We start from the raw sequence: 57,671 nt of genomic DNA on the forward strand, positions 1-57,671 counted from the left end.
ACGAGCACGCATTGCGGCTGACCAAGGCGCTGGAGTTCTCCACCGTCACGGCCGCCTCCTGCATGGTGGAGGTCAAGGACCTGTTCACCCTGGAGTGGGGGCAGACCACCGCGCGCGAATTCGAGAAGAAGGTCGGCAAGACCGGCTACTCGCGCATGCTGATCACCCGCGAGGAGGTGCCGGTGGGCTACTGGCACGTCAAGGACGTGATGCTGATCGACGATGCGCATTCCACCGCTCCGCTGCGCGACCTGCCCCTGCACCCGCTGGGATTGGTCAAGCAGGACGCCGAAATCGAGGAGGCGCTGGAGAGCATGCGCCAGGAGGGCAACCACCTCTCGGCCGTGGTCGACGAGGCGGGGCGCACCATCGGCGTGCTGTTCCTGGAGGACATCATCGAGGTGCTGGTCGGCGAGATCAGCGACTCGACGCAGAAGCGCCACGCACCGCCGAGCAAGGCAAACGGCAATTAGCCTCACAGTCGAACGCGTAATGCGAACCAGTCGCAACTGGTAGAGTTAACTGCGGGACCGCAGCAGCGGTGCCGCAGTTTTCTTTAAGCGCGAAAGCCGGTTCATGACTACATCCCCGATCGTCACCTTCGACGCCGCACGCCTGGCCTTCGGGTCACGGGTGCTGTGGGCGGACCTGGATCTGCAGGTGGCGCCCGGGGAATTCCTGGCGGTGCTCGGCCCCAACGGCTCGGGCAAAACCAGCTTCATCAACACCATGCTCGGCACCACCACCCTGAACTCGGGCTCCGTCTCGATCGCCGGGGATCCGGTGCGCCGCGGCTCCGACCTGGTGGGCCTGATCCCGCAGCAGCGCCCCTTCGGCGACAACGTGCCGCTGCGCGCCCGCGATCTGGTGGCCCTGGGCGTGGACGGCAACCGCCCCGGCATCCGGCTGTCCCGCCGCAAGGTGCATGCGAAGGTAGACGAATTGCTCGAGCTCGTCGGAGCCCAAGGCTACGCGGACCGCTCGGTCTCCGATCTTTCCGGCGGCGAGCAGCAGCGGCTGCGCGCGGCTCAGGCGCTTGCGGGAGATCCGCGCGTGCTGCTTTGCGATGAACCGCTGCTCTCCCTGGACCTGCACCACCAGCAGGCGATCAGCGAGGTGATCCACCGCCAAGCCGTCCAGCACGGGGCAGCGGTCATCTTCGTCACCCACGAGATCAACCCGATCCTGCCCTATGTGGACCGGGTGCTCTACCTGGCCGAAGGGAAATTCCACCTAGGCAGCGTCGACGAGGTGATGCGCTCCGAGGTGCTGACCGAGCTCTACGGCGCCCCGGTGCAGGTATTGCGCGTGAACGGGCGGATCGTGGTGGTCAGCGGCGACGGAAACCGGGCCCTGCCTCCGGACGGGCACGATCACCCCGAAGACCACGCACACGAGGCCGGAAGGTAGGCGCGGCGATGAATTTCGCAGACTTCCTGGAGCGCACCCTGAATTTCGAGGACTACGCGCTGCTGCTGCCGCTGGTCACCAACTCGCTGATTGCCGGGGCGGCGCTGGGCATCGTGGGCGGGCTGATCGGCATCTTCATCATGATGCGCGATATGGCCTTCGCGGTGCACGGCATCGCCGAGCTCTCCTTCGCCGGGGCGGCCTTCGCGCTGCTCATCGGCGTGGATGTGGTCACCGGCTCGGTCTTCGGCTCGCTGATCGCGGCGCTGGTGCTGGGCGTTTTGGGCACCCGGGCCAAGGACCGCAACTCCATCACCGGGGTGCTGATGCCCTTCGGACTGGGGCTCGGGATCCTGTTCCTCTCGCTCTACGAGGGGCGCAGCGCGAATAAGTTCGGCCTGCTCACCGGCCAGATCGTCGCGGTGGACGACGTGCAGCTTGGCGGCATGCTGGCGCTCTGCGCGGTGGTAGTGCTCGCGCTGCTGCTGGTCTGGCGGCCGCTGACCTTCGCCTCGGTAGACCCGGTGCTGGCCAACGCACGCGGGGTGCGCACCGGCGGACTGTCCATCCTCTTCATGGTGATCCTCGCCCTGGCGGTGGCCGTCGCCATCCAGGTGGTCGGCGCGCTGCTGGTGCTGGCGCTGCTGATCACCCCGGCCGCCGCGGCCCTGCGGATCAGCTCCAACCCGGGGCTCACGGTGTTCCTCGCGATCCTCTTCGCCGAAATTTCGGTGCTCGGCGGGATCCTGCTCGCGCTGGCCGGCTCGCTGCCGATCAGCCCGTACGTGACCACCATATCCTTCGTGATCTACCTGGTCTGCCGGGGGATCGAGGCGCTGCGTTCCCCGCGCAAGCACCTGGTCTAACCCGCCGGCCCGCACCTGGCGCGGCGCACAGCGAAGGCCGCCCACCAATTGGTGGGCGGCCTTCGCTTTTGGATTCCGGGGGTGGCGCTCAGCTGGCCGCGCGGCGGCACTCTTCGCAGAGCCCGTAGATCTCCACCGTGTGCTCCGGGTCGGTGAAACCGTTTTCCTGCGCGACGCGCGCGGCCCAGCGCTCCACCGCCGGGGCGAGCACCTCCACGGTTTTCGAGCACACCCGGCAGACCAGGTGGTGGTGGTGCACCTCGGTGAGGCACTGGCGGAACCGGGCCTCGCCGTCGCCGCTGCGCAGCACGTCGACCAGCCCGTCGTCCGCCATGGACTGCAGCAGCCGGTACACGGTGGCCAGCGAGACCTTCTTCTGCGTATCCACCAGCCAGCGATGCAGCTCTTGTGCGGTCGCAAAATCATCGACCTCGCCCAAGGCCTCGGCCACCGCGAGCCGCTGCTTGGTCACCCGGGTTTCTGGCTGCGCCATCGACTTGCACCATTCCTTCTCAAAAGCTGTTTCGGGCCGCACAGGTGCGAGCCACGCTAAACCCAATTTTAGCCAACTTTCCAAGGGTTTGCGTGTCAGTGGCTGGCCGAGGGCGCGCCGTCGGCCTAGGCTGAAGCTATGCGCATCACATTACGCGGGCATTCCGCCTTGGAAGTCACCACCATCGATGGTTCGCTGCTGCTGGATCCGGGGAGCTTTTCGCAGCTTCACGGGGCCTTCGCCGGCATCAGCGCGGTGCTGCTCACCCACCAGCACGTGGACCACGCGGACCAGGGCGAGATCCTGGCCGCGGTGCAAGACAGCTCGCTGCTGCGCGTGTATGCCCCCGATGCGCTGGCCCAGACCCTGCGCGGGCAACTGCCGGCGCCCAAGCGGGCGCAGATCATCACCGTGGCCGCGGGGGAGGACTTCGTCGTCGGCGGCATCCGGGTGCGCACCTTCGGCGGAACCCACGCCAGGATCCACAGCTCGATCGAGCTGGTGGCAAATATCGGCTACCTGCTGGGCGACGAGCAGATTTTCCATCCGGGAGACAGCTACCAGGTGCCGATCGGAATCCGCCCGCAGGTATTGCTGCTGCCGCTGATGGCCCCGTGGGCGAGCATCGGGCAGACCATGGACTTCGCCGCCGCCCTGGGCTCCCCGGTATGGGTGCCGATCCACGATGGGCTGCTCAACGAGCGCGGGCTGGAGCTGTTCGACAAAATGCTCGGCGCCCGGGCCGAAGCTTGCGGTAGCGTGCTGCGCCGGCTGGAGCCGGGCACCACCCACCTGCTGAATGAGCTGGCCGAAGGCAGTACGCCCGATTCCCAAACGCCGGAGGAAAACCGATGACGAACACGCTGATTTCCGCCCGAGAGCTCGCCTCCCGGCTCTCCGATGCCGATCTGGTGCTGCTCGATGTGCGCTGGGAGCTGGGCCGCAAGGACGGGCAGGAGCACTACGCCGCCGAGCATATCCCCGGCGCGGTGTTCGTCGATTTGGACACCGAGCTTTCCGGGGCCGCCGGCGCGCATACCGGCCGCCACCCGCTGCCCGAACCGGCCGACTTCCAGGCCGCCGCCCGGCGCTGGGGGATCGGAGCGGATTCCTTCGTCATCGCCTACGACGATTCCGGGGCGCTGGCCGCCGCCCGCGCCTGGTGGCTGCTGCGCCATGCGGGCTTCGCGAACGTGGCAGTGCTCGACGGAGGGCTGGATGCGTGGAAGGAACTGGGCGGGCATCTGGCCAGCGGCACCGAAAGCCGGGCGCCCGGGGTCGTTCAGCTCAGCTGGGGCGGGATGCCGGTGCTCGAATACCAAGAGCTGGCAAGCTACTCCGGCACGCTCATCGACTCGCGCGCCACCGCCCGCTACCTGGGCATCCAGGAGCCGATCGATCCGGTGGCCGGGCATATTCCCGGGGCACGCAACCGGCCGAGTACCGACAACCTCGACGCGCAAGCCAGATTCTTCTCCGCCGAGCAGCTCGCGGCGGCCTTCGCCAAAATCGCGCCGGAAAACCTACCCCTGGCAGCCTATTGCGGCTCCGGGATCACCGCCGCCCACCAGGTGCTCGCCGCCGCGCACGCCGGCCGCGAAGCCGCCCTCTACCCGGGCAGCTGGTCGCAATACTGCTCCTTCCCGCAGTCTCCGATCGCCACGAGCGATGAACAACACCGCCACTAACCCAGCCCCGAAAGGCCGCAATGAGCACGCTCTTCACCAAAATTATCGATGGCGAGATCCCCGGACGCTTCATCTGGTCCGATGAGCGCTGCGTCGCGTTCCTGTCCATCGGACCGCTGACCGACGGGCACACCCTGGTGGTCCCGCGCGCGGAGATCGACGAATTCACCGACGCCGACGAGGCGCTGCTCAGCCACCTGAACCTGGTGGCCGCGAAGATCGGCCGCGCCCAGAAACGCGCCTTCAACGCGCAGCGCGCCGGGCTGATGATCGCCGGTTTTGAGGTCCCGCACCTGCACGTGCATGTCTGGCCGACGAACTCGCTGGCCGATTTCGACCTGTCCAACGCGATGGTGAACCCGGAGGCGGCACGCATGGACGCGAGCGCGGAAAAGCTCCGTGCGGCCCTGCGCGAAGACGGACACAGCGAATTTGTGCCCGCTAGCTGAGCCGCCGCGGTTCATCCGCTACCAGGCGCAGGCGCCCAATGAACGCGGGGTGCACCTGGGCATCTTCGCGCTGGCGAATCAGCTGGCGCACGAGGGCAGGCTCGGTCCCGGCGAGCACGCGCGCTGGCGGGCCGGCAACGACTGGTTCAACGCGGCCTACCCGAATCCGAGCCTCAGCCACCGGCTGGTCTATGACCGGGTGCGAAATCCTGGCGCGGCCGCCTGGTTCAAGCACGGCGCCACGCACCTTCTGGAGCGCGTGGAGCCCTATCTGCTGCTGCTCGATGCGCACCAAATCCGCTGGGAACGGCTGGAGCGAACCGATCCGGGCAGCATCATCTACGAGGACCAGGTGCAGGTGATCGCCGCCGGGCCGGCCCTCGGCTAAAGCGCCGCGAGCCCGTCCTTGATCGCCTTGCGGATCCGCTTCTCGCTGACCGAATACGCGGTGCCCAGCTCCTGGGCGAACAGCGAGATGCGCATCTCCTCCAGCATCCACTTCACCTCGCGCAACCCGGCCGGGGTGCGCGCGCCCTCGGGCACCCGCCCCAGCGCGTTGTCGTAGTCATCCTCCAGCTTCTGGATCACCATCAGCCCGTGGCCGTCACGGGTGACCGCCCCGGAATTCAGCTTCGTCAACCGCGACTCGATGCCCGCCAGGTAGCGCGGCAGGCGCATCAGGTGCGCGGCCCCGGTGGCGGCGATGAACCCGGGGTAGATCAGCTGCTCCAGCTGCGAGCGGATGTCGCTGACCGCGGCGTACATCGCCAGCGACTTGGTGGACTTCAGCGCATTCGCCACCCGGGTCGCGGCGGCGAACACCTGGGAGATCACCGAGGTGATCGAGAAGACCGTGTCGATCTGCTCGGCGCGCACGGTTTCGAAGAGCTTCTCGTAGCCCGCTTCATCCATCGGCAGCGCCTCGGGCACCAGCTTGTCCACCGCGGCCATGGTGCAGTCGGCGATCAGCTCGTCGATGGACCCGTGCGGGTTCTGGCTGAAGGCCAGGCGCTCGGCATTGCTCAGGTGCCCGATGACGAACTTCGACGCCGGCGGCAGGCGCAGCATCAGCAGCCGGATGATTCCGGCCCGGTGCGCGCCATCGCGTTCGGCCGCGGTGCGGTAGACGCTCAGCGCCGCATCCTTGCCGGCATCGTGCAGCCCCGGATAGGCGGTGATCTCCTGGCCCATCACCGTGGTGGTGACCTGGAGAGGCAGCGTGTTCCCGGCGGTGTGCAGCTTCGGCCAGCCGCTCAGCGCGCGCTGCTCCCACTGCCCGGTGCCCGGCGCGCCGGCCACCGCCTGCGCGGCTTTCGCTCCCTTGGCTCCCTTGGCTCCCTTGGCTGGCGCTGCGCCCTGGGTTCCCCTGGATCCGCCGCCGGCTTCGGCTGGCGCCGCGGCGCGCATACTGGCGGGGGAGTTGACCTGGCTGGACAGCGCGGCCCGGTTCGCCGCGGCCAGCTTGTACTGCAAGGCGGAGAGGTCATCGCCGTGCCCCAGCAGCTTTCCGGCTGCGTCCACCACCTCGAAGCCGAAGCGCAGGTGCGCGGGCAGCGCGGAAAAGTCGAAGACCGCCGGATCCACCACGATGCCGCGCAGCCGGCGCAGCACCAGCGCCAGGGAAACGGCCAGGTCATCGGTGCCGGGATCAAAATCCGCGTCGAGCATGGCCAGCGCCTGGCCTGCCACATCCGGGGCGGGCACGAAGTTCTTGCGGATCGCCTTGGGCATGGAGCGGATCAGCGCGGTGAGCAGCTCGTGGCGCAACCCCGGGATCAGCCACGCGAAGCGCGCCGGATCGAGCTGGTTGAGGAACACCACCGGAACCTGCAGGCTCACCCCGTCGCCTTCGGCATCGGAGGCGGCCGGGTTGTACTCGTAGCTCAGCGGCAGCGCGATGGACCCGTGGCTCCAGCTGCGCGGGAACGCGGTCTCATCGAGCTGCTCCGCGTCGCCGGCGAGCACCGCGGCCGGATCGAAGTCCAGCAGGCCCGGTTCCTTGGCCGCCGCGCGCTTGAACCAGCGGTCGAAGTGCCGCTCGGAGACGACCTCTTCGCCCAGGCGCGCATCGTAGAAGTCGAACAGGTCCTCGTCGGAGATGCGCAGGTCATGGCGGCGCATCCGCGTTTCGAGCTCCTCCACCTCGGCGAGCACCGCCCGGTTGCGCTCGAAGAACTTGTGGTGGGTGCGCCAGTCGCCCTCCACCAGCGCGTGCCGGATGAACAGCTCGCGGGCCAGCGGCTTATCCACCCGCCAGTAGTGCATGCGGCGCTTGAGCACGATCGGCAGCCCGAAGAGCGTGAGCTTCTCGTAGCCCATCACCGAGCCCATTTTCTTGGACCAGTGCGGCTCGGAGTAGCTGGCCTTGAGCAGATTCGGGGCGAGCTCCTCCACCCATGCGGGGTCGATCACCGCCGCGGTGCGCGCCCAGAGCCGGGAGGTTTCCACCAGCTCGGCGGCCATCACCCAGGTCGGCGACTTCTTGAACAGCGCGGAGGCGGGAAAGATCGAGAAACGCCCGCCGCGGGCGCCCTGGTAATCGCGTTTGCGCTCATCATAGAGCCCGATGTGCCCCAGCAGCCCGGCCAGCAGCGACTTGTGGACTTGATCCTCGTTGGCCGCTGGGTCCACCGGTGCCGCCGCGACGGTGATCTCCAGCGACTTCGCCAGCTGGCGCAGCTGGGTGAACAGGTCCTGCCATTCGCGCACCCGCAGGTAGTTGATGTGCTCGGCCTTGCACAGGCGGCGAAAGGCGGAGGAGGACAGCTCTTTCTGCTGCTCCTGCAGATAGGCCCATAAATTCAGCAGGCCGATGAAGTCGGACTTCTCATCGATGAAGCGCTTATGCAGTTCGGCGGCGCGTTCGCGCTGCCCGGTGTCCTCGCTGGGCCGTTCGCGCGGATCCTGGATGCTCAGCGCGGCCGCGAGCACCATCAGCTCCTTCGCCACTCCGCGCTCCGCGGACTCCAGGATCATCCGGCCCAGGCGCACATCCAGCGGCAGCACCGCGAGCTTGCGCCCGATCTGGGTGACCTGCGCGCGCTTGTCTTCGCCCAGGGCTCCGAGTTCGCGCAGCAGATTCACCCCGTCGGAGATCGCCCGCGCGTCCGGTGGCTGCACGAAGCCGAAGTCGGCCACGTCGGCGGCGGTGGCGACCACTCCCATGGAGATCATCTGCAGGATCACGCTGGCCAGCGAGGTGCGCAGGATCTCGGGGTCGGTGAATTCCGGGCGCGCGGCGTAGTCCTCTTCGGAATACAGCCGGATCGCGATGCCCTCGGACACGCGCCCGCAACGGCCCGAACGCTGATTCGCGCTGGCCTGCGAGACCCGCTCGATGGGCAGTCGCTGGACCTTCGTGCGGTGCGAATAGCGCGAAATGCGCGCGGTGCCGGTGTCGATCACGTACTTGATGCCCGGCACGGTCAGCGAGGTTTCGGCCACGTTGGTGGCCAGGATCAGCCGCGGCGCGGACCCCGGATGGAAGACCCGGTGCTGTTCGGCCAGCGAGAGCCGGGCGAACAGCGGCAGCACCTCGTAGCGCGGCAGCCGCTTGTTGCCGGCCACCATGGCGCGCAAGGCCTCGGCTGCATCGCGGATCTCGCGCTCCCCGGAGAAGAAGATCAGGATGTCTCCCGGTTCCTCGGCGGACAGCTCGCGCACCGCGCCGGTCACCGCATCCAGCGGGTCGCGGTCATCTTCCAGCGCGTTCGCGTCATCGGGCTCTTCGCCGCTGGCCTCCAGCGGCCGGTAGCGGATTTCCACCGGGAAAGTGCGCCCGGAGACCTCCAGAATCGGCGCGGGCACCAGCGCACCGGCGGCGTCCAGGGTGCCGAAGTGCGCGGCGAAGCGTTCGGGGTCGATGGTCGCGGAGGTGATGATGAGCTTCAGCTCCGGACGCTTGACCAGAATCTGCTTCAGGTAGCCGAGCAGGAAGTCGATGTTCAGGCTGCGCTCGTGCGCCTCGTCGATGATGATCGCCGAGTACTTCTTCAGCAGCCGATCGCGCTGGATCTCGGCGAGCAGGATGCCGTCGGTCATCACCTTCAGCTTCGTATTGCGCGAAACCTCCCCGGTGAAGCGCACATGGAAGCCCACCTCGTCGCCGATGCTCGTGCCCAGTTCCTCGGCGATGCGCTCGGCCACGGTGCGCGCGGCCAGCCGGCGCGGCTGGGTATGCCCGATCATGCCGTGCTTTGCCAACCCGAGTTCCAGGAGCATCTTGGGCAGCTGGGTGGTCTTGCCGGATCCCGTTTCGCCGGCGATGATCACCACCTGGTTCTTGCGCACCGCATCGAGGATGTCGGCGCGGCGGGCAGAAACGGGAAGGGCTTCGGGATAAGAAATGGTGAGGGCCATGATGAGCCCATTCTATTCCGGCGCGGCACCTGCCGGCAGACAACACGACTCGGCGCGGGTGCGGGGCGGCAAAACCGGATGCGCGGGCTGCAAAACCCTTGATCTATCTCACAGTGCCGCACTGTCAACTTTTTAATCCGTCCACCGAAATGTCGGCAAGTTCCGGGGGGTGAATACGGTTGTGCGCCCGAAGCCATGCCGAATGCCCAGTTGTGTCCGGGATTGGCCGATTCAAGAGTCAAACGTCTTTGGTACTGCCAGGTTCATAGTCGAAGTGAGGTCTTTCACATGTAAGATCGTGGGTAATCACCTGCACGTGGTTCGGGCAGTTCCCGGCTCGCTTGTCTTCGCCGATGAGCTGGTTACCGGGCCGACGCGCATGGGGGACATTACTCGCAAAGGGAACTTGTTGAAAGGAACACCATGAAGCGATTCACCGCTTTGAAACTCGCCGCAGTGGCCGCCACCAGCGCGCTGGCACTGACCGCTTGCGGAGGCAGTACCGGCAGCGAGGGCTCCGCCGAAGGCGGTGCCGCGGCCGAGGGCCCGGTCAAGATCGGCATCGCCCAGTACGTCTCGCACCCATCCCTGGACGCCGTGACCAAGGGTTTCAAGCAGGGCATGGAAGACGCTGGGTACACCGGCGACAAGATTTCCTACGACGAGAACAACGCGCAGGGCGATCAGGCCACCAATGCCTCCATCGTCGGCAAGCTCGCCGCGGATTCGGAGATCGATCTGGTCCTGGCGATCGCCACCCCATCGGCGCAGGCAGCGGCCCAGTCGATCACCAGCATTCCGGTGCTCTTCTCCGCGGTCACCGATCCGGTGGATGCGAAGCTCGTGGCCTCCAACGAGGCTCCCGGCGCCAACGTCACCGGCACCTCGGACAAGAACCCGGTCAAGGAGCAGCTCGAACTGCTCAAGCAACTCTCCCCGGATGCGAAGAAGGTGGGCATCGTCTACTCCTCGGGCGAGGCAAACTCCGCAATCCAGGTCCAGTGGGCCGAAGAAGCCGCCGGCGAGCTGGGACTGACCATCGAGAAGTCGGCCATTTCGGCTCCTTCCGAGGTGCAGCAGGCAGCTAACTCGCTGGACGTCGACGCGTTCTACGTGCCGACGGACAACGCGGTGGTTTCCGCGCTGGAAGGCCTGCTGCAGACCGCGCAGGGCAAGAAGATCCCGGTGATCGCCGCCGATGGTGATTCGGTCGAGCGTGGCGCCACCGCCACCTACGGCATCAACTACGAGAAGCTCGGCGAGCAGACCGCGGCGATGGCCGTCAAGCTGCTGACGGGCGAAGCAGAACCTGCCACCATGCCGGTGGAAACCCTCACCGAGGTCGAGTTGTACCTCAACGAAACCGCCGCGAAGAAGATCGGCCTCGAATTCCCTGCGGAGCTCAAGGACCAGGCGATCGAAACCTTCTAGGGAACAAGCACCACCCACCCACGAATGAGGCGAGGCGAGAGGTAAAGCGCCTCGCCTCCTTCGTGACCTAAGAACTTCCTCACCACCCAAGGATCCAATTATGATCACAGCGGTTGAACTCGGCCTCATCTACGCCCTGATGGCGCTCGGGGTCTATCTGACGTTCCGCATCCTGGACTTCCCGGACCTGACCGTCGACGGCAGCTTCACCACCGGTGCCGCGGTTGCCTCGGTCGGCATCGTGAACGGGATGAATCCCTGGCTTGCCACGCTGCTGGCCTTCTTCGCCGGCATGGTCGCCGGCGCGATCACCGGTCTGCTGCATACCAAGGGCAAGATCGATGGCCTGCTCGCCGGAATTCTGACGATGATTGCGCTCTATTCGATCAACCTGCGCATTATGGGCAAGGCGAATACGCCGCTACTGGGCGAAGAGACGCTGATCAGCCCGCTGCGCGCGGCCGGGATCATCGGATCCTCCAGCTCGATTCTCATCCTCTTCCTCGTCGCCCTGCTCTTCGTGGCAGCGATCGTCTGGTTCCTGCACACCGAAATGGGCATGGCCATGCGCGCGACGGGGGACAACCACGAGATGATCCGCTCCTTCGGGGTGAGCACCGATAACCAGAAGATCCTGGGCCTGGCCCTGTCCAACGGTTTTGTTGCCCTCTCCGGCGCGGTGATCGCCCAGTACCAGGGCTTCGCCGACGTGGGCATGGGCATCGGCGTGATCCTGATCGGCTTGGCCTCGGTGATCGTCGGCCAGGCCATCTTCACCCAGCGCTACATCTGGCTGGCGGCCCTGGCGGTCGTCTTCGGCGCTGTCATCTACCGCCTGGTCATCCAGTTCGCGCTGGTCGCCGGGCTGGAGGTCAACGACATGAAGCTGATCTCCGCGGTGCTCGTGGTGGTGGCGCTGCTGCTGCCTAAATGGAAGGGCTTCCAGAAGATCGTGAAAACCTTCAAACGCAAGGATTCGGACGCCGCGCCGAATCAGGAAGTGGTGCGCAGTAATGCTTGAAATTTCCAACCTCTCGCGGACTTTCTTCCCGGGAACCGTCAACGAGCGCAAAGCGCTGCGCAATATCAACCTGAACCTGTCCTCCGGCGAATTCGTCACCGTCATCGGCTCCAACGGCGCGGGCAAATCCACGGTGCTCAATATGGTCGCCGGCAAGCTCTTCCCGGACACCGGTTCGGTCACCGTGGGCGGGAAGAACGTCACCAAAATGGCCGACTACACCCGCGCCAAGTACATCGGCCGGGTATTCCAGGATCCGATGGCAGGCACCGCCCCGACGATGACCATCGAAGAGAATATGGCGCTGGCGCACGCCCGCGGCCGTTTCCGCGGATTGGGCATGGGGGTGGGGGCCAAGCGCCGGAAGCTGTTCGTCGAGGAGCTCAAGTCCTTGGAGCTGGGGCTGGAAAACCGGCTCAAGACGAAGGTCGGGCTGCTTTCGGGCGGCCAGCGCCAGGCGCTCAGCCTGCTGATGGCCACCTTCTCCAAGCCGAAGATCCTGCTGCTCGATGAGCACACCGCCGCGCTGGATCCGCAGCGCGCCGCATTGGTCTCGCGGCTGACCAACGAGATCGTGCAGCGCCATGTGCTGACCACGCTGATGGTCACCCACAATATGGAACAGGCGCTGGCCCTTGGCACCCGGTTGATCATGATGCACGACGGGCAGATCATCCTGGACCTGGACCAGGAAGCGAAGTCGAAGATGACGGTCAAGGGTCTGCTGGGCGAATTCGAGAAGATCAAGGGCGCGCAGCTCGACGATCGCACGTTGCTGCAGTAGCTTCTCCTTACCTTCGATGGCCGCCGGTGTTCCCCGCAGTTCAGGGTTCACCGGCGGCCATCGGGTCTTTAACCGGCCGGGTTAGCCGCACAGGGGCAGTGCGCGGGCGTATTAGGGTTGGAGGGGTTCAGATTTCCCGCTCGTTGCATCCGCAGCACCAGCGAGCACCGCATGAAAGGTCCAGGTGGTTACATGGCACGCAGGCAGATTCCGGTGATCGCGTTGACCGGATACTTGGGCGCCGGGAAAACCACCGTGCTCAACCACCTGCTGCGCACCCCTGGAGCGCGGATCGGGGTGGTGGTCAACGACTTCGGGGCCATCAACGTCGACGCCGGGCTGATCACCGGGCAGGTGGACGCCGCGCAATCCATCGCCGGCGGTTGCGTGTGCTGCCTGGAGGATTCCGGGGGATTGGACCAGGCCCTCGCCACGCTGGCCGCTCCGCGCCTGCGCCTGGATGTGATTATCGTCGAAGCCAGCGGGGTGGCCGAACCGCTGTCCCTGGCCCGGTTGATCCGCTTCAGCCAGGCGAAGAACATCCGTCCCGCCGGGCTGATCGAGGTGGTGGATGCGGCGAATTACTTCGACACGGTGGACACCCGCTCCGATCCGCCGGCGCGTTTCGAGGCAGCCTCACTGGTGGTGCTGAACAAGATCGACCAGCTCGATCGCGCGGTCCACGCGGGCGAGGGCAAAGCCGCTGTCCTGGGGCGCATCGCCGAGCGCATCGCATTGCGCAATCCACGGGTGCCGCTGGTGCAGGCGGTGCGCGGGGGAATCGACCCGGAGCTGGTATTCGACGTGGCGCTGGCCGAAGACCCCGAGGACCAGCTGCCGCTGGGCGCGCTCATGCGGGCCGAACACGGTTCGGGCACCCACCAGCATGCAGCCTCGGTGGCTCTGCCCGCGCCGGCTCCCATCGCGGCCGGAGCACTGGTGAACCTGCTCGAGCGCCCGCCGGCCGGGGTGTACCGGCTGAAGGGAATCGTGCAGGTGGCCACGGCGCGCGGGGTGAAATCCTGGGCGGTGAACCTCGTCGGACGCCATATCCATGTGGCCGCGCATGCTGGAAGCGGGGAACCTGGGCTGGTGGCCATCGGCGTCGGGATCGATGAGCAGGCGGTCCGCGAACGACTGGCGGAAACGCTGAGCGCGGCACAGGGCGCGGACAGCGAAGGGACGCGCCGGCTGCAGCGCCATGCCCGGCTGAGCGCCTGAACGCCAGCGGGTTAAGTGCCAAAAAGTGTGTACAGAACTCCCCGAAAACATGTAATCACTAGGAATAACACCACGAACACATGCTTTGAAAGCATGTACCGTGGCAACAATTGCAAACCAACCCCGTTGTGATGTATGCGGAAATAAGCTGGTCAAGAACGGGAAAACAGGCGCTGGACGCACCCGCTGGCGGTGCAAGAACTGCGGCGCGTCCAGCACTGTTTCCCGCCCCGATATCATCGCGAAAGGACAGTTCACCGGCTTCTACCGTTGGGCCACCGGGAAACACAGTATTTCCGAGCTACAAACCCCTCGGCGGACTTTCCACCGCACCACCGCCTGGTGCTGGCAAGTCCAGCCACACCTTGAGCAAACCGGCGAACAACATCGATACCTCATGCTCGATGGCACCTACTTCAACGGCTACTGCGCCCTGACCGCTTTCAACGGTACTCATATCATCGACTGGCAGTTCTGCGACCGTGAAAAGACCGCCTCGTGGACCCGCATGCTCCAACGCATGGCACCACCACAGATCGCCGTCATTGACGGGAATGGGGCGCTGGAGTCTGTGATCACCGGACTCTGGCCGGAAGCGAAGATCCAGCGTTGCTTCTTCCATATCCGCCAAACCATGGTTAAGCACCTCACTTTGAACCCGCGCACAGTCCCAGGTCAGCAGCTACTTACCTTGACCCGGGCATTGATGAAAGTTGAGACGAAGGAACAAGCGAATCAGTGGACCGAGCAGTTCTATCAGTGGCAGTCCATGCACACAGTCACGCTCAAAGAACGAACCTATGCCAAAGGGAAGTCTGAGTCTCGGCCTTCGTACGTCAGCCCTAATCAAACGTGGTGGTACACCCATATCAACCTGCGCCGAGGCGAGAAGCTCTTCCACAACCTTTTGAAGAAGGATCAACTTTTTCAGTGGTTGGACCTGGCATTGGAGGGCGAGGTGTTGCCTCGGACCACAAGCCCGCTCGAAGGCGGTATCAACGCGGGTATCAAGGACCAGCTACGACTGCACCGAGGCTTGACTCCGGAGCATTCGATAGCGCTCGTGCGCTGGTATTTGTATCGACACGTCGAAAACCCGAAGGATCCGTGGTCGTTCGTGCAGCAGCGGCATTGGGCCGAGAAACCCTCGCCGAAGATCATCAAGGATGAGCCTATTGGGCCGGTGCTTTACGACAAGCATTTCAGTTGGGATGACGGTAATGGAGTGCAAAAAGGGTGGGGAGGGCGTCGCTGAATCCACTTCAGCGCGTCATCTGTACACACTTTTTGGCACATAACCCACTGATCGGGTGCTGTGGGGGAAAAGAAAAAGGCCCCGCAACTGCGGAACCTTTTTGCTGGTGCCCCTGAAAGGAATCGAACCTTCGGCCTTCTGCTCCGGAGGCAGACGCTCTATCCACTGAGCTACAGAGGCATGTTGCTGGGCAACATGAAAATACTATCAGGTGAAAGCGCCATCTGCGCAATTGGCCCGGAGGTGCGGCAGCGCGGCAAATGCCTACAGCATCACAGGGTGCAATGTCATCAATGCCCAAGATGCACGCGAAAAACCGCTATTCTTGAACGGTGACTCCTGAAGAACTCTCCGCTGCCATATCCGCATGCCTTTCGCAGGCCGTAGCCGCCGGCGAAATCGCCGTCGAGGTACCCGACACCGTGCGCGTCGAGCGACCCAAAAGCCGTGAGCACGGCGACTGGGCGACAAATATCGCGCTGCAACTGGGCAAGAAGGCCGGCATGGCCCCGCGCGATTTCGCGGCGATGCTGGTGCGACGGCTTTCCGAGGTCCCGGGAGTCGGTGCGGTGGAAATCGCCGGACCCGGCTTCTTGAACATCACCCTGGACGCGGCGGCCGCCGGCGAGCTGGCCCGCTCCATCGTTGAAGCCGGCGCGGACTTCGGCCATAACCAGGCGCTGGCCGGGCACGTGGTCAACATGGAATTCGTTTCCGCGAACCCCACCGGCCCGCTGCATATCGGCCACACCCGCTGGGCCGCGCTGGGCGATGCGATCGCCCGCGTGCTGCGCGCCTCGGGCGCCGAAGTGACCAGCGAGTACTACATCAACGATGCCGGCAACCAGATGAACGTGTTCGCCCGTTCGGTCTACAACCGCATGCATTCCCTGCCCGTGCCCGAGGGCGGCTACCCGGGGGAGTACATCAAGGAGCTGGCCGACATCGTGCTGGCCCAGGCCCCGGAGCTTGCCGAGCAGGACGAGGCCACCGCGCTGCCCAAGCTGCGCGAACTTGCCTACACCGCGCAGCTGGCGGACATCAAGTCCACGCTGGCCGACTTCGGCGTGAACTTCGACGTGTTCTACTCCGAATCCGCCCTGCACGAGGGCGGCGCGGTGGCTGACGCCGTCGCCCGGCTGCGCGAGCAGGGCCACATTTTCGATCTGGAGGGCGCGGTCTGGCTGCGCACCACCGACTTCGGCGACGACAAGGACCGCGTGCTGATCCGCGCGAACGGGGAACCGACCTACTTCGCCGCCGACGCGGCCTACTACCTGTCGAAGAAGGACCGCGGCTTCACCGAGAAAATCTACCTGCTGGGCGCTGACCACCACGGCTACGTGAACCGGCTCAAGGCCATCGCCGCCTGCGCGGGGGACGACAAGGAGACGAACATCGAGGTGCTGATCGGGCAATTGATCAGCGTCAACGGGGCGAAGCTGTCCAAGCGCGCGGGCAACATCATCGAGCTGCGCGATCTGATCAACTGGATCGGCGCCGACGCGCTGCGCTACTCGCTGGCCCGCTACCCGGCCGATTCGCCGATCGCGCTGGACCCGGAGCAGCTGAAGAAGAACACCAACGACAACCCGGTGTTCTACGTGCAGTACGCCCACGCGCGCTCCTTCGGCGCCTCGGCGAACGCCCAGGCCAAGGGCGTCACCCGCGAGCGCTTCGACGCGTCGCTGCTCACCGACCCGAGCGAGAACGAACTGCTGGCAGTGCTCGGCCAGTTCCCTTCGGTGGTGGCCGGAGCCGCGCAATCACGCGAACCGCACCGCATCGCCCGCTACCTGGAGCAGGTCGCCGGCGCCTACCACTCCTGGTACGCTGCCACCCGCGTCACCCCGCTGGGCGATGAAGCGGTGGAAGAGGTGCACCACACCCGGCTGTGGCTGAACGACGCCACCACGCAGGTGCTTGCAAACGGACTTGGACTGCTGGGCGTTTCGGCGCCCGAGAGGATGTAATTTTTATGACCGCTTCACCGCTGGCTCCGGCCTGGCTTTCCTTCCCGACCGACGTCAACGCGCTGCGCGAAATCCAGTGGGCTTCCGGGGTGTCCCGTGGCGCCGACGGTGAATTGGCGGTGCAGGGGCTGAAGGTCTCGGCGCTCGCCAAGGAATTCGGCACACCGCTGTTCGTGCTGGACGAAAACGACTTCCGCGCCCGCGCCCGCCGGTTTAAAACAGCCTTCGATGCGGCCTTCGCGCAGCTCTGCGGCGGAGTCGACGTGTACTACGCCGGCAAGGCGTTCTTGTGCACCGAGGTGGCCCGCTGGGTCACCGCCGAGGGGCTGCGCCTGGACACCTGCTCGGGCGGCGAGCTCGCGGTGGCCCAAGCGGCCGCCGTGCCAGGGGCGAACCTGTCGCTGCACGGCAACAACAAGTCGGTACCGGAGATCTCCCGCGCCCTGCACATGGGGGTGGGGCGCATCGTCATCGACTCGCTGGACGAGCTGGAACGCGTGATCCTGGTCGCAGCCGCGGAGGGGATCGAAGCGCAGGTGATGCTGCGCTTGACCCCGGGGGTGCACGCCTCCACCCATGAGGCCATCGCCACCGCCCACGAGGACCAGAAGTTCGGGCTCTCCATCCAGCCCGGGCCCACCGGCACCTCCCCGGCGCTGTCCGCCATCGCCCGCGCCCTGGAGGCGCCGGGCATCAACCTGCTCGGCTTGCACGCGCATATCGGCTCGCAGATCTTCGACGCCGAGGGCTTCGCCATCGTCGCGCGCACCATGCTCGGCATCCTCTCCGAGGTGCGCGAACGCCATGGGGTGAGCCTGCCCGAGCTGGATCTGGGCGGCGGCTACGGCATCGCCTACACCGAGGCTGATCACCCTTCCACCCCGGAGAAGCTTGCCGCGCAGATGGCCGAAGTTGTCGCCGCGACCTGCAAGGAGCTGGATATCAGCTGCCCGCGGCTTTCCATCGAACCGGGCCGCGCCATCGCCGGACCTTCGACCTTCACCCTCTACGAGGTGGGCGTGCGCAAGGACGTGTTCGTGGAGAACGGGTCCGGGGGCACCGCGCCGCGCCGCTATGTGTCGGTGGACGGCGGGATGAGCGATAACGCCCGGCCGGTGCTCTACGACGCGGATTACTCCGCCGTGCTGGCCAACCGTATGACGCAAAGCGACGCGATTATTTCTCGCGTAGTTGGGAAACACTGCGAGTCGGGTGACATAGTCGTGAATGACGTTTACCTGCCCGAGGACGTAGCGGCCGCCGATTTGCTGGCGGTTCCGGGCACCGGCGCCTATTGCTGGGCGCTGTCGAGCAACTACAACTACCTGACCCGTCCGGCGGTGGTAGCGGTGCGCGACGGCCAAGCCCGTCTGATCGTGCGCAGGGAAACCGAATCCGATTTGTTGGCCCGTGACATGGGAGTTTAAGTGAGCGGTGAAAAAAGCCTGAAGGTCGCCCTGCTGGGTTGCGGCACGGTAGGTGCCCAGGTGGCACGAATCCTGATCGAGGACAGCGGGGCCCTGGCGGCCCGCTCCGGCGCGAGTTTGGAACTGACCGGGATTGCAGTGCGCAACCTGGAGGCCAAGCGCGATGTGGAGCTTGACCGGGAATTGTTCACCACCGATGCCAATGCGCTGATCGATGGCGCCGACGTGGTGATCGAACTGCTCGGCGGCATGGAGCCGGCCGGGGCATATATCACCCGGGCGCTGACCCGCGGAGCCAGCGTGATCACCGGGAACAAGGCGCTGATCGCCGCCCGCGGCGCCGAGCTGAACGCGCTGGCCGCCGCCTCCGGCGCACAGCTGCGCTACGAGGCTGCGGTGGCAGGAGCGATTCCGATCCTGCGCCCGATCGCCGACTCGCTGTCCGGGGACCACATCACCAAGGTGATGGGCATCGTCAACGGCACCACCAACTTCATCCTCGACGCGATGGACACCACCGGAGCCGCCTTCGACGACGTGCTCGCCGAGGCCCAGGCGCTCGGTTTCGCCGAGGCCGATCCGACCGCCGACGTGGGCGGGCACGACGCAGCCGCAAAGGCCGCGATCCTCGCCTCGCTGGCATTCCACACCACCGTCTCCTCGGACCAGGTGCACACCGAGGGCATCACCGAGGTCACCGCCGCCGATGTGGCAGCCGCCGCCGCGGCGGGCTACGTGATCAAGCTGCTGGCCATCGCCGAGAAAACCGAACAGGGCATTTCGGTGCGCGTCTACCCTTCGCTGGTCAACCGCAGCCACCCGCTGGCCACCGTGCACGGCGCGTTCAACGCCGTGTTCGTCCAGGCGCAGAACGCCGGGGACCTGATGTTCTACGGCGCCGGCGCGGGCGGCAACGCGACCGCATCGGCCGTGATGGGCGACGTGGTCGCGGTGACCCGCCAGCTGGCCGCCGGGGCTCCGCTGCCCAACGGCTCCGCCGATACCGCCGCGGACCTGATGGACTTCTCCGCGATCACCACCCGCTACTGGATCGGCTTGACCGTTTCCGACGAGCCCGGAGTGCTCGCGCGCATCGCGGCGATCTTCGGCGAGCACGGGGTCTCCATCGAATCCATGAACCAGCAGGCGGCGCACGGCGAGGTGGCAGCCCAGCTGCGCATCCTCACCCATCAGGGCACCGAGGCCGCGCTCAGCTCCACCGTGGCGGCGCTCACCGCGCTCGACTCGGTGGATTCAGTCCTATCCGTAATGCGAGTTGAAGGAAACTAACGTGGCGCATCAGTGGCGCGGAGTCATCCGCGAATATGCCGACCGTCTGCCGGTCGATGAGAACACCCAGGTCATTACGCTCGGCGAAGGCGGGACCCCGTTGGTCTTCGCCCCGGCGCTGAGCGAACTGACCGGATCGAGCGTCTACCTCAAAGTCGAGGGCATGAACCCGACCGGCTCCTTCAAGGACCGCGGCATGACCATGGCGATGACCGCCGCGGTGGCCGCCGGGGCCAAGGCAGTGGTCTGCGCCTCCACCGGAAACACCTCGGCCTCCGCCGCGGCCTACGCCACCCAGGCCGGGCTGAAGTGCGCGGTGCTGGTCCCGGAGGGCAAGATCTCCATGGGCAAGATGTCCCAGGCGATCGCGCACGGCGCGGATATCATCCAGATCGACGGCAACTTCGACAACTGCCTGGACGTGGCGCGCAAGCTGAGCGAGAACTATCCGGTGTTCCTGGTGAACTCGGTGAATCCGGCGCGCATCGAAGGCCAGAAGACCGGCGCGTTCGAGGTTGTCGACTCCCTCGGCGACGCCCCGGACTACCATGTGCTTCCCGTGGGGAACGCGGGCAATATCACCGCCTACTGGAAGGGCTACAAGGAGTACGCGGCCGAGTACACCAACCAGGCCGGGGACACCCTGGCGGCGGTGTCCACCAAGACCCCGATCATGTGGGGCTTCCAGGCCGCGGGCGCCGCGCCGATCGTGCTGGGACACCCGGTCACCGAACCGGACACCATCGCCACCGCGATCCGCATCGGCAACCCGGCCAGCTGGGAACAGGCAGAGGCCGCGCGCGATGATTCCGGCGGACTGATCGATTCGGTCACCGACGAGGAAATCCTCGCCGCGCACCGTTGGCTTTCCTCCCGCGAGGGCGTGTTCGTGGAACCTGGTTCCGCCGCCGGAGTTGCCGGGTTGATCAAGCACCACGGCGCCGGCAACGTGCCGAAGGGCAAGAAGATCGTCATCACCGTCACCGGCCACGGACTGAAGGACCCCAACTGGGCCCTGCAGAACCCGGACGGCACCCAGGTGGAACCGACCAAGGTCGGCTTCGACGTGGTTGAAGTAGCCACCGCCCTGGGCATGGCCTAGAAAACGCAGCATCGGCCCGCCGCATCATCTCCCGATGCGGCGGGCCGAGCACTTTCACACCTCAGAATGACACACCGATGAACACCGAACCACTCGAAGGAACCATGACGCAGCAGATCGCCCTGGGCCAGCACCTCATCGTGGCCCCGCCGGCCACCAGTGCAAATCTCGGCCCGGGCTTCGACTCGCTGGGCCTGGCGCTGGAGTACCGCGACCGCTTGGAGATCCGCACGGCCGAACGCAGCGCCGTGACGCTGGCCGGGCAGGGCGCGGACACGCTGCCCACGGACGAGTCGCACCTGATCATCGCGCAGATGCACGGCTACTGGAAGGCGCGCGGATTCGCGCCGGTGGGCATCGAGCTGAACGCGGTGAACAATATCGAGCACGCCCGCGGCATGGGTTCCTCCGCCGCGGCGATCGTTGCCGCCTTCGCCGCCGCCGACGCCCTGCTCCCAGAGGGCGCGCGCGGAGGGATCGACGCGGTTTTCCAGGCCGCCGCCGCCTGGGAAGGGCACCCGGATAACGTGGCCCCGGCCGTCTACGGGGGATTGAGCATTTCCGCGACCGACGCGGGCGGAAACTTCACCACCGTGCAGGTGCCGCTGCACCCGCAGGTGCGGGCGGTGCTCGCCGTGCCTTCGAACGGGCTCTCCACCGAGACCGCCCGCGGGGTGCTGCCCGCGCAGATCGACCATGCCCAGGCCTCGGCCAACTCCGCCAGCGCCGCGCTGCTCATCCACGCGCTCAGCAATGATCCAAGCCAGCTTTTGGGCGGCACCCGGGATTACCTGCATCAGGACTACCGGGCGGTGGCAATGCCCGAAAGCGCCGCGCTGCTGCGCAGCTTGCGGGAGAATTCTTTGGCCGCGGTGATCTCCGGGGCCGGTCCCACGGTATTGACCTTGGTAGCCGATGAGGCTCAGCTGCAGGCGGCCCGCGCGGTAATCGAGTCATTCGCCACAGAATCTTCGGTGTCGTGGACCATTCGCGTGCCCGAACTAGCTAAAAACGGTGTTACAGTAGAAGTGCTGTAACACTCACGGCAGACCGGATTGCTGAGCGCACTGCGCAGTAGTGAATCCACTTGGCCAGTGTTGACCGGGCGATATCGGTTTACCGTATTTTCGTTCGTCCAGCCGTTCCGGATCTTTTCTGCAGTTCGCAGCAACTTTGATATCCCACGTTTGTGCACTCCTCGTGCCGTCGAGATATCAACCATTTAAGTCCAGCGTTTGCCTTGCACAATCTTTTAGCGTGAGCGGCCTGGATGGCGTCATGACCATCGAATCTCGGTCATGGAACCTTATACATACGGCACAGTGGGTTGCTTGAACCAGCCCATCCTACGAGTCAGAAGGAACTTTCGTGACCGAAACCACAAGCCTCAACGAAGGCGTGGACACTAAGACTTCCGAAACCAAGAGCGCCGGACTGGCCTCTTTGAAGATGACCCAGCTCCAGCAGCTGGCCTCCCAACTAGGCATTACCGGCGGATCGCGGATGCGCAAAGCCGATCTGGTGAAAGCCATCGGCGATCATCAGCGCGGTGGCTCGGTAGCCTCCAAGGAAACCGCCAAGGCAGCTTCCGCCCCAGCCGTGGAGCAGGGCGATACCACCGAAAAGGCTCCTGCGAAGACGGCGGAAGCCAAGGCACCACGCGGTCGCCGGGCACCGAAGGCTGCCGCCGAGGCGCCATCCCAGGGCCAGACTTCGACCGAGGCAGCAGCTCCGGGCGCTGCGGCGGAACCGAAGAGCGAACAGGCTGAAAAACCTGTCCGGGCACGTCGCACCTCGCGCCGGGTCACCGACTCGGGCAAGATCAACGCTCCGGCCGGCGAGAACGGCGAAGCACCTGAGGCAGCAGCCGAGCAGGCTCCGGCCGCGAAGGCCGAGCAGTCCCAGGCTCCGCGCCAGCGTCGCAACTCGCGTGCCAAGGCCGAACCGGTCGCCACCGAGAACACCGAATCCGCGCCGGAAGCCAAGGCAGATGCTGCAGCATCGGCTCCGGCTGCCGAGGCTGAGAACCAGACCGAGGCCCGCGACGAGCGTCGCGAACGTGGCAACCGCCGCGATCGCAATAGCAACCGCCGCGAGCGCAATACCGACCGTGGCGAGCGCACTGAGCGCACTGAGCGCGGCGAGGTCGACAACGATCGCGAAGAACGTGGCGAACGCGGCAACAACCGCAACGATCGCGAAGAGCGTGGCGAGCGCACCAACGATCGTGAGGATCGCCGGGACCGCAATAACGACCGTCGCGAGCGTAATAACGATCGCAACGATCGCAACAATGAGCGCAACGACGAGCAGGCCGCCAACGACACCGAGGAGCGCAACGAGCGCTCCAACGATCGCAATGACCGCAACGCCGAGCGTACCGAGCGCAACCGCAATCGCCGCGAACGCAACCGCACCGACCGTCCCGAGCGCAACGACCGGAACGATCGCAACGATCGCAACGACCGCAATGATCGTAACGACCGGAACAACCGCAACCGCCGCAACCGCCGCGATGACCTGGACGAGCCGCAGCTGAGCGAAGACGATGTCTTGCTGCCGGTAGCCGGCATCCTGGACGTGCTGGAGAACTACGCGTTCGTCCGCACCTCCGGCTACCTGCCGGGAACGAACGACATCTACGTCACGCTGGGCCAGGTCAAGAAGTACAACCTGCGCAAGGGCGACGCGATCGTCGGTGCCGTACGCGCCCCGCGCGATGGCGAAACCCCGAACCCGCGCCAGAAGTTCAACGCGCTGATGCAGCTCACTTCGGTGAACGGCAAGAAGCCCGAAGACAACAAGGAACGCGTCGAGTTCAACAAGCTCGTACCGCTGTACCCCACCGAGCGCCTGCGCCTGGAAACCGATCCGAAGCTCGTTGGCCCGCGCGTCATCGACCTGGTCGCCCCGATCGGCAAGGGCCAGCGTGGCTTGATCGTGTCCCCTCCGAAGGCCGGTAAGACGATGATCTTGCAGGCCATCGCGAACGCGATCACCATCAACAACCCAGAGGTGCACCTGATGATGGTGCTTGTCGATGAGCGTCCCGAAGAAGTCACCGACATGCAGCGCACCGTGAAGGGCGAGGTTATCGCCTCCACCTTCGATCGCCCGGCAGATGACCACACCACCGTCGCCGAGCTCGCCATCGAGCGCGCAAAGCGCCTGGTGGAAATGGGCATGGACGTCGTGGTCCTGCTTGACTCGATGACCCGCCTGGGCCGTGCGTACAACCTGGCCGCCCCTGCTTCCGGACGCATCCTGTCCGGTGGTGTGGATTCGGCCGCGCTGTACCCGCCAAAGCGTTTCTTCGGTGCTGCCCGCAATATCGAAAACGGCGGTTCGCTGACCATCCTTGCCACCGCACTGGTGGAGACCGGGTCCAAGATGGACGAGGTCATCTTCGAGGAGTTCAAGGGCACCGGCAATATGGAGCTGCGTCTTTCGCGCAAGCTCGCGGACAAGCGCATCTTCCCGGCGGTCGACGTCAACGAGTCCTCGACCCGTCGCGAAGAGCAGCTGATGAGCTCCGAAGAGGTGCGCATCATGTGGCGTCTGCGCCGGATGCTCTCGGGCATCGATCCGCAGCAGGCACTTGAGGTGCTCACCGGCAAGATCCGCGAAACCGGATCGAACGCTGAATTCTTGATGCTGGTCAACAAGACCACCCCAACCAAGGATTAGCACCCCTGACCGCCATGGCGTTCAGGCAGTCGGCATTCACGCCGACCGCCTGGGCGCCTTCGGCGCGTCACACCACATAGACTTTGACTACAGCGCGCGACGCACGTTCCGTGAGCCGGGCAACGCATAACAGGAAGAACAGCCAACATGTTTGAATCCGTCAAGACGCTACTTGAGGAGCACGCCGCGATTCAGGCGGAGCTTTCAGACCCAGCGGTCTACGCCGACCAGGCCAAGGCCCGCAAGCTCGGACGACGTTCGGCTCAGCTCAAGGGCATCGTCGACGCGTACAACAAGTGGAAGCAGGCCACCGAGGATCTGGAAGCCGCGCAGGAAATGGCCGACGAGGATCCGGAGTTCGCCGAAGAGGTCGAAACCCTCAACGCGGCCCTTCCCGAGCTGGAAGAGAAGCTGCGCCGCCTGCTGATCCCGCGCGATCCTAACGACGCGCGCGACGTGATCCTTGAGGTCAAGGGCGGGGAAGGCGGCGACGAGGCGGCCCTGTTCGCCGCTGACCTGCTGCGCATGTACACCCGCTTCGCCGAGCACAAGGGCTGGAAGGTGGAGATGATCTCCTTCAACGAGTCCGATCTGGGCGGCTACAAGGACGCCCAGGTGGCGATCAAGGGCAAGTCGAACGACCCGGCTGAGGGCGTCTACGCGCAGCTGAAGTTCGAGGGCGGGGTGCACCGCGTGCAGCGCGTGCCGCAAACCGAGTCCCAAGGCCGCATCCACACCTCGGCCGCCGGCGTGCTGGTGCTGCCCGAGGTCGACGAGCCCGAAGAGGTGGACATCCACGCGAACGATCTGAAGGTCGACGTCTATCGTTCCTCGGGCCCGGGCGGGCAGTCCGTGAACACCACCGACTCCGCGGTGCGCCTGACCCACATCCCCACCGGAATCGTGGTGGCCATGCAGAACGAGAAGTCGCAGATCCAGAACCGCGAAGCGGCCATGCGCGTGCTGCGCTCGCGATTGCTGGCCCACCAGCAGGCGATCATCGACGAAGAGAACTCTGCGGTGCGTGCAAGCCAGATCCGCACCATGGACCGTTCCGAGCGCATCCGCACCTACAACTACCCGGAAAACCGCATCGCGGACCACCGCACCGGGTACAAGGCGTACAACCTGGACGCGGTGATGGACGGCGAGCTGGCTCCGGTGATCGAATCCTGCATCCAGCTCGATGAGGAAGAGCGCCTGGCGGCGCTCGGCGAACGCTAAGCACCGGGCATCACCATCGTGCAGCAGCTGAACACCGCGCGGCGCCAAGCCGCCGCGGTTCTCTTGGACGCCGGGGTGCCAAGCCCCGGCGTCGATGCCGACCTCTTGCTCAGCTTCGTCACCGGGGACAGCCGCGCCGAGCTGAAATTGCGTGAGCTGCGCGGGGAGAACCTCGACGAGGCGCAGCACGTACAATATCTGGACCTTGTAGCCCGACGGGCGCAGCGCATTCCGCTGCAGCACCTGACCGGCGAAGGCCATTTCCGCTATCTGACCCTAAAGGTCGGACCCGGGGTGTTCTCCCCGCGTCCGGAAACCGAATCGGTGGTGCAGGTAGGCCTGGATTTCATCGGCGCGCTGCAAGGTTCGCGCTGCGTGGACCTGTGCTCGGGCTCCGGGGCGATCGCCGCCGCGCTGGCCACCGAATTGCCCGCCTCCACCGTGTGGGCGGTGGAACTTTCCGCCGAGGCCATTGGCTACACCCGGGCGAACTGCGAACCGCTGGGGGTCAACGTCCTGCACCAGGACGCGGCAGGGCTGCCGGCCAACTTGCACGGAACCATGGACCTGGTCATTTCAAACCCGCCCTACATCCCGCCGAACGCGATCCCGCGCGAGGCCGAGGTGCGCGAGCATGACCCGCAGATGGCCCTGTACGGGCTGGGCGACGACGGATTGCAGATCCCGCGGGCGGTTTCCGCCGAGGCTCTGCGGCTGCTGCGCCCGGGCGGCATGTACGTGATGGAACACGCGGAGGTGCAAGGCGAAAGCGCCGCCGCGATGCTCGCCGCACTGGGTTTCGACTCGGTCACCGGGCACCAGGACCTCACCGGACGGGCGCGAGCCACCAGCGGCCTTGCCCCGTTATCCACTGAGCGCATGAAAGAATAAACCCGTGAGCACAACATTTGATGTCAGCAATGAAGAACAGCGCGCCGCAGCGATCAGCGCAGCCAAGGAAACCCTCGGACAGAAGCGCTGCATCGTGCTGCCCACCGACACCGTCTACGGGATCGGGGCCGACGCGTTCAGCCCGCAGGGCGTCGCCATGCTGATGGCCTCAAAGGGCCGCTCGCGCAATATGCCACCTCCGGTGCTGATCGCCCAGATCGCCACCATGGACGGGCTCGCGCGGGATATCCCCGACGCCGCCCGCAAACTCGCCGAGGCCTTCTGGCCCGGCGCGCTGACCCTCATCCTGCAGGCGCAGCCCTCGCTGACCTGGGATCTGGGGGAGACCCGCGGCACCGTGGCCCTGCGCGTGCCCAACGACGACACCGCGCTGGAGCTGCTGGGCGCCACCGGACCCTTGGCCGTCTCTTCGGCCAACCGCACCGGCCAGCCGGCGGCGACCACCGTGGACGAAGCGATCGCCCAGCTCGGGGAGAGCGTGGACGTATACCTCGACGGCGGCGCGCGCGGCAGCCAGGATGGCAGTGCCACCTTGCCTTCGACCATTGTCGACGCCACCGGTGAGACACTTCGCGTGGTTCGCGCCGGCGCCATCGACATCGGCGAATTGCGCGTCGTGGTCCCGGAGATCGCGGATGTGGAGCCCCAAGCTCCGAGCCAGGACGCATGAGAAGCTACGTTCTGCTGATCGCGTTCAGCTTTGCCACCTCCTTTTTGCTGACCCCGATCATCCGGTCGCTGGGCCACCGCTTCACCCGTAGCCAAATGGTGCGCGAACGCGACCAGCACAATGCGCCGATCGTGAAATTCGGCGGCCTGGCCATCATGATCGCCTTCGGCGCCGGACTCTGGCTTGCCAGCCATTTCAGCTTCTTCGCCGGGGTCTTCGAAAACGATCTGACCATCCGCGGCATCGCCATCGCACTGGTGATGATCGCGCTGCTCGGGCTGTGGGATGACGTGGGCGATCTGCGCTGGTACTACAAGGCAGCGGGCCAAGTCGCCATCGGCGCGGTGATCGCGAGCCATGGCATCCTGATCCGCTCGCTGCCCGTAGGCACCTGGCGGATCGAGGAACCCTGGGCGCAGGGCGCCTTGACGGTATTTCTGGTGGTGCTGACGATGAACGCCATCAATTTCTCCGACGGGCTCGACGGGCTCGCCGCCGGTCTTGCAGCCATCGGCGCGGCCACCTTCTTCCTCTACTCCTATATCCTGGCCACGCATGTGAGCGCCGAAGACTATGCGAATGTCGGCGCGCTGCTTTGCGCTTTGCTGCTCGGCGCTTGCCTGGGATTCCTGCCGCATAATTTCAACCCCGCGAATATCTTCATGGGGGAGACCGGAGTGCTGACCATCGGGCTGATCCTCTCGGTTTCGGCCATCGCGGTCACCGGCGACGTGCAAGGTCTGGACGCGCATCGATTCCGCAACGTGCCTGCCTACATGCCGATGGTGCTGCCGATGGTGATCGTCTTCCTGCCGGTGCTCGATCTGAGCCTTTCGGTGGTGCGCCGCCTGCTCAACAAGCGTTCGCCCTTCTCCCCGGATTCCAAGCACATCCACCACCGCATGCTCTCCCAGGGCCACTCGGTGCGCAAAAGTGTGGTGTTGCTCTACATCTGGGCTGCGCTGGTGGCTGCAACGGTTGTATCGGTCGCCTTCATACCCCTGCTCATCCTGGTTCCGATCATCGTGATTCTGGTTGTCGGAGCCGCCTTGCTCACTTGGTGGCCGCTGGTTTCGGTGCGTTACGCCAATCTTCGAGCCAGGCTTGCCAAGTAACCAAAACCCAAGCAGTTTCTATCTCGTGTAGAATTCATGATGGATCATCTCCCACGCGGGGTAATAGCCGCGCGGGAGGAATGAGTTTCATCAGCATCATCCGGTGCCGGATAGACCATCGAAAGTGAACAGGGGAGGGTGCGGACATGAATTCACGTTCTGACCGCATTGTCGCCTCGGCCGCTCCGAAATCCATCTGGCTGCCAATTCTTGGTATCTCCATGCTGTACTCGTTGATCGCAACGGCCGCATTTTTCCTGATTTCGTGGTTGCTTGCAGATTTGCGATATGCACTTTCCGGGGCGTTTGCCGCCGGCTTAGTGATCGGCTTCTTCGCCGTCAGCATTTTGATTGCTGAGGCCGCCGGACGAATACGTAGCACGTGGGCGATGCCCGCGTTTCTGGGAACGTTCGTCATCAAGGTATTTGGCATTGCCTTCTTGCTGTTGAACCTGGGGTTGCCCGAATGGGTCAACCGTCAGGGATTCGTGCTCGCAGCTGCAGTCTCTCTCGTTGCCTGGCAGGTCGGCGAGGTTCGCGCTTTCATGAAGACGCGCCTCGCCATCTACGACGAGTCATAGACATATAGCCCTCGACGTTTATGTCATGGGTTAGCTGTGAGTTTGATAGGCTTACTACGGGTCATTTTCGGCAATTCGCTTAATTGCGAGGGCCGTCACCGAAAGACATTCTCAGGGGAACCTGAGGATGGCACTTCATCAGCGTCGATGTGTTATGCAGAGGCTCTGATGGAACCCGTTTGATTTTTTCTTCACAAGGTGAGAGGCAGTTACCGCCAGTCACCGCCTTTTGCCCGTGACCGTTACTGCAGAGAGGACAGCGCGTTGTTCGCGTTTGCGCTCCCAATGGCCTCAGAAGAAGGCGGATTCATTCCGCCATCCGTATCCGATACTCACCTCCCAGATATTTTCCCGTGGATGGCTGAGTACGGCACCGGTTTCGGCAAGCAGATGTTCATGATCGTACTTTCGATCGTGCTCATTACTTGGTTCTTCACCGCGGCCATCAAGAACCCGAAGCTGGTTCCAAGCAAGACGCAGTACCTCGCCGAGTCCGGCTACGCCTTCGTGCGTAACGGAATTGGCCGCGACATCATTGGTGAGAAGAACTTCCGTCCTTGGATTCCTTTGCTGTTCGCGACCTTCTTCTTCGTCCTGCTGAACAACCTCTTCGGAGCAATTCCGTTCCTGCAGCTTCCATCGTTCTCACACGCTGGTTCTGCATACGCGATGGCCATCATCATCTACGGCACCTGGATTGCCGTGGGTTTGAAGAATCATGGTATTCGCTACTTCAAGTTGGCCGTCGTTCCATCCGGTGTTCCGGGCTGGATCATGCCACTGATGATTCCACTGGAAATCATCTCTAACTTCATCGTTCGCCCATTGACGCACTCGCTGCGTTTGATGGCAACGATGCTGGCCGGTCACATGATCGTGATGCTGGCAGCTGCCGGCGCACGTCACCTGATCGTTGTTCAGGATTCCTTGGCTATGAATGGTCTTGGCATCTTGGTCATCCTCGGATCGGTAGCAATGTACTTCCTGGAACTGTTGATCATGGTTCTGCAGGCGTTCGTTTTCGCCCTGCTTACCGCGATCTACCTCCAGGGTGCAATTGAAGCCGACGCCCACTAAGGCCAAAACTTTTTCTAACCACTAAAGATCTTCCTTGAGTCGCTCAAGGAATACCTCACAACCTACCGACAAAAGTTCGGTATCTTGAAAGGAACATAATCACATGCATGGCTCCCTGAATATGATCGGCTACGGCCTGGCTGCAATCGGTTCGGCAATTGGCGTGGGCTTGATCTTCGCTGCTTACATCAATGGTGTTGCACGCCAGCCAGAAGCTCAGCGCATCCTGCAGCCAATCGCAATGCTTGGCTTCGCACTTGCCGAAGCACTTGCAATTTTGGGCCTGGTTTTCGCTTTCGTTATCGGCGCCTAGTCTTTTCGCGACTGTAGTAGTGGCCTCGCCACTGTTGCGAGGCGTACACACATGCGGAAACTAGTAGATAGGAATAGTGAGAATGAACAGCACTGAATTCATCCTCGCTGCGGGCGAATCGGTTAACCCGCTGTTGCCGAACCCGTGGGAGATCCTCGTCACGGGCGTTGGCTTCGCGGTATTGCTCTTCATCGTCATCAAGGTGATTGCTCCGAAGTTTGAGCAGTCCTATGAAGATCGCGTCACCGCGATCGAAGGTGGACTTGAGAAGGCTGAGGCCGCTCAGAAAGAAGCAGAGGAGACCTTGGCTCTATACAAGGCTCAGCTTCTGGAAGCGCGCACCGAAGCTAACCGCATCCGTGAGGAAGCACGTAGTGAAGGTGCACAGATCCTTGCCGATCTGAAGACCAAAGCAACCGATGAGGCTACTCGTATCACCGAGCAGGCTCAGCGTCAGATCGAAGCAGAGCGCACCAGCGCACTTGCTTCGCTTCGCAGCGATGTTGGCTCTTTGGCCACCGAGCTTGCAAGCAAGATTGTTGACGAAGCTCTGCAGGACGATACCCGTGCACAGCGCGTGGTTAATTCGTTCCTGACCGATTTGGAAGCTCAACAGAACGCAGGTGCATCGAACTAATGGCAAGTGTATCGAGCGAGTCATTGACAAAGGCCTTGGCGTTCCTAGAACCCAAGCTGGCACAGGCATCTGTTGATCTGCCGAAGGATCTGTTCGCGGTCCTGGAAGTACTGGATGCAAATGCCGGTCTTCGCCGCGCATTGACTGATCCAGCACGTGAAGCTGCCGCTAAGGCAAGCCTTCTGGCTCAGCTTCTGCGCGGGAAGGTTTCGGCTGACGCCGAAGCAGTCGTCGCAGAGTTGGCTTCGTACCGCTGGAGCTCGGAACGCGACATTAGCGATGCGCTCGAAACGCTGGCCGTCACCGCGGTAACCGCAGTGGCAGAGCAGCAGGACGGCGCTTCGGGGCTGGCCAAGCTAGAGCAGGATCTGTTCTCCTTCATCGAGGTAGTTCGTTCTAACCACGAACTACAGCGTGCGTTGGATGAGGCGCAGGCCCCAGCCGAAGCAAAGAGCACCTTGGCGCTCAAGCTCGTGCCTAACGCGTCGCGAACCTCGAAGGTATTGATCCAGCAAGCGGTGGCAGCTCCTCGTGGGCTGAAGCCATTGACCTTGGTGGAGCGTTTCGTTGAGTTGGTGGCTAAACGCCAGCAGCGTTGGATCGCTACGGTGACCAGCACTGTCAAGCTCTCCGAGACTCAGCTTCAGCGACTTGAGCAGGGCTTGAACAAGTTCTACGGTCGCGAGCTGAACCTCAACATCTCCATCGACCCAAAGTTGGTCGGCGGTTTGGTGGTCAAGGTTGGCGACGAAGTTGTCGACGCTTCCGTGGCATCACGCGTGGCCGATTTGCGCCGCGCCCTGGCTAGCTAGGAATTTTCGATAGGGGAGCGATCCCCGCATCGAAGTCCTAGCTAACCAGGACCACAACAGACTTCATTCATATTCGATTCGTAATCTTTTTCTACGGATCACAATTTAGGAGAGCAGGGACTGCAGATGGCCGATTTGACCATCAATGCCGACGACGTCCGTAATGCCCTAAACGAGTTCGCTACTTCCTACGAACCGGGTAAGGCAGAGCGTACCGAGGTGGGACGCGTCGTCAGCGCGAGCGACGGCATCGCCAAGGTGGAGGGTCTTCCTTCCGTCATGGCCAACGAATTGCTCAAGTTCGCAGACGGCACTCTGGGCCTGGCCCAGAACCTTGACACCCGCGAAATCGGTGTTGTCGTGCTTGGTGACTTCACCGGCATCGAAGAGGGCCAGAAGGTTGAGCGCACCGGCGAGATCCTTTCGGTTCCAGTAGGCGACGCCTTCCTGGGCCGCGTGGTTGACCCACTGGGTGAGCCAATGGATAACCTGGGCCCAATCGCGGCCGAGGGTCGCCGTGCACTGGAACTCCAGGCACCAGGCGTTACCGAGCGCAAGAGCGTGCACGAGCCAATGCAGACCGGTCTGAAGGCTATCGACGCCATGATCCCGATCGGCCGTGGCCAGCGTCAGCTGATCATTGGCGACCGCCAGACCGGTAAGACCGCTATCGCGGTTGACACCATTTTGAACCAGCGTGCCAACTGGGCCACTGGTGACGAGACCAAGCAGGTTCGCTGCATCTACGTAGCGGTTGGACAGAAGGCATCGACCATCGCTGCCGTGCGTCAGACCCTCGAAGAGGCGGGCGCTTTGGAGTACACCACCATCGTGGCCTCCCCAGCATCTGACCCAGCTGGCTTCAAGTACCTCGCCCCATACGCAGGCTCGGCCATCGGCCAGCACTGGATGTACGGTGGCAAGCACGTTCTGGTCGTCTTTGACGATCTGTCCAAGCAGGCTGAAGCATACCGCGCCGTGTCGCTGTTGCTACGCCGTCCACCAGGACGCGAAGCCTACCCAGGCGACGTGTTCTACCTACACTCCCGCCTGCTTGAGCGTTGCGCCAAGCTCTCCGACGAACTCGGTGCAGGTTCGATGACCGGTCTGCCGATCATCGAGACCAAGGCAAACGACGTGGGCGCGTTCATCCCGACCAACGTGATCTCGATCACCGACGGTCAGATCTTCTTGCAGTCGGACCTGTTCAACGCTAACCAGCGTCCGGCCGTCGACGTGGGTATCTCCGTATCCCGCGTGGGTGGTTCGGCACAGGTCAAGGCCATGAAGAAGGTTTCCGGTACGCTGAAGCTTGAATTGGCTCAGTACCGCGACATGGCTGCATTCGCCATGTTCGCTTCGGATCTGGATGCTGCTTCCAAGCAGCAGCTGACCCGTGGTGCGCGTCTGATGGAACTGCTCAAGCAGGGCCAGTACACTCCGTACCCCGTGGAAGATCAGGTTGTATCGGTTTGGGCCGGCACCAACGGCTACCTGGACGACGTTCCTGTGGAAGACGTTCGCCGCTTCGAAACCGAGTTCATCGATTACCTGCGTCACCGCACTCAGGTTCTGACCGTTATCGGCCAGACTGGCAAGCTGGAGAACGAGACCGTGGAAGCCATGAAGGCTGCCGTTGTCGACTTCAAGGCTGGCTTCTTCGGTGAAGGCGATGACCAGCTGGTTGCTGCCGGCCACGAAGAGCATGACGCTCTGAACGCCGAGTCCGTCGACCAGGAAAAGATCGTCAAGCAGAAGCGCTGATATTTTCTTTACGCAGGGGTGGGGCGCCGCTAGCGGCGCCACGCCCCGATCGTAAGGAATAAGGAAAGGACACACATGGGAGCCCAGATTCGGGTCTACCGCCAGAAGATCGGTTCGACTTCGTCGATGCGCAAGATCTTCAAGGCGATGGAACTGATCGCTGCATCCCGCATCGGCAAGGCACGTACGCGTGTTACGGCTTCGCTGCCGTATGCCAATGCGATTACCCGTGCAGTAACCGCCGTCGCGTCCCAGGCCGATGTCGAACACCCATTGACCACCGAGTCGGCGCAGGTTCGCCGTGCCGCGGTCTTGGTTATGACGTCGGACCGAGGCCTCGCCGGGTCCTACTCCGCCAGCGTTCTGAAGCAGGCAGAGCATCTCGTGGAACTCCTGCGTGAGGAAGGCAAGGAAGTCAAGACCTATTTGGTCGGCCGCAAGGCTCAGGCTTACTTCGATTTCCGTTCGCGCGAGTACGCCCGAGTGTGGACCGGGGATACCGATTCCCCGCGTTTCGAAACCGCACGCGAGCTGCGCGAAATCCTCCTAGAGGACTTCGCTACCGATTACGAGCAGGGCGGTGTGGAGGAGATCCACGTCGTATACACCCAGTTCAAGTCGATGGTCACGCAGGAACCGACGGTCATCCGTCTGTTGCCGTTGGAGGTAGTCGAGGATGAGACCGAGACGCCAACCGACGAGCTGTTGCCACTGTACGAATTTGAGCCATCGCCGGAGGAAGTGCTTGACGCGCTGCTTCCGCGGTACATCGATTCGCGATTGTTCAACGCCCAGCTGCAGTCCGCAGCCTCGGAGCTCGCTGCTCGTCAGCGTGCGATGAAGGCTGCTGGCGACAACGCTGGCGAACTGATCAAGAAGTACAAGCGATTGCTCAACAATGCCCGTCAGGCTGAAATCACCCAGGAGCTTTCGGAAATTATTGCCGGCGCTGACGCGCTGAACAGCTAATTCTCGAATTACTCCGACCAGACAAGAAGTGAGAAAGATGACTGCCCAACTCAACGAGCAGGCTACTGCAGGGGCCACCGGTCGTATTGCCCGCGTGATTGGCCCGGTCGTGGACGTCGAGTTCCCTGCCGATGCACTGCCTTCAATCTACAACGCCCTCACCGCCGAGCTAACCCTCGCCGGTGTAACCAAGACCATTACCTTCGAGACCAGCCAGCACCTCGGTGACAACATGGTCCGTGCGGTATCCCTCCAGGCCACTGACGGCCTGGTACGCGGTACCCAGGTAATCGACACCGGCGCTTCGATCTCCGTCCCTGTTGGCGACGGTGTCAAGGGCCACATCTTCAACGTTTTGGGCGACGCCCTGGACGTTGACAACTCGGAGATTCAGGTCACCGAGCGCTGGCCGATCCACCGCCAGCCACCTAAGTTCGCAGACCTTGAGGGCTCGACCGAGATGCTGGAAACTGGCATCAAGTCGATCGACCTTCTGACCCCTTACATCAAGGGTGGCAAGATCGGTCTGTTCGGTGGTGCAGGCGTGGGTAAGACCGTGCTGATCCAGGAAATGATCACCCGTGTTGCACGTAACTTCGGTGGTACTTCGGTATTCGCCGGTGTGGGCGAGCGCACCCGTGAAGGTAATGACCTCTGGGTCGAAATGGACGAAGCCAACGTTCTGAAGGACACCGCACTGGTGTTCGGCCAGATGGATGAGCCACCGGGAACTCGTTTGCGCGTGGCACTGTCGGCACTGACCATGGCGGAGTACTTCCGCGATGTGCAGAACCAGGACGTGCTGCTGTTCATCGACAACATCTTCCGCTTCACCCAGGCCGGTTCCGAGGTGTCGACCCTGCTGGGCCGCATGCCTTCGGCCGTGGGTTACCAGCCGAACTTGGCCGATGAAATGGGTCTGCTGCAGGAACGCATCACCTCGACGAAGGGCCGCTCGATCACCTCGATGCAGGCTGTCTACGTCCCGGCCGATGACTACACCGACCCGGCTCCAGCTGCGACCTTCGCTCACTTGGATGCAACCACCGAACTGTCGCGTGAAATCGCGTCGCGTGGTCTGTACCCAGCGATCGACCCGCTGACCTCCACCTCGCGAATCCTGGATCCGCAGTACATCGGTCAGGCTCACTACGACACTGCCATCCGCGTGAAGGCTATTCTGCAGAAGAACAAAGAACTGCAGGACATCATCGCGATCCTCGGCATTGACGAACTGGGCGAAGAGGACAAGATCGTCGTGTCGCGTGCACGTCGCATCCAGCAGTTCCTCTCGCAGAACACCTACACCGCCAAGCAGTTCACCGGCGTTGAGGGTTCGACCGTTGACATCAAGGACACCATCGAAGGCTTCACGGCCATTTGCGATGGCGACTTGGACCACATTGCTGAGCAGGCGTTCTTCAACATCGGCGGTCTTGATGACGTCGAGCGCCAGTGGGCCGAAATCCAGAAGGCTAGCTAACCATGGCCGAACTTCAGGTCGAAATCGTTGCGGCGGACCACTTCGTGTGGTCCGGCGCTGCGAAGCTGGTCAAGGCACGTTCGGTTGACGGCGAGATCGGCGTTCTGCCCGGTCACGTCCCGATGCTGTCGGTGCTTGCTGCTGGGGATCTGGAAATCGATCCAGTTTCCGAAGCGCGCTTCTCGGTGCAGATCGACGGTGGATTCTTCTCCGTCGATTCGGACCGCGTGGTGATCGTAGCCGATAACGCTGTGATTGGTACCGCAGCGTAGGCATTGAATTGATCGAGATAACCGCACCAGTTCTGATAGCGCTGCTGGTATTAGCCTGCATCGTGTTGTTCTTTGGTGCCATGGGCGTGCGCCGCATTCAATTGCGGCGCACGCTGGGCACCTTCGACGCTTCCATCCTGACGCCCAAGGGCCGCTGGATGATGGCGATCGGCCGCTACGGCGGCGGGCATCTGGACCTGTTGCGGTTTTTCTCTGTCTCCCCGGTGCCCAGCTACGTGCTGCAGCGCCGCGGACTTGAGATGAATGGCTGGCGCCGGCCCAGCGAGGATGAAGCGATGCTGATTCCTCCGGGGTTCGTCATCGTGCAGCTGACCCAATTGGGTGAAGAACGGCTGCTGGCGATGGACTACCGCGACTACACCGGTTTTTCCGCCTGGCTTGAAGCCGGGCCGATCGCCGGCAGTTGGCAAATCTGAGATCGTACCGCAAACAAAGAATCCCGCCTCGTCCACCCATTGGGTGCGATGAGGCGGGATTCTCTGTTTAAGCAGCCTGCTGCGGGTCAGAGGACCTGCCCGTTGCGGATCACCTGCTGCAGCTGCAAGTTCGCGTCCAGCAGCACCACGTTGGCGCAGAAGCCATAGTGCAAGCTGCCCACCTCGTCGGCCAGGCCGATCAGCGCGGCGGGGATGGAGGTGGCGGACTCGATCGCCCGAGCCAGCGGGATGCCCGCGTTGACCGTGCAGCGCAGCACCTCCAGCAGGGTGCTGGTGCCGCCGGCCAGTGAGCCATCGGCCAGGCGCGCCTGCGCATCCTTGACCTCAACCTGCGCCGGGCCCAGCGAGTACTCTCCGTCGCTCAGCCCCGTGGCGGCCATGGAATCGCTGACCAGCACCACATGGCGCCCGCCGATCAGGTTGAACACCAAGCGGACGGTATCGGGGGACAGGTGCACATCGTCGGCGATGAGCTCCACGAAGGCGTTGCCGCGCGAAGCCTCTTCCAGGCAGGCGGCCACCGGGCCGGGCTCACGGTGATGCAGCGGCGGCATGCCGTTGAACAGGTGGGTGACGGTGGGTTTCTCGGTGAAGCCATCCACCCCGGCGTTGCCCAGCTGGTCGCGGGCGTAGCGCAGGGAGGAGGCGGTGACCTCGGCGCTCGCGTTGGTATGGCCCAGGGAGGGCACCACGCCGAGGGTGACGAGCTGTTCGATCAGCTCCTCGCTGCCCGTAAGCTCCGGCGCGTAGGTCATGGTACGCAGCTGGCCGCGGCTGGCGGCGACGAGCTCCTCGACGAATTCGGGGTCCGGGTCGGTGAGGTAGCGCGGATCCTGCGCCCCGCAGCGTGCCGCGGAGAGGAACGGACCCTCGGCGTGGATGCCGGCGATTTTGCCTGCTTCGGCGAACTCCGCCAGAATCTCCGCCGCCCGGGTCATCGCCCCTTGCTCGGCGGTGACCAGCGAGGCGAGCAGGGTAGTGGTGCCGGAGCGGTGCAGGTAGTCCAGCGCGTCGGTGACCGGCCCGTGCTCCGGGGCGGCGAAGTCGGCGCCGAGCGCCCCGTGGCAGTGCAGGTCAATCAGCCCGGGGATGAGGATGGTGCCTTCGGGCACCGGATGCTCGGTGAATTCTTCCGCCTCGGGCAGGGCGAGCCAGTCGTCGCGGTTGCCCGCGAAACGGATTCGATCGTCCTCGATGGCCAGCACACCATCGCTGACTTCCTGCCCATCGGAGACGAGAGTGGCGAAAATGGCGTAACGCGAAGCGGTATTCATGTACCTAGCTTAGAAGAGTCTGCCCTCAGAGTCATCGACTCCGCGCATTGCATCGTAATCCAGGGTCAGGCAGCGGATCCCGCGGTCCTCGGCCAGCGTGCGGGCCTGGGGCTTGATCTGCTGGGCGGCGAACACTCCGGTGACCGGTTTGAGCAGCGGGTCGCGGTTGAGCAGCTCCAGATAGCGGGTGAGCTGCTCGACGCCATCGATGTCGCCGCGGCGCTTGAGTTCCACCGCCACCGCGGCACCCTGCCCGTCGCGCGCAAGGATGTCCACCGGGCCGATGGCTGTCATGTACTCGCGGCGCACCAACCGGTGGCCGTCGCCGAGCAGCCCGATCTGCTCGGACAGCAGCCGCTGCAGGTCCGCCTCCACGCCGTCCTTGATCAGCCCCGGGTCCACGCCCAGCTCATGAGCCGAATCGTGCTCGATCGAATGGAAGTTGATGGTCAACTTGTCATCGGTCTTCGCGCTGGTCACATGCCAGACGCTGAGCGCGCCAAGGGCGGCGGCATCCTCATCGGGACTCGCCTCACGTAATACCAGCGGCGGATTCATCCAGTTCAACGGCTTGTAGCTGCCGCCGTCGGAATGGATCAGCACCGAACCATCGGCCTTGACCATGATCAGCCGGGTAGCTAGGGGGAGGTGGGCTCGAAGACGGCCCTCGTAATCTACTGAACACTTTGCAACCACTAAACGCACCCGACCTACTTTACCGGTTCGTGCCACCGGTGCGCGATACGGCATGATTAAAGGCATGCCCCGTTCGAACCGCCCGCGCCGCAAACCAGGATCCACCCCGAATGCTCGGTCGCGGTCCAACGCGCCCGAAGGCAACGACGAAGACTGGATGCAGCGCGCCCGCTATGGGGTGGTGCGCCTGCAGGATGCCCCGGACGGCCAATGGCATGTGCGCAAGATTGCTCCGATCAACGCGGTGAAAACCTACACCTGCCCGGGCTGCCACCGCATGATCACCCCGGGCGTGGCGCATGTGGTGGCCTGGCGCGCCGACCACTGGTCCGGTGACGATGCCGCCGCCTCAAATCGCCGGCACTGGCATCCGAACTGCTGGGAATCGCGCTCGTACCGCTACTAGAGCCGGTCCTGCCGGGCGATGAACACCTCGCGCAGCAAGATCATCGCGCTGGCTGCCACCGGAATTGCCATCAGCGCTCCGGTGATGCCCACCAGCGTGCCGCCGGCGATCACCGAGATCACCGCGACGGCCCCGGGCACCGCGACCGCCTTGTTCATAATGCGCGGGGAGACGAAGTACGCCTCGACCTGCAGGTAGCCGAAGTAGCAGATCGCGTAGATCAGCGCCGTCTGCCATCCCAGGGTGAGGGTGACCAGGGTGACCAGCACCCCGGCGATCACCGCGCCGACCAGCGGAATGAAGGCGAGCATCGCGACCAGCAAGGTCAGCAAGGCCGCGAACGGAACTTTGAGCACGGTCATCAGCAACAGCGCCACGAGCGCGTTGAGCACCGCCACCGAGGCCTGGCCCATGACGTAGTTGCCCACCGATCGGGTGATGCGGGTGGCGATTTCGTCGGCGCGCGCCCGCTTCGAACGCGGGACCATGCGCATCGAAAACGACATCATGCCCGGCAGCGAGGCGAGGAAGTAGATCGCCAGCACCAGCACGATGAGCACCCCGAACATCGACTGGGCCACCGTCTGCGAGACGCCCAGGACGCCGCCGAACACATTGGTCACCGCGCCGGAATCGCCGAAGAACCGCTGCACCTCGGTATTGACGCGTGCCGAGAGCGCGTACTGCGCATCGATCTGCTTGACCCACTGGCTATTGAGGAAATTATCGGTGATTTCCGGGGCGCGGGAAATGAATTGGGTGATCTGGGTGACCAGGGTCGGGATGATCAGCGCCATGAACCCCGCGAACACCGCCAGCAGCCCGACCATCGTGGCGGTGACCGCCAGCGGCCGGTTCAACCCGCGGCGCATCAAGAACCGCACCAGCGGATCCAGGCCCAGGGCGATGAACAGGGCGATCGCTATCCAGGTGATCAGCGAGCCGACATTTGTCAGCAGGTAGTAGCCGGCCAGCGCCAATCCCACGCCGATGGTGCCCAGAAAGCCCATGGAAATCGGGTGCAGGGCAGGGATCGGCTCGGGGGTTTCCAGATCCGCGGAGTCCGGAAGCTCGCCGAACGCGTTGGGGTGGCGGGGGGACTTCAGCAGCGAGTTGACCTTGTTGGAAAGCCGCCGCGCCCACTGCGCGGTGGGGGAATCGGGCTCGGCCGATGCCCGCTCCGGCTGCCCGGGGGTTGAGCCTGCCTCGGAGGGGTGCGCGGGGTCTGTAGCCGGCTCTGGAAGTTCATTGGGCGGCTGATTACTCTCCATGGCACCGAGCATACCGCCCGAATGGGTTCTAAAAGTGCTCTATGACACTCCGACGTGCTCATTTGAGCCACTTCACAGGTAGATCGAGGAACCATTGAGGCAATGGACTCGTTAGACTTGTGAAAGAACAGCTGTGACCGTAGGCGAATAGGTGAAGTCGTGCGAAAAGTAATCTCCGTGATCGCGATCCTGCTTGGGGCCGTTGCCCTGGTAGTTGGGATCGGACAGAAGACCTTTTGGGCCCCGCCCGAAACGGTCACCGCAAGCATGCCAGAATTTGAATCGGAGGCGCCGCTGACGGTTATCCAGCCGTCGGTGCAGAACGAGAACGCCGAACCGGTGGAGCTGGTGATCAGCGGAGAAGGCGAATTCACCGCCTCGCTGGCGCGCAGCTACGACGTCGAGGCCTGGGTCGATGACGCCGCCCACGTCGAGCTGACCGGAGTGGATCGGGAGAACCACCAGCTGGTTGCCGAACTGATCGACGGGGAGAAGAAGACCCCGAACCCGGCTGGCGATGACCTGTTCTTCGACTCGCAGAAGGCCGATGGCACGATGACCTATCGCTGGACCGCGCCGGATAACGGCGACTGGTCGCTGCTGCTGGCCGCGGACGGCACCAAGGCCGCACCGGCGGACATCTCCGTCACCTACGCCAACGACGATGCCATGCCATGGGCGCTGCCGCTGATCATCATCGGCGCGCTGCTGCTCGTCTTTGGCATTGCCCTGCTGCTGATGCGCGTGATCAAGCCTTCCAAGCCTGCACGCCGCGCCGCGCCGGCCGCCCCGAACGCCAAGGGCGGCTCGACCACGCAGAACTCGCTGGCCATTGCCGCGGTGCTCGCGCTGGCCGTGGGCGGAGTGAACCTGCCGATGTCACCGTCGGATGACAAGCCAGCCGAATCGGCCAAGGCATCGGACTCCGCGGAACCTGAGGAGTCGAACAAGGCCGAAGAGAGCCAAGCCGCCGAAGACTCGAACAAGGCCGAAGAATCGAAGTCCGAGGAAGCCGAGCCGGAGGCCTACCCGGTGCTCACCGAGGAACAGCTGCAGCGGATCCTGGGCGACGTGGAGAAGCAGATCGGCAAGGCCGATGAGAAGAACACGAAGAAGGACCTGGATGCCCGTGCCTCCGGTGCCTTCAAGGACCTGCGCAGCAAGCGCTACGACATCCTGAACGACGACATCAAGATCGCCGAGCCGCTGGAGTTGAAGACCTCGGTGATCCGCTCGGCGGCCGTGCCGAATAGCTCCGAGGCGAAGTTCCCGCGGATGATCTCCGTGGTGACCGCCAAGGACTCGGATCCGGCCACCTTGCCGATGGCGCTGACCCTGCGCCAGGACAGCCCCCGCGAAAACTACAAGGTCAGCTTCGGCGCGCAGATGCTGCCTAACTCGACCTTCCCAGGCATCGCAGTGGGCGATCCCTCGATCCAGCAGCTGGCAGCCAACGCCGAGGGGCTGAAGGTCAAGCCCGAAGACGCGCTCAACCAGCTGGCGGACGTGCTGACCAACGAGAAGTCCAAGAACAAGGACAACTTCGCGGAATCCGAATTCATCAAGGCGATCCACGCGGGCCAGAAGAAGGAACAGGAAGAAGCCAACGAGGCGAATGTGAAGTACTCGCGCTCGGTCACGAAGAATGACACGCAGGTGATCTCCACCCCCGATGGCGGAGCGATCGTCACCGGCCGGCTGAACCAGAAGGCGGTCTTCGAGCGCACCGAGGATGCAGATCCGCTGGAGAGCGCCGATGACCTGACCAAGAAGCTGCTCGGTTCGAGCACCTCGACGGGTAACGTAGAGATCACGTACGCCGAACCGGTGATGATGTACATCCCAGCGTCCGGCAATGACGACAAGATTCAGCTTGTCGCCAGCGAGGTAGTGTTGCTGAGCGTCAAGCAGGCGGAGGAGAACTAATGACCGAACCACATATTCCTTCGGCTCGCGGAGCCATCGATTTAGGCGCCCTTGCCGCTAGCGGACCGCAGGTGACCGAGGCCGCCCCGGGCGGTTCCGTGGCCAGCTGGACGCTGACCTTGGATGAGGCGGCATTCCAGCAGTTTGTCGGGCTCTCCCAGCAGGTGCCGGCGATCGTCTCCCTGGGTTCGCCTCGGGTGCAGGTCTCCGCAGACCTCGATGCCGCGCTGAAAACCCTCGTTGACCGCCGCGCCGGCAAGATGGTGCTCGGTCTGGTCGACGCGGAGAAGTACCCCAATATCGCACAGGCGTTCAAGGCTGAGCAGATTCCGATGGTGGTCGCGCTGGTCAACGGCCAACCGGTCCCGCTCTTCCAGGGTCCGGCTGCAGCCGAGCAGATCGACCAGGTGCTCAACCAGCTGGCCGAGCTTGGCGTGCAGCAGGGGCTGGGCGGCAGCGTTCCGGCTTTCACCGGGGAAAGCGAAGAACCAGCGTTGCCACCGCTGCACCAAAAGGCAGTGGACGCAATTGACGCCGGGGATTACGCCGCCGCGGAAGCCGCCTACCTTGAAGCTCTCAACGAAAAGCCCAACGACCAGGACGCCCAGATCGGCGTCTACCAGGTGCGTTTGCTTTCCCGCACGCAGAATCTGGATCTGAACGAGGCTCGAGCCGCCGCGGCAGAGAACCCGGATGACCTGACCGCGCAGATGAATGTGGCGGATCTGGATCTGGTCGGCGGCCATGTAGAAGATGCCTTCGCCCGGCTGGTGGCGCTGATCGCGCGCTTAGCCGATGAAGATCGCGAACGGGTCCGTCGCCGGTTGATCGAGCTCTACGCGGTGATCGGCAATGCGGATCCACGCGTGGCGGCATCGCGCCAGAAGCTGGCGCGCGTGCTGTTCTAAACACGCTTTACCCTCCACGGCCCACGGCATCGTTCATGCGATGTTCGTGGGTCGTTTTATTTTGCCCCGAAGCTCTTGGCGCAGGCTCGAGCTAGGAGATTAACTCCAAAGGATGATGCGTCTTGACTTGGCAGGTTGATATTCTCAACACATGAATAGCATGGCGCTCGAAATAAGAAACCTTGCCAAGCAATTTGGTGACAAGGTGGCGGTGAACAATGTCAGCCTCCAGGTACCCACTAAGTCCTTCTACGGACTGGTCGGACCCAATGGCGCAGGCAAAACGACGATGCTTTCAATGGCGACCGGATTGCTCCGCCCCGATCACGGCAGCGCTCTGGTCAATGGCGTGGACATGTGGGCGGAACCGCACAACGCCAAGCGAACCCTGGGCGTGCTGGCCGACGGGGTGCGCCAATTCGACCGGCTGACCGGCCGGCAGCTGGTGACCTATGCTGGCCTGCTACGCGGCATGGACCGCGAGGAAGTCACCACGCGCACCGAAGACCTGCTGCGCGTCATGGACCTGAGCGCGGACGGCGACAAGCTCGTCGTGGACTACTCCGCGGGCATGACCAAGAAGATTTCGCTGGCCACCGCGATGATCCACTCACCGAAGCTGCTGGTGCTCGACGAGCCCTTCGAAGCGGTGGACCCGGTTTCCGCGGCGAATATCCGAGACATCCTCAACGACTACGTCGCCTACGGCGGCACCGTGATTGTCTCCTCGCACGTGATGGACCTGGTCCAGCGCATGTGCTCGCATGTTGCGGTCATCGACGGCGGCGTCCTGAAGGCTTCGGGAACCGTGGATGAAGTGCGCGACGGCATGTCCTTGGAGGATCGCTTCGTCGATCTGGTTGGCGGCCGCGGCACGAATGAAGGGCTGTCATGGTTGCGAACATCCTAAGGCTGAAGCTGCGGCTGCTGGCCAACGGCTTCAAGCGCAGTCCGTGGCAGCTGGTGGGAGTGATCTTCGGCGGGCTTTACGCGCTGGGCATGGTGGTGATGCTTTCGCTGGCCGCCTGGTTTAGCGCCGACGCACTAGAAGTGCGCGGCTGGGTGAGCATCCTGATCGGCTCCGTGATTGTGCTCGGCTGGGCTGTGATTCCGCCGATGATCACCGGTGTGGACCTGACTCTGGAACCGCAGCGCTTCGTCCACTTCGGCATCGAGGCCAATGCCTTGGCCCGCGGGCTGATTCTCGCCGGGTTCATCTCGGTTCCGGCCTTTTTGACGATGCTCGCGGTGCTGGGCTTCTCCACGATCTGGCGGCTGGAACCGTTAGCGCTCATCGTGGGCGTGCTCTGCGCGCTGGGCACCTGGGTGATGGCGATTCTGCTCTGCCAGTACCTGACGATCATGGCCACGGCGCTGCGCTCCAAGCGGCGTTTCCGCGAGCTGTCATTCGGCTTGCTGTTCTTGCTGCTGATCGGCTTGGGCCCGATCATCACCACGATCGCCACTAACGCTGAGTCGATTTTCGACCTGCTGATTCCCGCCACCAAGGTGCTGGCGTTCACCCCGCTCGGGGCCTTTGCGGCCGTGCCGAATGACCTTGCCACCGGCCAGTTCGCTGCGTTGGGTCTGCATCTGGCGTTGGCGCTGGTCTACCTGGCCGGGCTGTATCTGTTGCTGACCCGAGCCACCTCCAAAGCCACCGTGACTCCACCGGCCGCACAGCGGGCATCGAGCGCAAAGGGACTGGGATTCTTCAAAATCACCCCGGCCACCCCCAGCGGTGCGGTAGCCGCTCGCGCGCTGACCTACTGGTTCAAGGACCCGCGCTACGCTTTGAGCGTGATCATGGTGCCGATGCTGCCGATCATCTTCTACTTTGCTGGCGGAACCACCGGCAGCTACACGATGATGCTGCTGTTGGGCCCGATGATCGGAATCCTGATGGGTTTCTCGATCTCCGCGGACGTGTCTTACGACAACACGGCCTTCGCGCTGCATGTGCTGACCGGGGTGTCGGGCAAAGCCGATCGGTTAGGGCGCGTGATGGCCTGCTTCGCGTTGGTGATCGTTCCGCTGATTTTGGCAGCCGTGCTTCCCGCTACGCTGACCGGCCAGCCATGGCGCATCCCCGGAGACCTGGGGTTATCGTTGGGTGCGTTCTTGATCGCGCTGGGTGTCTCCTCGATCGCATCGGCTCGCTACACCTACGCGGTGCCGCTGCCGGGGGATAACCCGATGAAAACTCCTCCGGGAAGCGGGGCCCGCGTGGCGCTGACTCAGCTGGCGACCTTCGGCATCATGGGTGTGCTGCTGATTCCTACGCTGGTACCTTATGTGTTCGGCTGGGTGACGCAATCGATGATGGCTGGATACATTGCCCTCGCAGTTGGACTGATCACCGGTTCCATCATGCTGTTCTTCGGGATCAGGATTGGCGGCAAGACCATGGACGCGCGTCAGCCAGAGCTGATGCAGGCGGTGCTGGTTAACCGTTAGGCAGTAGCACATGCAACGCCCGTATCTTTTGGACCGCAGAATTCTGGTTCGACTGATACGGGCGTTTTTGTGCCCAGGCGTTTGATTCGCGTGGGGCAGCTGGCGCAGCGGAGGGCTGCCTCGAAGCGTGGTCAGTCCCAGTAAGTATTACGTCGTGGCAACTGCAGCGGATCAATATGCTTCGGCAAAATCACGTGCGGCAACCCGTCGACCATCACGATCTTGATCCGCCCCGAATCAGCATCCATATGCGCACCACGGCAGAGGCCACCCAGATTGATCAACTTCGTTTCCCCGCCCAACCACCACGGATCAATATGGTGGAACTCGATCTTCTCCGGCGGCTCGGTGCATCCAGGCACAATACACCCCCGATCACGGGCCAGCACGGCGCGTTTAAGTTTCTCCGGGACCAGGCGTTGAGCTCGGCCGTAATCGAGCAGTTCGCTCTTCGAATTGAATACCGCCGGGATGATGTCCGCTTCGCATAAGAGCCGTCTCAAATCCCCGGGCGGCAAATGCACCCCGTGCGCGGTGCGGGCATCGCCGGCGGCGAGATCTTGCAAGTCCTCGAGCTTCAAATGGACGAGGATTTCGGGCCTGATCCGCTGGCTGCCCTCCCCGGTGCCTTTGGGGATCATGGTGAGGATGTCCAGCAGGGCGTTCAGTGCGCGTTCGGGGACGGTGGCCACGGTTTCTGGGGTTTCTGGTTCCCATTTCGCTTCGTTGCCCACTCCATCGGGTAGGAAGTCCGGGAACCCCGGCTCGGGTGTTGCAGTCTGTTCAGGTGCTTGCGCTTCGGTTTCTGGTTCGGCTGCGGGTTCGTGCTCGCTGTCCTGAGCTGCCGGGTGCAGAAGATGAACGTCGGCATTAGTGTCGTCGTTGACCTTTTCGCCTGTAACCGTCTGTTCTGCAATGCCAGCGGGTGTGGCGCTAGTGGACGAGGCAGGGCTGTCCTCTGGTGGCCGGTTGAGCCGAGCCTGCGCGCCGGCCCGTGTGCGCGGATTATTGGACTTGGCAATCAGCGAATCAAATACTTCACCTTCCACGGTGGAGACCCGGAGCAAGTATTCGCGGCTCAACGAGTTTTTCACCGGCAACGCAAAGAACCCACGCTGCAGCGAGGAGGCGGTTGCGGTCCCTTCGGTGGTGCTCACACTGGTGATCAGCTCGTGGACTTGTTTGTTGGTTTCAGACACGCTTTGTCCGGTGGAGAGCAGCGTGGCTGCATGTTCTTCGACCGGGCGCCCGTCGGCATGGAACAGGGTCGGTTCGGTGGCCGCCCCGTCAAAGGTCAGGTCTTTCGGTTCGCGTCGCGCGAGTTTCTGGCTGGTCTCCCGCACCACACCCGGATGAAGCGCCGGGTCCGGGGTGGTGAACAAGGTGGCCAGATGGGTGAAGCGCGGTGGGACTTGGTTGCCTGCCATGTCGCGTCGGCCAATGAGGTCGCTCGCGTCGTTGATGAGCTTGTTCGCTTCCGCGAAGGGGATGCGTATCCAGGAGGAGAGCAGCGCTGCGGGGGTTTGGAAGCTGGCTTTGCCCGGGCAGCGGATCGCCTCGCGGGTGGTGTCCGGTGGCGTGCTGCGCAAGGCGTCGAGTTCAGATTCATCCAGGGTGTGGGCGTTGGTGGCGGCCAGCCGGTCTGCGGCGGTGACGCGTATCCGGGCTGCTTCGTCTTCGAGCCTCTGACCGGTGGTGGCTAGTTCCAGCGCGAGGCGAGGGTCGGTGGTGGTGGAAAGGTGTTTGCGCAGGAAAATGAACAGGGCTGCGCCGGCGTTGGCGAGGGTGCGCAGGGTTTCGCCGCTGAGGTTTTCCGGCTCACCGGTAGCCGCGGTCAGCTCGGCGAGCGTCGCATGCAATTCGGTGAGGTCATCCTCATGGGCGGTGGTGTTCATGAGTCGAGTATGCGCGCGGTTGCGCGGATGCCACCGGGGGTGGTGCCGAGTGTGGATAAGTCGGACACTCCCGACAGGATCGAATATTTCCCAGGTGGCGATCAGGCGCGGGGCAGGGATCGGCGGCGGCAGGTAGGGATGGGTAAAGGTGCTGGTAATGCCGATAATTCTTGGGGTCCGGAAGTCCTGGTGGGGCCGTCAAGGGGCGGCGCGTGTGGACAAGCTCCCACTCTTTCAGGTGCCTGGAGCGTCGATTGCGTACTAGACTTGAAGCCATGGTGGAACAGTCTGAAGAAACCCGTGGCGGAACATCAACGATCGAGCGCACTGACACGAATCAAAGTGTCGAAGCTGGCGATCATGAGCGCTTTGCGCACTATGTGCAGAAGGAAAAGATCATGGAGTCGGCGTTGTCCGGCGAGCCGGTGATCGCGCTCTGCGGCAAGGTGTGGACGCCGGGCCGTGACCCGAAGAAGTTCCCGGTCTGCCCCGAATGCAAGGAAATCTACGAATCCATGATGGGCTAAGTAGCGGGAGAACCAGCAGGCAAGTTCGGGAAAAGGTAAATGACCGAGACACTTTTTGATTTTGGTGACAAGCTTCCGCTGGAAGACAAGCTCCCTCCGGCGTACCCGGAACGGGCGGCCTGGGGGACCGGGCCGAAGCTTCGTGCCTGGCAGGCCGAGGCGCTGGCAAAATACTTTGAATCCAATCCACGGGACTATATGGCCGTGGCTACCCCCGGCGCGGGTAAAACTACCTTCGCGCTGCGCCTGGCGAAGGTGCTGATCGATTCGGGCAAGATCAACCGGATGATCGTCGTCGCGCCCACGGACCACCTGAAGAAGCAGTGGGCCGATGCCGCGGCGCGTGTTGGCCTCGCGCTGGATCCGAACTACAAGAACTCCGATGGCCGGCACGGCTCGCACTATGTGGGCGTCGTGGTGACCTATGCGCAGGTTGCACAGAAACCGGCCGTGCACCGGGCGAAAACCGAAGGCGCACGCACCCTGGTCATCATGGACGAGGTGCACCACGCAGGGGACGCGCTTTCCTGGGGCGACGGCATCCGCGAGGCCTTCGAGCCGGCCACCCGCCGCCTCGCGCTGACCGGTACGCCGTTCCGCTCGGACGCGGCGCCGATTCCCTTCGTGCAGTATGTGGACGAGGGTGACGGAATCCGCCGGTCGAAGGCTGACTACACCTACGGCTACGGCCAGGCGCTGGCGGACCATGTGGTGCGTCCAGTGCTGTTCATGGCTTACTCCGGGGCGATGCGCTGGCGCACCGCGGCCGGTGAGGAGATGGAAGCCGAGCTCGGCGCCGGATTCACCAAGGATGTCACCGCCCATGCCTGGCGTACCGCGTTGGACCCGCACGGGGACTGGATTCCTTCGGTGCTGCGTGCGGCGGATCGACGGCTTTCAGAGGTGCGGCGCACGGTGAAGGATGCCGGGGCCCTGGTGATCGCCACCGACCACGAGGACGCGCGCGGCTATGCCACCCAGCTGGAGGCGATCAGCGGGGAGAAGGTCACCACGATCCTCTCCGATGACCCGAAAGCCTCGCAGAAGATCGACGAGTTCGCCGCCTCCGATGCGCGCTGGATGGTGGCGGTGCGCATGGTGTCCGAGGGCGTGGACGTGCCCCGGCTGTGCGTGGGCGTCTACGCGACGAGTACCTCGACCCCGCTGTTCTTCGCGCAGGCCGTCGGGCGCTTTGTGCGCAGCCGCAAGCGCGGCGAGGTCGCCAGCGTGTTCCTGCCCTCGGTGCCGGTGCTGATGGCGCTGGCCAATGAGATGGAGGTCGAACGCGACCACGCGCTGGACCGCGAGGGGGACAAGGTCGAAGACGGCCTGGACGACGCGTTCCTCGACGAGGCGAACCGCGAAGAGAAGGCCAGCGACGAGCTGAACAAGGCCAAATTCGAGGCGTTGAACTCCCAAGCCTCATTTGACCGGGTGCTCTTCGACGGCGGCGAATTCGGCACCGGCGCGGAGCTGGGCAGCGATGAGGAGCTCGGCTTCCTCGGGATCCCCGGTCTGCTGGATACCGAGCAGGTCTCCGCGCTGCTGCGCGAGCAGCAGAATAAGCAGATCTCACGCGGGGCCACGAAGCCCGAACCGGTCAGCGATCATCGGCGGATGATGGATCTGCGTTCGAAGCTGTCCAAGAACGTTTCGGCCTGGGCCTCGCGCACCGGCCTGCCCCATGGCCAGGTGCACAATAAGCTGCGCAGCGTGTGCGGCGGTCCGGCGGTGCCCCAGGCTACCGCGGACCAGCTGCAGGCGCGCATCGACAAGCTGCAGGACTGGTTCGTCGGGCGCAAGTAATCCGCGCGGCACCAGACACCGGGTGAAACTGGTGCGATACTACCGCTATGACCAGGAGCAATTTTTCTGCCGCGGCCCGGGTGCAGCGACGCGATCGCGCCCGGGCCGCGGCCTGCTATCTGGCAATATTCCTAGGGCTGCTCAGCCTCTTTGAGCCGCTGCTGTACCCGGTGACCTCACTGATTTCTTCCTGGTTGCGGGGCTCGGTGACGCTGTTTCCCGAATTCTTGACGCAGATCTCGCGCATTTACGCGGTGTTCGGAGCGTTTGGGCTATTTGTCGTCGCCCGGTATCTGCGCGGCGGAAACCGGGTGGCGTGGGCCGGTTCGCTGCTGTTGCTGCTGGGCAACGCGGTGCTGCACCTGTCCAAGCCCAGCGACTGGCCGGTGCTGGTGCTCAGCCTGGCCGCGGGAATCTGGCTGGGAGCCAAACATCGGGCGTTCCCGGTGTGGCCGGGCAGATTCTTGACCCGGCGGGTAGCGCTGATCAGCGCCGGTGTGCTGGGTGTGGCGACGCTGCTCGCTCTTGGGCTGCTGGTGCGCCTGATGGAACGCAGGGGCCAGGGTTTCACCGCCGCGCTGCGCGAGGTGTTCGGGACGGTGGGCGGGGAGCTGGCCGAGCGCGGCACCCCGCCGCGCTGGGAAGTGGTCGTGGCACTGTTGCTTTGCCTGGTCGGGATGCTGCTCTGGTTTGTGTATTCGGCGAACCGTACCCGGCCCGCCGGAACCCGCGAACAGCTCGCCGAGCGCGAACGAGCCCGGAAGGTGGTGCTGGCCCACGGGGGCGGCACTCTGGACTACTTCGCCTTGCGCGATGACAAGCAATACTTTTTCTTAGCCGACTCGGTGATCGCCTACGCGGTGCGCGGCGCGGTCTGTCTAGTCTCCCCAGACCCGATCGGACCCGAGGCGCAGCGCGAAGAAATTTGGGCCGAGTTCATGCTGCTTGCCGAACGCCGCGGGCTCTCGGTCAGCGTGCTCGGTGCGGCAGCCAGCTGGCTGCCGATCTATGAACGCTCCGGATTGCGCCCGATCTACCTGGGCGATGAGGCGATCGTCGACACCCAGCGGTTCACATTTCAGGGCAAGAGGTCTAAATCCTTGCGGCAGGGACATGCGCGCCTGGCGCGTGCCGGGTACACGGTGGCGCACCTGAGCCCGCGGGAGATTTCGGCCCCACTGCGTGAACGGCTGACCGAATTATCCACGCAGAGCCGGCGCGGTGAGGCAGAGCGCGGGTTTTCGATGACGCTCTCGCGCTTATTCGACCCGGCCGATGAAGAGCTGATGCTGTCCATTGCCTTGGATGCGCAAGGCCTGGCTCAAGCATTTATCCAGTGGGTCCCGGCTCCCGCGGTCAATGGCTGGTCACTGGATGTGATGCGCCGGAGCACCGCGGAAAATGTCCCTGGTGGGCTCAGCGACTTTGTCATCCTGGAAACCATTTTTAAGCTTCGCTCCGAGACAGGCGGTGGATTGGGGCTGAACTTTGCGGTGCTGCGCGAAGCGATCGCCGGGGGACCGGAGGCCTCGCGGTTTGAAAGGCTGGTGGCACGCCAAGCCTCCAAACATGCCCGGATGACCTCGTTGGGGAAGTTCAACGCCAAATACGATCCGACCTGGCAACCGCGCTACGCCGCGGTGGGCACCGTGGATCGCTGGCTGACCCAGGGGTTGGCGATGGTCCAGGCTGAGGGCTACGCGGATTTGCCCGGTCTCTCATCGCGCTCGAAACTCCCGAGGTCACGTGATGCTACCCGGAATGCTGGGGGCGGTGCCGGTGAGTAGGTGTTGCGGCAGCGCGGTGTGCGGCGGGATCGACGGAGTTCTCCGTGCTACTGGATCTGATGGTGTGGCAATTTTTGACTAAGGCGGCGGATCAATGAAGCAGCAGATGGCAGACCGAACAAAGCTGTACCGTATAGCGTTACGCGTCGGGGCATTGCTCTATTCAGGAGGAATGGCCAGCGAGGCGTTGCTGGGCTGGAGACTGGATCCGCGGATCACCCTGCTCTCCGAATTGGCAGCGCGGGACCGCGAGCATCGCAGGGTTTTCCAGATCCTCGACTTGGGGGCCGGGAGTCTGTTTATTACCGCAGGTATGATGCAGCGACGCGGCGGAGGGAAGTGGCTAGGAATCTGGCTGGCGACATTTGGCGCGGCCACGATCGGAGACTCACTCAGCCCGTTGGATTATCCGATCTCCCATGAACATCTGCGCCCGCGGAAGCAGGGAAAACACTGGACGCCGAGCGGCAGCCATTCGGCGCACTATGTGACAACGACCGTTGCAGGGGTGGCTGCCGCGGGGATCTGCCTGGAGCATTGGCGGTTGCAACGCGCCGCTGCGGACTCCGGCGGTACGGTGGGCCGGGTGGTGCGCGTCTCTGCCGGACCCACGGTGGGCTTGCTGCTGCTGAGCGAAACGCTCACCCTGGTGCTGCCCAAACTGCTTCCGGGAGTGGTGCAGCGGGTGCAAACCCTTGCATTTTCAGCGCTCTGCCTGGATTTGGCCGCCGAGGATGCGGCGCAGCCACCGGAGTGAAAACGTGGGTTTAGGGCACGGGGCTGAGCGGTTCCAAGCCCAGGGTGAGCACGATGGCGCCGGCCTCGCGCATTTCAGCGTAGACCGCTGGCAAGTTCTGCGGGCTCACCGCGGCGGTCAGCGGCGCCAGCACGGTGGTAGCGAACCCCTCGCGGGCTGCATCGAGCGCGGTGGCGCGCACGCAGTGATCGGTGGCGATGCCCACGATGTCCACCGTGGTGATCTCCCGCTCGTGCAACCAGTGCGCCAGCAACGCGCCGGACTCGTCCTCGGGCGCCGCGCCAGGATCCAGGACCCGCGCCTCGAATCCGGAGTAGGCGGCGGCGAAGCGGCCCTTGGCGAAGTGCGCGTCGACTTGCAGCGCGGCGATGCTCGGGTGCAGATCCGCCCCTGCAGTTCCGGCCACGCAGTGCACCGGCCAGGAGTCGGCGAAATCCGGGCTGTCCGAGAAATGCGCTCCCGGATCGATATGCCAATCCTGGGTGGTGATGATCGCGGCGTAGGACTCGCGGCGGGCCATCACATCCTCCGCGATCGCGGCGGCGACTGCGTTGCCGCCAGCCACAGCCAGCGGACCGCCCTCGCAGAAATCAGGCTGGACATCAACAACGAGCAGGGCTCGACTCATATTTCGCTCCTAGTCATTGCGAGTGAGTAGGGTTTTATCCATAATACTGCTTCGGTGCTCAGTCCTCGCGGATGATCGTGGGGATCACCGGCTCGCCGCGCTGGAGTTTACGCGCCACGCCGGGCATTTCCTGGATCGAAGCATGGTGGCGCGCCCGGGCCTTTTCCACTCCGGCCGCGCCGATGTAGGACTCGTCGATCTGGCCGCCGGTCACGAAGGGCACCGAAAGCTGGCGCTCGGGTCCGCCGGTGGTGTACGCGTCGAGCGCGACGATTTCAGCGGTGGCGCGGTTGCGGTCGTTGAGCTGGCGGACCGCATGCTTGCGCCCGCCCACGCTGGCCTTGTTCGCCGAGGCCTTGGCCACCGGAATCCAACTGCCGGCCGAATCCTGGCGGGCGACGAGCTTGTAGACCATCGAGGCGGTCGGGTGCCCGGAACCGGTGACCAGGGCGGTGCCCACTCCGTAGGAATCCACCGGCGCGCTGCCCAGGGCAGCGATCGCGTATTCATCCAGATCCGAGGTGACGGTGATCTTGGTGTTCCAGTTGCCCAGATCGTCCAGCAGCTCGCGTACCCAGCCGGCCTGCTGGACCAAGTCGCCGGAGTCCAAGCGCACCCCGCCGAGCTCCGAGCCGGCCACCTTGACCGCGGTGCGCACCCCGGCTTCCACATCGTAGGTGTCCACCAGCAGCGTGGTGTCCTTGCCCAGGGACTGGATCTGCGCGGTGAAGGCCTGCTCTTCGGTGTCGTGCAGCAGGGTGAAGGAGTGCGCGGAGGTGCCCACGGTCTTGATGCCGTAGCGTGCGCCGGCCTCCAGATTGGAGGTCGAATCGAAGCCGGCGATGATCGCGGCGCGGGCCGCGGCCACCGCCGATTCCTCGTGGGTGCGCCGGGAGCCCATCTCGATGCACGGACGGGTGCCGGCCGAGGCGATCATGCGCGAGGCGGCCGAGGCGATGGCCGAATCGTGGTTCAGGATCGAGAGGATGTAGGTTTCGATCACGCAGGCCTCGGCGAAGGTGGATTGCACGGTGAGGATCGGGGAATGCGGGAAGTAGAGCTCGCCTTCGGCATAGCCGGTGATGTCGCCGGTGAACTTGAAGTTCTCCAAGTAGTTAAGCGTTTGCTTATTGACCACCTTGGTATCCGAGAGGAAGCGCAGCTGCGCTTCGTCGAAGTGGAAGTCTTTGAGGCCTTCGAGCAGGCGCCCGGTGCCGGCGACCACGCCATAGCGCCGTCCCTCGGGCAGCCGGCGCGCGAAGGCTTCGAAAACCGAGGGGCGGTGAGCGGCGCCGGAGGCGAGGGCCGCCTGCAGCATGGTCAGCTCGTAGTGATCGGTGAAAAGGCTGGTGAGCATGTGGTGCTCCTGATCGAAAAGTGGATGGACCGGCCTTTACTGTATAACGCCTCACGCTTGCGGTGATATTCACAACGCACCGCGTCTCTTGGCAAGATGAGGCGTAAAATGGCAATTATGACCGCTATGCCCGATGTAATGACGAACCCCGAGACTCTCAAGGCGCAGGATAAGGCCTGGCGTCTGATCGTGTGGAACGACCCGGTGAACCTGATGAGCTATGTCTCCTACGTGTTCCAGTCGTATTTTGGTTTCACTCGTGAACGCGCCGAACAGCTGATGCTGCAGGTGCACAACGATGGGTTCTGCGTGGTGCGCAGCGGATCCCGGGAGGCGATCGAGTCCGACGTGCATGCGATGCACGGCTTCGGATTGCAGGCAACCATGACCCAGGAGGCCTAAGCTACGTGGCAAAGGCCTTCAAAAGCGGCGCGCGCGGAATCACCGGTTCGCTGCACGCCTCGGAACGAAAACTGCTGCGCGAACTCTTCGGCGACGTCATCTCAGTGCTCGAAGAACGCTCGGCGGTGCACGAGTTGCCGGAGGATATCGATCCGCTCTACGCGCTGACCGGGATGCGCCCGAAGAGCGCAGATCTTCCCGAGCCATCCGATGCGGCGGTCAAGCGGCTGCTTCCGGATGCCAGCGAGGACAAGGCGGTTGCGGCCGAATTCCGCCGGCTGACCGAAGCGGATCTGATCGCCGAAAAGATTTCTTTATTACGCGAGGCCCAGCTCTTGCTGGAGACCGAGAAGCTGGTGCTCCAGGTTCCGGCCGCCCAACGTTTCGCGCGGGCGCTGAACGACGTGCGCCTGGTACTCGCCGAACGCCTGGACATCCGCGACGAGGCGGATTCCGAGCGCATCGCCCAGCTGGTTGATGCGGCGGCCGTGCAGTCGCCCCAAGAGTATCTGGGGTTGGTGTACAACTTGGTCTCCTGGGTGCAGGACACCTTGATGCAGGCACTGATGAATGCGGAGCGCTAAGCAATGAACTCCTACTTCGCCAGTTCTCCGGTCAGCGCGCCCAATGCCAATACGCCGATCGGGATCTTCGACTCCGGGGTTGGCGGACTGACCGTGGCTCGGGCCATCATCGACCAGTTGCCGGGCGAATCGCTGATCTATGTGGGGGATACCGCGAACTCACCCTACGGCCCGCTGCCCATCGCCCAGGTGCGGGCCAATGCGCTGGGGGTGATGGATGAGCTGGTTGACTCGGGGGTGAAGCTGCTGGTGATCGCCTGCAACTCGGCTTCTTCGGCGGTGCTGCGAGATGCCCGTGAACGCTACACCGCGCGCTACGGAATCCCGGTGGTCGAGGTGATCCAGCCGGCGGTGCGCCGTGCGGTCTCGGCGACGAAGAACGGGAAGATCGGGCTGATCGGCACCCAGGCGACGGTGGGATCGCGCGCCTATGAGGATGCTTTTGCCGCCGCTCCGTCACTGAAGGTGCATGCGGTGGCTTGCCCGCGGTTTGTCGAATTCGTGGAGTCCGGGATTACCGCCGGTGCCGAGCTGCTGGCGCAGGCCGAGGAGTACCTGGCGCCGCTGAAGGCCGCCGAGGTGGACACGCTGATCCTCGGGTGCACTCACTATCCGCTGCTCACCGGCGTGATTTCCTACGTCATGGGTGACTCGGTCACCCTGGTCTCCAGCGCCGAGGAGACCGCGAAGGACGCGTTCCGGGCTCTGACGACCCATGAATTGGTGCGCGCGGACCAGATGGCGGCGCGTCACGAATTCCTTGCCACCGGGAACGCTGATAGTTTTGGGGTATTGGCTCGCCGGTTCCTCGGACCAGAAGTATTGCAGGTGCGCCATGTGGACCATGTGGCCGCCCACTATCCCACCGGTGCGATCACCAGGCTAACCCCGGAACTGATTGCCGCGGCGAAAGCGAGTAAGCAATGAAGCTGACCATTATCGGTTGCACCGGGTCGTTCCCGGGCCCGAGCTCTCCGGCGTCCTGCTACCTGGTCACGGCCTTTGACGGCACTCGCGACTGGAAGATCCTGCTCGATCTTGGCTCCGGGGCGCTAGGCGTTCTGCAGCGCTATACCGACATCAAAGACCTCGATGGGATCATGATTTCCCATCTCCACCCGGATCACTGCATGGACCTGTGCGGCATGCACGTGGCCATCCGCTGGGATCCAAATGGCTGGAACCGCGAAAGAATGCTGGTGCATGGGCCGGCGGATACCGCTAATCGGATCGAGACCGCCTACGGTCTGCCTGAGGGTGACACCATGCACAAGGATTACGACTTCCGCGCGTGGACCGCACTCAAGCCGGTGAATATCGGCCCGTTCACCATCACCCCCTACCCGGTGCGCCACCCCATCGACGAGTCCTACGCCTTGCGCGTGGAGGCCCGCGAACCGGGCCCCGACGGGGATCTGCTGACCAGTGTGCTGACCTACTCGGGGGATACCGACACCTGCCAGGGGCTGGTGGATGCGGCCCAGGATTCGGATATATTCCTCTGTGAAGCTGCCTTCGAAGAGGGCCGCGACGACTCGATCGACGGTGTGCACCTGACCGGCAAGCGCGCCGGGCAGATGGCTACCGAGGCGGGCGCCGAGCGGCTGCTGCTGACCCACATTCCGGTGTGGACCGATATCAATAAGGTCGTCGATGAGGCCAAGGAAACCTATGACCGCGGGATCGCCGTGGCAATTTCCGGAGTGACCTACGGCGTCTACTCGGGAACCTTGAAAGAGGAGAAGCACCCGACGCTCTTCAAGGGCGACCGCGGAACCGACTACCTCAAATCCCGCACCGGCTCGCTGCCCAAGATCAACTACGAGAAGGTCCGCAAGTTCCCGTTGCTCAAACGCAAGAAGTAGCAGCCAGGGCCCGGTTGCATCCTAATATCCTGGCGCCGCGGATCAGCTATGGTTTCCGCTAGCTAGCCGGTGATTCCGCTCACCGAACGCTAGCGAGCGGAATCGCCGCGTGCTAGTTTTGAAAGTAACCCCGCAGCTGTTTCGCGGGACAAATTATTATTCACCATGGACGCGAACCCGCAAGGACTTCCTATGGACTACTTCTAAGGAGTACCTCGTGTCCTCGGTTCTTCGACGTATCATCTACGTCCTTTCCTATGAGCTCTTCGCCATTGTGCTTACCTCGGTGGCCTTGATCCTGTTGGGATTCGGTGGCGGACATTCCGGTATAGTCGCCGTGACTTCTTCGGCTGTGGCCCTGATCTGGAACTACATCTGGACC

General features: G+C 63.8%; 53 protein-coding genes, 1 tRNA gene and 1 pseudogene (2 of these 55 only partly in view). 46 read left to right on the top strand and 9 right to left on the bottom strand.

Annotation, left to right across the window (positions count from 1 at the left end):
• The 3 genes from LG294_RS05880 to LG294_RS05890 form a co-directional block, all read left to right on the top strand.
• Window positions 1-473: the 3' end of a hemolysin family protein gene (locus LG294_RS05880; RefSeq protein WP_404290413.1), read on the top strand. 598 nt of this gene lie to the left of the window's left edge; only the last 473 of its 1,071 coding nucleotides appear in the window; the start codon falls outside the window, past its left edge; its stop codon occupies window positions 471-473.
• 103 nt (window positions 474-576) lie between these two features.
• Window positions 577-1,410 (top strand): metal ABC transporter ATP-binding protein, encoded by an 834-nt coding sequence (locus LG294_RS05885; RefSeq protein ID WP_404290415.1) that lies wholly within the window; start codon window positions 577-579, stop codon window positions 1,408-1,410.
• An 8-nt stretch (window positions 1,411-1,418) separates the two neighbouring features.
• Complete coding sequence (locus LG294_RS05890; protein ID WP_404290417.1) at window positions 1,419-2,276, top strand: metal ABC transporter permease; 858 nt, start codon at window positions 1,419-1,421, stop codon at window positions 2,274-2,276.
• Between the two features lie 88 nt (window positions 2,277-2,364).
• On the opposite strand, the gene LG294_RS05895 is transcribed toward LG294_RS05890, so the two are convergent.
• Window positions 2,365-2,769, bottom strand: coding sequence for a Fur family transcriptional regulator (locus LG294_RS05895; protein ID WP_404290419.1), 405 nt, complete (start codon window positions 2,767-2,769; stop codon window positions 2,365-2,367).
• Window positions 2,770-2,907: 138 nt separating this feature from the next.
• On the opposite strand from LG294_RS05895, the gene LG294_RS05900 reads away from it, so the two are divergent.
• Genes LG294_RS05900 through LG294_RS05915 form a run of 4 tightly spaced genes read left to right on the top strand, consistent with a single transcriptional unit; the run spans window position 2,908 to window position 5,294 of the window.
• A complete protein-coding gene (locus LG294_RS05900) occupies window positions 2,908-3,624 on the top strand; it encodes an MBL fold metallo-hydrolase (protein WP_404290421.1) in 717 nt (238 codons plus the stop codon).
• Window positions 3,621-4,457: a sulfurtransferase gene (locus tag LG294_RS05905; RefSeq protein ID WP_404290423.1), complete on the top strand. Its 837-nt coding sequence runs from the start codon at window positions 3,621-3,623 to the stop codon at window positions 4,455-4,457. Before LG294_RS05900 ends, LG294_RS05905 begins: the two co-directional genes overlap by 4 nt.
• A 20-nt stretch (window positions 4,458-4,477) precedes the next feature.
• The gene (locus LG294_RS05910; RefSeq protein WP_404290425.1) at window positions 4,478-4,906 is read left to right on the top strand and encodes an HIT family protein; all 429 of its coding nucleotides are present in this window, start codon (window positions 4,478-4,480) and stop codon (window positions 4,904-4,906) included.
• Between the two features lie 49 nt (window positions 4,907-4,955).
• Entirely contained in the window at window positions 4,956-5,294 is a 339-nt protein-coding gene (locus tag LG294_RS05915) for a hypothetical protein (protein WP_404290426.1), read from the top strand.
• Here LG294_RS05915 and hrpA read toward each other — a convergent pair.
• The gene (gene hrpA, locus LG294_RS05920; protein WP_404290428.1) at window positions 5,291-9,265 is read right to left on the bottom strand and encodes an ATP-dependent RNA helicase HrpA; all 3,975 of its coding nucleotides are present in this window, start codon (window positions 9,263-9,265) and stop codon (window positions 5,291-5,293) included. The two genes, LG294_RS05915 and hrpA, sit on opposite strands and share 4 nt — an antisense overlap.
• A 423-nt stretch (window positions 9,266-9,688) precedes the next feature.
• On the opposite strand from hrpA, the gene LG294_RS05925 reads away from it, so the two are divergent.
• The 5 genes from LG294_RS05925 (at window position 9,689) to LG294_RS05945 (ending at window position 14,977) form a co-directional block, all read left to right on the top strand.
• Window positions 9,689-10,696 (top strand): ABC transporter substrate-binding protein, encoded by a 1,008-nt coding sequence (locus LG294_RS05925; protein WP_404290430.1) that lies wholly within the window; start codon window positions 9,689-9,691, stop codon window positions 10,694-10,696.
• A gap of 100 nt (window positions 10,697-10,796) precedes the next feature.
• Window positions 10,797-11,717 carry an ABC transporter permease gene (locus LG294_RS05930; RefSeq protein WP_404290432.1) on the top strand — a complete coding sequence of 307 codons (921 nt, stop codon included), beginning with the start codon at window positions 10,797-10,799 and terminating at the stop codon, window positions 11,715-11,717.
• Window positions 11,710-12,501 carry an ABC transporter ATP-binding protein gene (locus LG294_RS05935; RefSeq protein ID WP_404290434.1) on the top strand — a complete coding sequence of 264 codons (792 nt, stop codon included), beginning with the start codon at window positions 11,710-11,712 and terminating at the stop codon, window positions 12,499-12,501. The genes LG294_RS05930 and LG294_RS05935 overlap by 8 nt, the downstream gene beginning before the upstream one ends.
• A gap of 171 nt (window positions 12,502-12,672) precedes the next feature.
• Window positions 12,673-13,722 (top strand): CobW family GTP-binding protein, encoded by a 1,050-nt coding sequence (locus tag LG294_RS05940; protein WP_404290436.1) that lies wholly within the window; start codon window positions 12,673-12,675, stop codon window positions 13,720-13,722.
• 100 nt (window positions 13,723-13,822) lie between these two features.
• Window positions 13,823-14,977, top strand: a complete 1,155-nt coding sequence (locus LG294_RS05945; protein WP_404285512.1) for an IS1249 family transposase — start codon at window positions 13,823-13,825, stop codon at window positions 14,975-14,977.
• 104 nt (window positions 14,978-15,081) lie between these two features.
• On the opposite strand, the gene LG294_RS05950 is transcribed toward LG294_RS05945, so the two are convergent.
• A tRNA-Arg gene (locus tag LG294_RS05950) sits at window positions 15,082-15,157 on the bottom strand.
• A gap of 152 nt (window positions 15,158-15,309) precedes the next feature.
• Between LG294_RS05950 and argS the strand changes: the two genes are divergently transcribed.
• The 20 genes from argS (at window position 15,310) to LG294_RS06050 (ending at window position 36,722) form a co-directional block, all read left to right on the top strand.
• Window positions 15,310-16,950 carry an arginine--tRNA ligase gene (gene argS / locus LG294_RS05955; RefSeq protein ID WP_404290438.1) on the top strand — a complete coding sequence of 547 codons (1,641 nt, stop codon included), beginning with the start codon at window positions 15,310-15,312 and terminating at the stop codon, window positions 16,948-16,950.
• Between the two features lie 5 nt (window positions 16,951-16,955).
• The gene (gene lysA / locus LG294_RS05960) at window positions 16,956-18,377 is read left to right on the top strand and encodes a diaminopimelate decarboxylase (RefSeq protein ID WP_404290440.1); all 1,422 of its coding nucleotides are present in this window, start codon (window positions 16,956-16,958) and stop codon (window positions 18,375-18,377) included.
• Window positions 18,378-19,667 (top strand): homoserine dehydrogenase, encoded by a 1,290-nt coding sequence (locus LG294_RS05965; protein WP_404290442.1) that lies wholly within the window; start codon window positions 18,378-18,380, stop codon window positions 19,665-19,667.
• 1 nt (window position 19,668) lies between these two features.
• On the top strand, window positions 19,669-20,769 hold the full coding sequence (gene thrC, locus LG294_RS05970) for a threonine synthase (protein WP_404290444.1): 1,101 nt from the start codon (window positions 19,669-19,671) through the stop codon (window positions 20,767-20,769).
• Window positions 20,770-20,846: 77 nt separating this feature from the next.
• Window positions 20,847-21,806, top strand: a complete 960-nt coding sequence (gene thrB, locus LG294_RS05975) for a homoserine kinase (protein WP_404290446.1) — start codon at window positions 20,847-20,849, stop codon at window positions 21,804-21,806.
• 331 nt (window positions 21,807-22,137) lie between these two features.
• On the top strand, window positions 22,138-24,456 hold the full coding sequence (rho, locus tag LG294_RS05980) for a transcription termination factor Rho (RefSeq protein ID WP_404290448.1): 2,319 nt from the start codon (window positions 22,138-22,140) through the stop codon (window positions 24,454-24,456).
• A gap of 147 nt (window positions 24,457-24,603) precedes the next feature.
• Window positions 24,604-25,680 (top strand): peptide chain release factor 1, encoded by a 1,077-nt coding sequence (prfA, locus tag LG294_RS05985; RefSeq protein ID WP_404290450.1) that lies wholly within the window; start codon window positions 24,604-24,606, stop codon window positions 25,678-25,680.
• 18 nt (window positions 25,681-25,698) lie between these two features.
• Complete coding sequence (gene prmC / locus LG294_RS05990) at window positions 25,699-26,571, top strand: peptide chain release factor N(5)-glutamine methyltransferase (protein ID WP_404290452.1); 873 nt, start codon at window positions 25,699-25,701, stop codon at window positions 26,569-26,571.
• Window positions 26,572-26,575: 4 nt separating this feature from the next.
• The gene (locus tag LG294_RS05995) at window positions 26,576-27,262 is read left to right on the top strand and encodes an L-threonylcarbamoyladenylate synthase (RefSeq protein WP_404290454.1); all 687 of its coding nucleotides are present in this window, start codon (window positions 26,576-26,578) and stop codon (window positions 27,260-27,262) included.
• Window positions 27,259-28,377, top strand: coding sequence for an MraY family glycosyltransferase (locus tag LG294_RS06000; RefSeq protein ID WP_404290456.1), 1,119 nt, complete (start codon window positions 27,259-27,261; stop codon window positions 28,375-28,377). The genes LG294_RS05995 and LG294_RS06000 overlap by 4 nt, the downstream gene beginning before the upstream one ends.
• Window positions 28,378-28,523: 146 nt before the next feature.
• Window positions 28,524-28,958, top strand: coding sequence for a hypothetical protein (locus LG294_RS06005; protein WP_404290458.1), 435 nt, complete (start codon window positions 28,524-28,526; stop codon window positions 28,956-28,958).
• Between the two features lie 285 nt (window positions 28,959-29,243).
• Entirely contained in the window at window positions 29,244-30,035 is a 792-nt protein-coding gene (gene atpB, locus LG294_RS06010; RefSeq protein WP_404290460.1) for a F0F1 ATP synthase subunit A, read from the top strand.
• Window positions 30,036-30,138: 103 nt separating this feature from the next.
• Window positions 30,139-30,348 carry a F0F1 ATP synthase subunit C gene (locus LG294_RS06015; protein ID WP_404290462.1) on the top strand — a complete coding sequence of 70 codons (210 nt, stop codon included), beginning with the start codon at window positions 30,139-30,141 and terminating at the stop codon, window positions 30,346-30,348.
• Between the two features lie 82 nt (window positions 30,349-30,430).
• Window positions 30,431-30,985 carry a F0F1 ATP synthase subunit B gene (locus LG294_RS06020; RefSeq protein WP_404290464.1) on the top strand — a complete coding sequence of 185 codons (555 nt, stop codon included), beginning with the start codon at window positions 30,431-30,433 and terminating at the stop codon, window positions 30,983-30,985.
• A complete protein-coding gene (locus LG294_RS06025; protein ID WP_404290466.1) occupies window positions 30,985-31,797 on the top strand; it encodes a F0F1 ATP synthase subunit delta in 813 nt (270 codons plus the stop codon). The genes LG294_RS06020 and LG294_RS06025 overlap by 1 nt, the downstream gene beginning before the upstream one ends.
• 126 nt (window positions 31,798-31,923) lie before the next feature.
• Window positions 31,924-33,561: a F0F1 ATP synthase subunit alpha gene (atpA, locus tag LG294_RS06030; RefSeq protein ID WP_404290468.1), complete on the top strand. Its 1,638-nt coding sequence runs from the start codon at window positions 31,924-31,926 to the stop codon at window positions 33,559-33,561.
• Window positions 33,562-33,636: 75 nt separating this feature from the next.
• On the top strand, window positions 33,637-34,530 hold the full coding sequence (locus tag LG294_RS06035; RefSeq protein WP_404290470.1) for a F0F1 ATP synthase subunit gamma: 894 nt from the start codon (window positions 33,637-33,639) through the stop codon (window positions 34,528-34,530).
• A gap of 37 nt (window positions 34,531-34,567) precedes the next feature.
• A complete protein-coding gene (gene atpD / locus LG294_RS06040; protein ID WP_404290472.1) occupies window positions 34,568-36,013 on the top strand; it encodes a F0F1 ATP synthase subunit beta in 1,446 nt (481 codons plus the stop codon).
• Between the two features lie 2 nt (window positions 36,014-36,015).
• The gene (locus tag LG294_RS06045; RefSeq protein ID WP_404290474.1) at window positions 36,016-36,285 is read left to right on the top strand and encodes a F0F1 ATP synthase subunit epsilon; all 270 of its coding nucleotides are present in this window, start codon (window positions 36,016-36,018) and stop codon (window positions 36,283-36,285) included.
• 8 nt (window positions 36,286-36,293) lie between these two features.
• Window positions 36,294-36,722 (top strand): DUF2550 domain-containing protein, encoded by a 429-nt coding sequence (locus LG294_RS06050; protein ID WP_404290476.1) that lies wholly within the window; start codon window positions 36,294-36,296, stop codon window positions 36,720-36,722.
• Between the two features lie 86 nt (window positions 36,723-36,808).
• On the opposite strand, the gene LG294_RS06055 is transcribed toward LG294_RS06050, so the two are convergent.
• Complete coding sequence (locus LG294_RS06055) at window positions 36,809-38,017, bottom strand: N-acetylglucosamine-6-phosphate deacetylase (protein ID WP_404290478.1); 1,209 nt, start codon at window positions 38,015-38,017, stop codon at window positions 36,809-36,811.
• Between the two features lie 9 nt (window positions 38,018-38,026).
• Window positions 38,027-38,722 (bottom strand): endonuclease NucS, encoded by a 696-nt coding sequence (nucS, locus tag LG294_RS06060; RefSeq protein WP_404291660.1) that lies wholly within the window; start codon window positions 38,720-38,722, stop codon window positions 38,027-38,029.
• Window positions 38,723-38,777: 55 nt separating this feature from the next.
• Here nucS and LG294_RS06065 point away from each other — a divergent pair, with 55 nt between their 5' ends.
• Window positions 38,778-39,119: a hypothetical protein gene (locus LG294_RS06065; RefSeq protein ID WP_404290480.1), complete on the top strand. Its 342-nt coding sequence runs from the start codon at window positions 38,778-38,780 to the stop codon at window positions 39,117-39,119.
• Here LG294_RS06065 and LG294_RS06070 read toward each other — a convergent pair.
• Window positions 39,116-40,390: an AI-2E family transporter gene (locus LG294_RS06070; RefSeq protein WP_404290482.1), complete on the bottom strand. Its 1,275-nt coding sequence runs from the start codon at window positions 40,388-40,390 to the stop codon at window positions 39,116-39,118. The two genes, LG294_RS06065 and LG294_RS06070, sit on opposite strands and share 4 nt — an antisense overlap.
• Window positions 40,391-40,549: 159 nt before the next feature.
• On the opposite strand from LG294_RS06070, the gene LG294_RS06075 reads away from it, so the two are divergent.
• The 4 genes from LG294_RS06075 to LG294_RS06090 all read left to right on the top strand — a co-directional run bounded on the left by LG294_RS06075 (window position 40,550) and on the right by LG294_RS06090 (window position 45,681).
• Window positions 40,550-42,316, top strand: a complete 1,767-nt coding sequence (locus LG294_RS06075) for a hypothetical protein (RefSeq protein WP_404290484.1) — start codon at window positions 40,550-40,552, stop codon at window positions 42,314-42,316.
• A complete protein-coding gene (locus LG294_RS06080; protein ID WP_404290486.1) occupies window positions 42,316-43,224 on the top strand; it encodes a co-chaperone YbbN in 909 nt (302 codons plus the stop codon). The genes LG294_RS06075 and LG294_RS06080 overlap by 1 nt, the downstream gene beginning before the upstream one ends.
• Window positions 43,225-43,375: 151 nt before the next feature.
• Entirely contained in the window at window positions 43,376-44,134 is a 759-nt protein-coding gene (locus LG294_RS06085) for an ABC transporter ATP-binding protein (protein WP_404290488.1), read from the top strand.
• Window positions 44,116-45,681, top strand: a complete 1,566-nt coding sequence (locus LG294_RS06090; RefSeq protein ID WP_404290490.1) for a transporter — start codon at window positions 44,116-44,118, stop codon at window positions 45,679-45,681. The genes LG294_RS06085 and LG294_RS06090 overlap by 19 nt, the downstream gene beginning before the upstream one ends.
• 131 nt (window positions 45,682-45,812) lie before the next feature.
• Here LG294_RS06090 and LG294_RS06095 read toward each other — a convergent pair whose 3' ends face one another.
• Window positions 45,813-47,576, bottom strand: coding sequence for a DUF222 domain-containing protein (locus LG294_RS06095; RefSeq protein WP_404290492.1), 1,764 nt, complete (start codon window positions 47,574-47,576; stop codon window positions 45,813-45,815).
• Window positions 47,577-47,851: 275 nt separating this feature from the next.
• On the opposite strand from LG294_RS06095, the gene LG294_RS06100 reads away from it, so the two are divergent.
• From LG294_RS06100 to LG294_RS06115, 4 genes are all read left to right on the top strand, one after another.
• A complete protein-coding gene (locus LG294_RS06100; protein ID WP_096283864.1) occupies window positions 47,852-48,103 on the top strand; it encodes a DUF3039 domain-containing protein in 252 nt (83 codons plus the stop codon).
• 39 nt (window positions 48,104-48,142) lie between these two features.
• Window positions 48,143-49,909 carry a DEAD/DEAH box helicase gene (locus LG294_RS06105; RefSeq protein WP_404290494.1) on the top strand — a complete coding sequence of 589 codons (1,767 nt, stop codon included), beginning with the start codon at window positions 48,143-48,145 and terminating at the stop codon, window positions 49,907-49,909.
• A gap of 47 nt (window positions 49,910-49,956) precedes the next feature.
• Window positions 49,957-51,696, top strand: coding sequence for a bifunctional lysylphosphatidylglycerol flippase/synthetase MprF (locus tag LG294_RS06110; protein ID WP_404290496.1), 1,740 nt, complete (start codon window positions 49,957-49,959; stop codon window positions 51,694-51,696).
• Window positions 51,697-51,790: 94 nt separating this feature from the next.
• Window positions 51,791-52,453, top strand: a complete 663-nt coding sequence (locus LG294_RS06115) for a DUF998 domain-containing protein (protein WP_404290498.1) — start codon at window positions 51,791-51,793, stop codon at window positions 52,451-52,453.
• A 10-nt stretch (window positions 52,454-52,463) separates the two neighbouring features.
• Here LG294_RS06115 and LG294_RS06120 read toward each other — a convergent pair whose 3' ends face one another.
• Both LG294_RS06120 and LG294_RS06125 read right to left on the bottom strand, forming a co-directional pair.
• On the bottom strand, window positions 52,464-53,081 hold the full coding sequence (locus LG294_RS06120) for an isochorismatase family protein (RefSeq protein WP_404290500.1): 618 nt from the start codon (window positions 53,079-53,081) through the stop codon (window positions 52,464-52,466).
• A gap of 58 nt (window positions 53,082-53,139) precedes the next feature.
• Entirely contained in the window at window positions 53,140-54,438 is a 1,299-nt protein-coding gene (locus tag LG294_RS06125; RefSeq protein ID WP_404290502.1) for a nicotinate phosphoribosyltransferase, read from the bottom strand.
• Between the two features lie 117 nt (window positions 54,439-54,555).
• Between LG294_RS06125 and clpS the strand changes: the two genes are divergently transcribed.
• The 5 genes and pseudogenes from clpS to LG294_RS06150 form a co-directional block, all read left to right on the top strand.
• Entirely contained in the window at window positions 54,556-54,840 is a 285-nt protein-coding gene (gene clpS, locus LG294_RS06130) for an ATP-dependent Clp protease adapter ClpS (RefSeq protein WP_404290504.1), read from the top strand.
• A 5-nt stretch (window positions 54,841-54,845) separates the two neighbouring features.
• Window positions 54,846-55,424, top strand: coding sequence for a DUF2017 domain-containing protein (locus tag LG294_RS06135; RefSeq protein WP_404290506.1), 579 nt, complete (start codon window positions 54,846-54,848; stop codon window positions 55,422-55,424).
• A 3-nt stretch (window positions 55,425-55,427) separates the two neighbouring features.
• Window positions 55,428-56,351: a glutamate racemase gene (gene murI / locus LG294_RS06140; protein ID WP_404290508.1), complete on the top strand. Its 924-nt coding sequence runs from the start codon at window positions 55,428-55,430 to the stop codon at window positions 56,349-56,351.
• Window positions 56,348-57,142, top strand: a pseudogene (locus LG294_RS06145) (MBL fold metallo-hydrolase); the annotation flags it as partial. The gene murI and the pseudogene LG294_RS06145, both read left to right, overlap by 4 nt.
• 364 nt (window positions 57,143-57,506) lie before the next feature.
• Window positions 57,507-57,671: the 5' portion of a PACE efflux transporter gene (locus LG294_RS06150; protein WP_404290510.1), read on the top strand. Its footprint extends 276 nt past the window's final position; the window shows 165 of its 441 coding nt (coding positions 1-165); its start codon is at window positions 57,507-57,509; the stop codon falls past the right edge of the window.

Origin of the sequence: Glutamicibacter arilaitensis, assembly GCF_044793945.1 — a bacterium.
GTDB lineage: Bacteria > Actinomycetota > Actinomycetes > Actinomycetales > Micrococcaceae > Glutamicibacter > Glutamicibacter arilaitensis_B.

Excerpts from the sequence above, each read along its gene's own strand:
- LG294_RS06095 (WP_404290492.1), bottom strand. The coding sequence starts at position 47,576 with ATGAACACCACCGCCCATGAGGATGACCTCACCGAATTGCATGCGACG.
- LG294_RS05935 (WP_404290434.1), top strand. The coding sequence starts at position 11,710 with ATGCTTGAAATTTCCAACCTCTCGCGGACTTTCTTCCCGGGAACCGTC.
- atpD (WP_404290472.1), top strand. The coding sequence starts at position 34,568 with ATGACTGCCCAACTCAACGAGCAGGCTACTGCAGGGGCCACCGGTCGT.
- LG294_RS06070 (WP_404290482.1), bottom strand. The coding sequence starts at position 40,390 with ATGGAGAGTAATCAGCCGCCCAATGAACTTCCAGAGCCGGCTACAGAC.
- LG294_RS06065 (WP_404290480.1), top strand. The coding sequence starts at position 38,778 with ATGCCCCGTTCGAACCGCCCGCGCCGCAAACCAGGATCCACCCCGAAT.
- LG294_RS06100 (WP_096283864.1), top strand. The coding sequence starts at position 47,852 with ATGGTGGAACAGTCTGAAGAAACCCGTGGCGGAACATCAACGATCGAG.
- LG294_RS05900 (WP_404290421.1), top strand. The coding sequence starts at position 2,908 with ATGCGCATCACATTACGCGGGCATTCCGCCTTGGAAGTCACCACCATC.
- clpS (WP_404290504.1), top strand. The coding sequence starts at position 54,556 with ATGACCGCTATGCCCGATGTAATGACGAACCCCGAGACTCTCAAGGCG.
- LG294_RS06125 (WP_404290502.1), bottom strand. The coding sequence starts at position 54,438 with ATGCTCACCAGCCTTTTCACCGATCACTACGAGCTGACCATGCTGCAG.
- LG294_RS06090 (WP_404290490.1), top strand. The coding sequence starts at position 44,116 with ATGGTTGCGAACATCCTAAGGCTGAAGCTGCGGCTGCTGGCCAACGGC.
- LG294_RS05890 (WP_404290417.1), top strand. The coding sequence starts at position 1,419 with ATGAATTTCGCAGACTTCCTGGAGCGCACCCTGAATTTCGAGGACTAC.
- LG294_RS06085 (WP_404290488.1), top strand. The coding sequence starts at position 43,376 with ATGAATAGCATGGCGCTCGAAATAAGAAACCTTGCCAAGCAATTTGGT.
- LG294_RS05940 (WP_404290436.1), top strand. The coding sequence starts at position 12,673 with ATGAAAGGTCCAGGTGGTTACATGGCACGCAGGCAGATTCCGGTGATC.
- LG294_RS06005 (WP_404290458.1), top strand. The coding sequence starts at position 28,524 with ATGAATTCACGTTCTGACCGCATTGTCGCCTCGGCCGCTCCGAAATCC.
- murI (WP_404290508.1), top strand. The coding sequence starts at position 55,428 with ATGAACTCCTACTTCGCCAGTTCTCCGGTCAGCGCGCCCAATGCCAAT.
- LG294_RS06035 (WP_404290470.1), top strand. The coding sequence starts at position 33,637 with ATGGGAGCCCAGATTCGGGTCTACCGCCAGAAGATCGGTTCGACTTCG.
- LG294_RS05885 (WP_404290415.1), top strand. The coding sequence starts at position 577 with ATGACTACATCCCCGATCGTCACCTTCGACGCCGCACGCCTGGCCTTC.
- LG294_RS06115 (WP_404290498.1), top strand. The coding sequence starts at position 51,791 with ATGAAGCAGCAGATGGCAGACCGAACAAAGCTGTACCGTATAGCGTTA.
- LG294_RS05930 (WP_404290432.1), top strand. The coding sequence starts at position 10,797 with ATGATCACAGCGGTTGAACTCGGCCTCATCTACGCCCTGATGGCGCTC.
- hrpA (WP_404290428.1), bottom strand. The coding sequence starts at position 9,265 with ATGGCCCTCACCATTTCTTATCCCGAAGCCCTTCCCGTTTCTGCCCGC.
- prfA (WP_404290450.1), top strand. The coding sequence starts at position 24,604 with ATGTTTGAATCCGTCAAGACGCTACTTGAGGAGCACGCCGCGATTCAG.
- LG294_RS06025 (WP_404290466.1), top strand. The coding sequence starts at position 30,985 with ATGGCAAGTGTATCGAGCGAGTCATTGACAAAGGCCTTGGCGTTCCTA.
- LG294_RS05895 (WP_404290419.1), bottom strand. The coding sequence starts at position 2,769 with ATGGCGCAGCCAGAAACCCGGGTGACCAAGCAGCGGCTCGCGGTGGCC.
- LG294_RS06105 (WP_404290494.1), top strand. The coding sequence starts at position 48,143 with ATGACCGAGACACTTTTTGATTTTGGTGACAAGCTTCCGCTGGAAGAC.
- LG294_RS05905 (WP_404290423.1), top strand. The coding sequence starts at position 3,621 with ATGACGAACACGCTGATTTCCGCCCGAGAGCTCGCCTCCCGGCTCTCC.
- LG294_RS06015 (WP_404290462.1), top strand. The coding sequence starts at position 30,139 with ATGCATGGCTCCCTGAATATGATCGGCTACGGCCTGGCTGCAATCGGT.
- LG294_RS06110 (WP_404290496.1), top strand. The coding sequence starts at position 49,957 with ATGACCAGGAGCAATTTTTCTGCCGCGGCCCGGGTGCAGCGACGCGAT.
- atpA (WP_404290468.1), top strand. The coding sequence starts at position 31,924 with ATGGCCGATTTGACCATCAATGCCGACGACGTCCGTAATGCCCTAAAC.
- LG294_RS06120 (WP_404290500.1), bottom strand. The coding sequence starts at position 53,081 with ATGAGTCGAGCCCTGCTCGTTGTTGATGTCCAGCCTGATTTCTGCGAG.
- LG294_RS06055 (WP_404290478.1), bottom strand. The coding sequence starts at position 38,017 with ATGAATACCGCTTCGCGTTACGCCATTTTCGCCACTCTCGTCTCCGAT.
- LG294_RS06000 (WP_404290456.1), top strand. The coding sequence starts at position 27,259 with ATGAGAAGCTACGTTCTGCTGATCGCGTTCAGCTTTGCCACCTCCTTT.
- lysA (WP_404290440.1), top strand. The coding sequence starts at position 16,956 with ATGACCGCTTCACCGCTGGCTCCGGCCTGGCTTTCCTTCCCGACCGAC.
- LG294_RS05910 (WP_404290425.1), top strand. The coding sequence starts at position 4,478 with ATGAGCACGCTCTTCACCAAAATTATCGATGGCGAGATCCCCGGACGC.
- thrB (WP_404290446.1), top strand. The coding sequence starts at position 20,847 with ATGAACACCGAACCACTCGAAGGAACCATGACGCAGCAGATCGCCCTG.
- LG294_RS06080 (WP_404290486.1), top strand. The coding sequence starts at position 42,316 with ATGACCGAACCACATATTCCTTCGGCTCGCGGAGCCATCGATTTAGGC.
- LG294_RS05925 (WP_404290430.1), top strand. The coding sequence starts at position 9,689 with ATGAAGCGATTCACCGCTTTGAAACTCGCCGCAGTGGCCGCCACCAGC.
- atpB (WP_404290460.1), top strand. The coding sequence starts at position 29,244 with ATGGCCTCAGAAGAAGGCGGATTCATTCCGCCATCCGTATCCGATACT.
- LG294_RS06045 (WP_404290474.1), top strand. The coding sequence starts at position 36,016 with ATGGCCGAACTTCAGGTCGAAATCGTTGCGGCGGACCACTTCGTGTGG.
- LG294_RS06020 (WP_404290464.1), top strand. The coding sequence starts at position 30,431 with ATGAACAGCACTGAATTCATCCTCGCTGCGGGCGAATCGGTTAACCCG.